The 57,345-nt window shown below is 73.1% G+C and carries 56 protein-coding genes and 2 pseudogenes (1 of these 58 running past the window's edge); 34 read left to right on the top strand and 24 right to left on the bottom strand.

All coding sequences use genetic code 11. The features are described from left to right. Window positions 1–200, bottom strand: the beginning of a protein-coding gene (locus HUN58_RS08770) for a YitT family protein (protein ID WP_217488593.1). Its footprint begins 529 nt before the window's first position; the window shows 200 of its 729 coding nt (coding positions 1–200); its start codon is at window positions 198–200; its stop codon lies off the left edge, out of view. Window positions 201–261: 61 nt separating this feature from the next. Between HUN58_RS08770 and HUN58_RS08765 the strand changes: the two genes are divergently transcribed. From HUN58_RS08765 to HUN58_RS08755, 3 genes are all read left to right on the top strand, one after another. Next, window positions 262–1,713 (top strand): PLP-dependent aminotransferase family protein, encoded by a 1,452-nt coding sequence (locus tag HUN58_RS08765; RefSeq protein WP_180225681.1) that lies wholly within the window; start codon window positions 262–264, stop codon window positions 1,711–1,713. Between the two features lie 89 nt (window positions 1,714–1,802). After that, on the top strand, window positions 1,803–2,504 hold the full coding sequence (locus HUN58_RS08760) for a DUF6518 family protein (RefSeq protein ID WP_180225680.1): 702 nt from the start codon (window positions 1,803–1,805) through the stop codon (window positions 2,502–2,504). 64 nt (window positions 2,505–2,568) lie between these two features. After that, entirely contained in the window at window positions 2,569–5,958 is a 3,390-nt protein-coding gene (locus HUN58_RS08755; RefSeq protein WP_180225679.1) for an efflux RND transporter permease subunit, read from the top strand. 108 nt (window positions 5,959–6,066) lie between these two features. On the opposite strand, the gene HUN58_RS08750 is transcribed toward HUN58_RS08755, so the two are convergent. After that, window positions 6,067–6,303 carry a hypothetical protein gene (locus HUN58_RS08750; protein ID WP_114850195.1) on the bottom strand — a complete coding sequence of 79 codons (237 nt, stop codon included), beginning with the start codon at window positions 6,301–6,303 and terminating at the stop codon, window positions 6,067–6,069. 118 nt (window positions 6,304–6,421) lie between these two features. After that, entirely contained in the window at window positions 6,422–7,450 is a 1,029-nt protein-coding gene (locus HUN58_RS08745) for an alpha/beta hydrolase (protein ID WP_147281431.1), read from the bottom strand. Window positions 7,451–7,546: 96 nt separating this feature from the next. Here HUN58_RS08745 and HUN58_RS08740 point away from each other — a divergent pair, with 96 nt between their 5' ends. After that, complete coding sequence (locus HUN58_RS08740) at window positions 7,547–8,401, top strand: PPK2 family polyphosphate kinase (RefSeq protein ID WP_114850193.1); 855 nt, start codon at window positions 7,547–7,549, stop codon at window positions 8,399–8,401. Window positions 8,402–8,613: 212 nt separating this feature from the next. Then, window positions 8,614–10,734, top strand: a complete 2,121-nt coding sequence (locus HUN58_RS08735; protein WP_180225678.1) for a DEAD/DEAH box helicase — start codon at window positions 8,614–8,616, stop codon at window positions 10,732–10,734. 110 nt (window positions 10,735–10,844) lie between these two features. Here the strand turns inward: HUN58_RS08735 and HUN58_RS08730 are convergent, their stop codons facing one another. Both HUN58_RS08730 and HUN58_RS08725 read right to left on the bottom strand, forming a co-directional pair. After that, window positions 10,845–11,354, bottom strand: a complete 510-nt coding sequence (locus tag HUN58_RS08730; RefSeq protein WP_180225677.1) for a DUF664 domain-containing protein — start codon at window positions 11,352–11,354, stop codon at window positions 10,845–10,847. 49 nt (window positions 11,355–11,403) lie between these two features. Further along, window positions 11,404–11,874 carry a MarR family winged helix-turn-helix transcriptional regulator gene (locus tag HUN58_RS08725; RefSeq protein WP_180225676.1) on the bottom strand — a complete coding sequence of 157 codons (471 nt, stop codon included), beginning with the start codon at window positions 11,872–11,874 and terminating at the stop codon, window positions 11,404–11,406. 188 nt (window positions 11,875–12,062) lie between these two features. Between HUN58_RS08725 and HUN58_RS08720 the strand changes: the two genes are divergently transcribed. From HUN58_RS08720 to HUN58_RS08705, 4 genes are all read left to right on the top strand, one after another. Beyond that, window positions 12,063–12,665: a TasA family protein gene (locus HUN58_RS08720; RefSeq protein ID WP_180225675.1), complete on the top strand. Its 603-nt coding sequence runs from the start codon at window positions 12,063–12,065 to the stop codon at window positions 12,663–12,665. 18 nt (window positions 12,666–12,683) lie between these two features. Then, the gene (locus HUN58_RS08715; RefSeq protein ID WP_180225674.1) at window positions 12,684–13,787 is read left to right on the top strand and encodes a S24/S26 family peptidase; all 1,104 of its coding nucleotides are present in this window, start codon (window positions 12,684–12,686) and stop codon (window positions 13,785–13,787) included. Window positions 13,788–13,851: 64 nt separating this feature from the next. Next, window positions 13,852–15,015, top strand: coding sequence for an exonuclease SbcCD subunit D (locus HUN58_RS08710; protein WP_141860329.1), 1,164 nt, complete (start codon window positions 13,852–13,854; stop codon window positions 15,013–15,015). Next, on the top strand, window positions 15,015–18,017 hold the full coding sequence (locus tag HUN58_RS08705; protein WP_141860331.1) for an AAA family ATPase: 3,003 nt from the start codon (window positions 15,015–15,017) through the stop codon (window positions 18,015–18,017). Before HUN58_RS08710 ends, HUN58_RS08705 begins: the two co-directional genes overlap by 1 nt. A gap of 89 nt (window positions 18,018–18,106) precedes the next feature. On the opposite strand, the gene HUN58_RS08700 is transcribed toward HUN58_RS08705, so the two are convergent. Beyond that, complete coding sequence (locus tag HUN58_RS08700) at window positions 18,107–18,283, bottom strand: hypothetical protein (protein ID WP_167509945.1); 177 nt, start codon at window positions 18,281–18,283, stop codon at window positions 18,107–18,109. After that, window positions 18,280–19,086, bottom strand: a complete 807-nt coding sequence (locus tag HUN58_RS08695; protein ID WP_229666968.1) for a class E sortase — start codon at window positions 19,084–19,086, stop codon at window positions 18,280–18,282. Before HUN58_RS08695 ends, HUN58_RS08700 begins: the two co-directional genes overlap by 4 nt. A gap of 85 nt (window positions 19,087–19,171) precedes the next feature. On the opposite strand from HUN58_RS08695, the pseudogene HUN58_RS20485 reads away from it, so the two are divergent. After that, a pseudogene (locus HUN58_RS20485) lies at window positions 19,172–19,591 on the top strand (GNAT family acetyltransferase); the annotation flags it as partial. Window positions 19,592–19,641: 50 nt separating this feature from the next. Here the strand turns inward: HUN58_RS20485 and HUN58_RS20480 are convergent. Then, window positions 19,642–20,601, bottom strand: a complete 960-nt coding sequence (locus HUN58_RS20480; protein WP_254631716.1) for an EamA family transporter — start codon at window positions 20,599–20,601, stop codon at window positions 19,642–19,644. A 36-nt stretch (window positions 20,602–20,637) separates the two neighbouring features. Here HUN58_RS20480 and HUN58_RS08680 point away from each other — a divergent pair, with 36 nt between their 5' ends. The 6 genes from HUN58_RS08680 (at window position 20,638) to HUN58_RS08655 (ending at window position 26,956) form a co-directional block, all read left to right on the top strand. Continuing rightward, on the top strand, window positions 20,638–21,762 hold the full coding sequence (locus tag HUN58_RS08680) for a CPBP family intramembrane glutamic endopeptidase (RefSeq protein ID WP_114850184.1): 1,125 nt from the start codon (window positions 20,638–20,640) through the stop codon (window positions 21,760–21,762). 9 nt (window positions 21,763–21,771) lie between these two features. Next, the gene (recQ, locus tag HUN58_RS08675) at window positions 21,772–23,589 is read left to right on the top strand and encodes a DNA helicase RecQ (protein ID WP_180225671.1); all 1,818 of its coding nucleotides are present in this window, start codon (window positions 21,772–21,774) and stop codon (window positions 23,587–23,589) included. Window positions 23,590–23,725: 136 nt separating this feature from the next. Next, the gene (locus HUN58_RS08670; protein WP_254631682.1) at window positions 23,726–24,439 is read left to right on the top strand and encodes a 1-acyl-sn-glycerol-3-phosphate acyltransferase; all 714 of its coding nucleotides are present in this window, start codon (window positions 23,726–23,728) and stop codon (window positions 24,437–24,439) included. Between the two features lie 121 nt (window positions 24,440–24,560). Further along, a complete protein-coding gene (locus HUN58_RS08665) occupies window positions 24,561–24,968 on the top strand; it encodes a hypothetical protein (protein ID WP_180225669.1) in 408 nt (135 codons plus the stop codon). A gap of 212 nt (window positions 24,969–25,180) precedes the next feature. Beyond that, window positions 25,181–25,984 (top strand): M23 family metallopeptidase, encoded by an 804-nt coding sequence (locus HUN58_RS08660; RefSeq protein WP_217488592.1) that lies wholly within the window; start codon window positions 25,181–25,183, stop codon window positions 25,982–25,984. Between the two features lie 123 nt (window positions 25,985–26,107). Beyond that, complete coding sequence (locus HUN58_RS08655; protein ID WP_257222147.1) at window positions 26,108–26,956, top strand: NAD(P)-dependent oxidoreductase; 849 nt, start codon at window positions 26,108–26,110, stop codon at window positions 26,954–26,956. 54 nt (window positions 26,957–27,010) lie between these two features. Here the strand turns inward: HUN58_RS08655 and HUN58_RS08650 are convergent, their stop codons facing one another. Beyond that, the gene (locus HUN58_RS08650; RefSeq protein WP_058740596.1) at window positions 27,011–27,232 is read right to left on the bottom strand and encodes a hypothetical protein; all 222 of its coding nucleotides are present in this window, start codon (window positions 27,230–27,232) and stop codon (window positions 27,011–27,013) included. Between the two features lie 9 nt (window positions 27,233–27,241). Continuing rightward, window positions 27,242–27,757, bottom strand: coding sequence for a MarR family winged helix-turn-helix transcriptional regulator (locus tag HUN58_RS08645; protein WP_058740595.1), 516 nt, complete (start codon window positions 27,755–27,757; stop codon window positions 27,242–27,244). 176 nt (window positions 27,758–27,933) lie between these two features. Here HUN58_RS08645 and HUN58_RS08640 point away from each other — a divergent pair, with 176 nt between their 5' ends. Beyond that, window positions 27,934–28,827, top strand: coding sequence for an alpha-E domain-containing protein (locus HUN58_RS08640; RefSeq protein ID WP_180225666.1), 894 nt, complete (start codon window positions 27,934–27,936; stop codon window positions 28,825–28,827). A 373-nt stretch (window positions 28,828–29,200) separates the two neighbouring features. On the opposite strand, the gene HUN58_RS08635 is transcribed toward HUN58_RS08640, so the two are convergent. The 5 genes from HUN58_RS08635 to HUN58_RS08615 are packed head-to-tail and all read right to left on the bottom strand — an operon-like array spanning window position 29,201 to window position 33,696. Then, window positions 29,201–30,547: an MFS transporter gene (locus HUN58_RS08635; RefSeq protein ID WP_180225665.1), complete on the bottom strand. Its 1,347-nt coding sequence runs from the start codon at window positions 30,545–30,547 to the stop codon at window positions 29,201–29,203. Beyond that, a complete protein-coding gene (locus HUN58_RS08630) occupies window positions 30,544–30,963 on the bottom strand; it encodes a MarR family winged helix-turn-helix transcriptional regulator (protein WP_180225664.1) in 420 nt (139 codons plus the stop codon). Before HUN58_RS08630 ends, HUN58_RS08635 begins: the two co-directional genes overlap by 4 nt. A gap of 10 nt (window positions 30,964–30,973) precedes the next feature. Then, on the bottom strand, window positions 30,974–32,227 hold the full coding sequence (locus HUN58_RS08625) for an acetamidase/formamidase family protein (RefSeq protein ID WP_254631653.1): 1,254 nt from the start codon (window positions 32,225–32,227) through the stop codon (window positions 30,974–30,976). Window positions 32,228–32,271: 44 nt separating this feature from the next. Continuing rightward, the gene (locus tag HUN58_RS08620) at window positions 32,272–32,541 is read right to left on the bottom strand and encodes a hypothetical protein (RefSeq protein ID WP_114850175.1); all 270 of its coding nucleotides are present in this window, start codon (window positions 32,539–32,541) and stop codon (window positions 32,272–32,274) included. 9 nt (window positions 32,542–32,550) lie between these two features. Further along, entirely contained in the window at window positions 32,551–33,696 is a 1,146-nt protein-coding gene (locus HUN58_RS08615) for an inorganic phosphate transporter (RefSeq protein WP_114850174.1), read from the bottom strand. Window positions 33,697–33,783: 87 nt separating this feature from the next. Between HUN58_RS08615 and HUN58_RS08610 the strand changes: the two genes are divergently transcribed. The 3 genes from HUN58_RS08610 (at window position 33,784) to HUN58_RS08600 (ending at window position 36,193) form a co-directional block, all read left to right on the top strand. Continuing rightward, entirely contained in the window at window positions 33,784–34,653 is an 870-nt protein-coding gene (locus tag HUN58_RS08610) for an alpha/beta hydrolase (protein WP_141860348.1), read from the top strand. 88 nt (window positions 34,654–34,741) lie between these two features. Beyond that, entirely contained in the window at window positions 34,742–35,791 is a 1,050-nt protein-coding gene (locus HUN58_RS08605) for a biotin/lipoate A/B protein ligase family protein (RefSeq protein ID WP_144802820.1), read from the top strand. A 72-nt stretch (window positions 35,792–35,863) separates the two neighbouring features. After that, the gene (locus HUN58_RS08600) at window positions 35,864–36,193 is read left to right on the top strand and encodes a hypothetical protein (protein ID WP_083519758.1); all 330 of its coding nucleotides are present in this window, start codon (window positions 35,864–35,866) and stop codon (window positions 36,191–36,193) included. 6 nt (window positions 36,194–36,199) lie between these two features. Here HUN58_RS08600 and HUN58_RS08595 read toward each other — a convergent pair whose 3' ends face one another. Next, window positions 36,200–36,484 (bottom strand): GNAT family N-acetyltransferase, encoded by a 285-nt coding sequence (locus tag HUN58_RS08595; protein ID WP_058740587.1) that lies wholly within the window; start codon window positions 36,482–36,484, stop codon window positions 36,200–36,202. Between the two features lie 116 nt (window positions 36,485–36,600). Here HUN58_RS08595 and HUN58_RS08590 point away from each other — a divergent pair, with 116 nt between their 5' ends. Next, window positions 36,601–37,956, top strand: coding sequence for a hypothetical protein (locus HUN58_RS08590; RefSeq protein WP_180225663.1), 1,356 nt, complete (start codon window positions 36,601–36,603; stop codon window positions 37,954–37,956). 85 nt (window positions 37,957–38,041) lie between these two features. After that, window positions 38,042–38,911 (top strand): site-specific DNA-methyltransferase, encoded by an 870-nt coding sequence (locus HUN58_RS08585; protein ID WP_114850168.1) that lies wholly within the window; start codon window positions 38,042–38,044, stop codon window positions 38,909–38,911. 63 nt (window positions 38,912–38,974) lie between these two features. Here the strand turns inward: HUN58_RS08585 and HUN58_RS08580 are convergent, their stop codons facing one another. Together HUN58_RS08580 and pgm are read right to left on the bottom strand one after the other, a co-directional pair. Further along, window positions 38,975–41,437: an MDR family MFS transporter gene (locus HUN58_RS08580; protein ID WP_180225662.1), complete on the bottom strand. Its 2,463-nt coding sequence runs from the start codon at window positions 41,435–41,437 to the stop codon at window positions 38,975–38,977. Window positions 41,438–41,638: 201 nt separating this feature from the next. After that, complete coding sequence (gene pgm / locus HUN58_RS08575) at window positions 41,639–43,258, bottom strand: phosphoglucomutase (alpha-D-glucose-1,6-bisphosphate-dependent) (RefSeq protein ID WP_144802793.1); 1,620 nt, start codon at window positions 43,256–43,258, stop codon at window positions 41,639–41,641. A 103-nt stretch (window positions 43,259–43,361) separates the two neighbouring features. On the opposite strand from pgm, the pseudogene HUN58_RS20475 reads away from it, so the two are divergent. The 5 genes and pseudogenes from HUN58_RS20475 to HUN58_RS08555 form a co-directional block, all read left to right on the top strand. Continuing rightward, window positions 43,362–43,859: pseudogene (locus tag HUN58_RS20475) on the top strand (DUF6177 family protein); the annotation flags it as partial. A 107-nt stretch (window positions 43,860–43,966) separates the two neighbouring features. Further along, window positions 43,967–44,176, top strand: coding sequence for an RNase A-like domain-containing protein (locus HUN58_RS08570; RefSeq protein ID WP_229666966.1), 210 nt, complete (start codon window positions 43,967–43,969; stop codon window positions 44,174–44,176). Further along, complete coding sequence (locus HUN58_RS08565; protein ID WP_180225661.1) at window positions 44,173–44,496, top strand: hypothetical protein; 324 nt, start codon at window positions 44,173–44,175, stop codon at window positions 44,494–44,496. The genes HUN58_RS08570 and HUN58_RS08565 overlap by 4 nt, the downstream gene beginning before the upstream one ends. Before the next feature lie 550 nt (window positions 44,497–45,046). Then, a complete protein-coding gene (locus tag HUN58_RS08560) occupies window positions 45,047–45,640 on the top strand; it encodes a contact-dependent growth inhibition system immunity protein (protein WP_180225660.1) in 594 nt (197 codons plus the stop codon). A 44-nt stretch (window positions 45,641–45,684) separates the two neighbouring features. Further along, complete coding sequence (locus HUN58_RS08555; protein WP_167510004.1) at window positions 45,685–46,044, top strand: contact-dependent growth inhibition system immunity protein; 360 nt, start codon at window positions 45,685–45,687, stop codon at window positions 46,042–46,044. 99 nt (window positions 46,045–46,143) lie between these two features. On the opposite strand, the gene HUN58_RS08550 is transcribed toward HUN58_RS08555, so the two are convergent. The 6 genes from HUN58_RS08550 to HUN58_RS08525 all read right to left on the bottom strand — a co-directional run bounded on the left by HUN58_RS08550 (window position 46,144) and on the right by HUN58_RS08525 (window position 50,993). Beyond that, on the bottom strand, window positions 46,144–46,389 hold the full coding sequence (locus HUN58_RS08550; RefSeq protein WP_114850161.1) for a hypothetical protein: 246 nt from the start codon (window positions 46,387–46,389) through the stop codon (window positions 46,144–46,146). 159 nt (window positions 46,390–46,548) lie between these two features. Continuing rightward, a complete protein-coding gene (locus HUN58_RS08545; RefSeq protein WP_229666965.1) occupies window positions 46,549–47,205 on the bottom strand; it encodes a methyltransferase domain-containing protein in 657 nt (218 codons plus the stop codon). Between the two features lie 2 nt (window positions 47,206–47,207). Next, on the bottom strand, window positions 47,208–47,855 hold the full coding sequence (locus HUN58_RS08540; protein ID WP_058740578.1) for a DUF2064 domain-containing protein: 648 nt from the start codon (window positions 47,853–47,855) through the stop codon (window positions 47,208–47,210). Then, a complete protein-coding gene (locus HUN58_RS08535; protein WP_306669574.1) occupies window positions 47,852–48,754 on the bottom strand; it encodes a glycosyltransferase family 2 protein in 903 nt (300 codons plus the stop codon). Before HUN58_RS08535 ends, HUN58_RS08540 begins: the two co-directional genes overlap by 4 nt. A gap of 299 nt (window positions 48,755–49,053) precedes the next feature. After that, window positions 49,054–50,124 (bottom strand): NAD(P)-dependent oxidoreductase, encoded by a 1,071-nt coding sequence (locus HUN58_RS08530; protein ID WP_058740577.1) that lies wholly within the window; start codon window positions 50,122–50,124, stop codon window positions 49,054–49,056. Continuing rightward, window positions 50,121–50,993: an MTAP family purine nucleoside phosphorylase gene (locus tag HUN58_RS08525; protein ID WP_254631652.1), complete on the bottom strand. Its 873-nt coding sequence runs from the start codon at window positions 50,991–50,993 to the stop codon at window positions 50,121–50,123. The genes HUN58_RS08530 and HUN58_RS08525 overlap by 4 nt, the downstream gene beginning before the upstream one ends. A 115-nt stretch (window positions 50,994–51,108) precedes the next feature. Between HUN58_RS08525 and HUN58_RS08520 the strand changes: the two genes are divergently transcribed. From HUN58_RS08520 to HUN58_RS08490, 7 genes are all read left to right on the top strand, one after another. Then, entirely contained in the window at window positions 51,109–52,371 is a 1,263-nt protein-coding gene (locus HUN58_RS08520) for a molybdopterin molybdotransferase MoeA (protein ID WP_254631651.1), read from the top strand. Continuing rightward, complete coding sequence (moaC, locus tag HUN58_RS08515) at window positions 52,368–52,856, top strand: cyclic pyranopterin monophosphate synthase MoaC (protein ID WP_058740575.1); 489 nt, start codon at window positions 52,368–52,370, stop codon at window positions 52,854–52,856. The genes HUN58_RS08520 and moaC overlap by 4 nt, the downstream gene beginning before the upstream one ends. After that, a complete protein-coding gene (locus tag HUN58_RS20470; protein WP_114850158.1) occupies window positions 52,853–53,365 on the top strand; it encodes a molybdopterin-binding protein in 513 nt (170 codons plus the stop codon). The genes moaC and HUN58_RS20470 overlap by 4 nt, the downstream gene beginning before the upstream one ends. Next, window positions 53,362–53,838, top strand: coding sequence for a molybdenum cofactor biosynthesis protein MoaE (locus HUN58_RS20465; RefSeq protein WP_180225657.1), 477 nt, complete (start codon window positions 53,362–53,364; stop codon window positions 53,836–53,838). The genes HUN58_RS20470 and HUN58_RS20465 overlap by 4 nt, the downstream gene beginning before the upstream one ends. A gap of 96 nt (window positions 53,839–53,934) precedes the next feature. Further along, window positions 53,935–54,333, top strand: coding sequence for a PLD nuclease N-terminal domain-containing protein (locus HUN58_RS08500; RefSeq protein WP_058740572.1), 399 nt, complete (start codon window positions 53,935–53,937; stop codon window positions 54,331–54,333). Window positions 54,334–54,498: 165 nt separating this feature from the next. Further along, the gene (locus HUN58_RS08495) at window positions 54,499–56,346 is read left to right on the top strand and encodes an ABC-F family ATP-binding cassette domain-containing protein (RefSeq protein WP_114850156.1); all 1,848 of its coding nucleotides are present in this window, start codon (window positions 54,499–54,501) and stop codon (window positions 56,344–56,346) included. 196 nt (window positions 56,347–56,542) lie between these two features. Next, on the top strand, window positions 56,543–57,345 hold an 803-nt coding region (locus HUN58_RS08490; RefSeq protein WP_217488590.1), incomplete at its 3' end, for an IS30 family transposase.

Here is a 57,345-nt window from a genome sequence, read left to right as displayed (position 1 = left end):
AGCAGCAGGATGACGACGCTCGACACCACGGTGATGACGCCGAACGACCAGGGCAGCACGTTCTCCAGGCCCTGCGTGAGCACCGTCCACGAGCCGACGCCGACCACGGCGCGGACCTGCAGCGCGGTCGAGGCGCCGTAGAGGAACAGGCCGACGAGGAGCTGGACGGAGCGGAGCGAGAGGCTGACAGAGCGGGGCACGGGTCGATACTCCCGCCGGATTGGCCTGTTGGTCGAGAGCCAATCTGGCTACGGTGGACCCGTGCCCCCGGTTCTCCTGAGCGCCCGATCGGCCGCCCTCCTGCTCACCGACTGGCGGGACGGGACCGACGCCCCCGCGTACGAGGCGCTGTCCGACGCCCTGCGCGTGCTCGTCATCGACGGACGCGTGCCCCTGGGCGTCCGGCTGCCGGCCGAGCGCGGGCTGGCCGAGGCCCTCGGCGTCTCGCGGACCACGGTCGCGAACGCCTACGCCCGACTCCGGTCCGACGGGTTCCTCGTGTCGCTGCGCGGCTCCGGCAGCGTCGTGCACCTGCCGCGGGAGCTCGCCGGGCGCCCGGACCCGGAGCGGCTCGGCGGGGTCGTCGACGGCGGGCTGCTCGACCTGCGCAAGGCCGCCCTGCACGCCGCCCCCGAGGTCGCCGAGGCCGTCGAACGCGCGGTCCGGCACGTCCCCGCGGCGCTCGCCGGCATCGGGTACGACACGGTCGGGGACCCCGGGCTGCGGGCCGTGATCGCCGAGCGCTACACGGAGCGCGGGCTGCCGACCGACCCGTCGCAGATCGTCGTGACCATCGGCGCGCAGCACGCCATCGCGCTGCTCGCCCGGGTGCTCGTGCGCCGCGGCGACGCCGTCCTGGTCGAGTCGCCGACCTACCCGCACGCGCACGAGGCCTTCCGCGAGGCCGGCGGCCGGCTCGTCGGCGTCCCGGTCGACGCGCACACCGGGTGGGACGCGTCGGCACTCGAGACGACGCTCCGCCGGACGGCGCCCGCGGTCGCGTACGTGATGCCCGAGCTGCACAACCCGACCGGCGCGACGATGCCCGCCGCGACCCGGGAGCGCCTGCTCGCGACCGCGGCGGCGACCGGCACCGTCGTGGTGGCGGACGAGACCATGGGCGAGCTCCGGATCGACGGCTCGCCGGAGCTGCCGCTGGCCGCGTCCGCCGTGCCGTCCTCCACCGTCGTGATGATCGGCTCGGCGGCCAAGGTGTTCTGGGGTGGGCTGCGCATCGGGTGGGTGCGCGCCGAGCCTGACCTGCTGCAGCGGATGCTGCTCGCCCGCCCGTCGGGCGACCTCGGCACGCCCGTGCTCGACCAGTTGGTCGCGCGGGAGCTCGTCCCGCGGACGGCGGCCGTCCTGGAGGCGCGGCGCACGTTCCTGCGCGCCGGTCGCGACGACGTCGTGGGCGCGTTGCGCACGCGGCTCCCGGAGTGGGACGTCCCGTCGCCGGCGGGCGGGCTGACGACGTGGGTGGGCCTCGGCCGGCCGGTGTCGAGCGCACTCGTGCTCGCCGCGCGGGCCGAGGGCGTGGTGCTCGCCTCGGGCGGGGTCTTCGGTCCCGACGGTGGGTTCGAGCGGTTCCTGCGGGTCCCGTTCACGACCGCGCCGGCGGACCGGGAGCGCATGGTCGACGTGCTGGAGCGGGCCTGGGCGCGGATCGGCGGCGACGGGGTCGGGATCCGCGGATCGCTCGCCGCGGTGGTGTGAGCGCACGTCATCCGCTGGGCTGACCCGCCCGGCGCATCGTCGCTCCGACGGCCGACGCGGTGCGGGCGGCCGCGCCGGAGGCTGAGGACGTGCAGCCGACCCGCCCCACCGACGCCCTCGTCTCCGCCTCTGATCCTGCCTCCGTCCACGTCGTTCCGGCCCGTCCGGTCCCGCCGGTCGCGCGGGTGTCGATCGCCCTGACCGGCGCCCTGCTGGCCGGGGTGCTGACCTCGTTCGGGCAGGCGGTCCCCGCGCTCGCGACCGTGTCGAACTCGGCCGGGCCGTGGTTCGTCGTCGCGGTGCTGCTGTGTGCGGTCGCCGGTGTCCGGGCCGGCCGGGTGGCCCTGCCGCTCGCGATGCTGCTCGGCGTCGTGCTCCTCGAGCTCATGCACGTGGGCTACTGGGCGGCCACGGTGCTGCGCGGGTACCCCGACGTCCTGTCGATCACGAACCCGTGGGTCCTGCTCGGGGTCCCCGCGGGACTGCTGGCCGGGGCGGTCGCGGTGGCGCTGCGTGGCGGACGCCGGCGCGGCACCCGGGGCGCGGTGCTGGCGGCCGGGGCGCTCGGGGTCGTGGCGGCGGTGCTCGTGGGGGAGTCGGTGCGGGCGTTCCTGCGCGTGGCGACGCCCGAGACGACGCCCGCCTGGGCCGTGCAGCTCGCCGTCGGGGTGGTGGTGCTCGTCGTGTCGATCGTGCGGGCGGGCAGCCCGGTCGGCCGCGTCACGGCGCTCGCGACCGGACTCGTCGGTGCCGTCGGGGTGTTCGGCGCACTGCTGCTCATCGGCGGGTGAGGCGGTTCTCCACAGGTCAGCCGTGGGGGGTCTGGTTCGCAGGTGGAACTGGGAGGATCACCGGGTGCACCTCCTCTCGGTCTTCAGCATCCGGAACCGCGCGCTCATCGCCCTCGTCACCATCGTCGTCGCGGTGTTCGGCGGCATCTCGCTCACGAGCCTGAAGCAGGAGCTCATCCCGAGCGTCGAGTTCCCGCAGGTCGCGATCGTCAGCGCCTACCCCGGTGCCACGCCGGAGGTCGTGTCGAACGACGTGTCGACGAAGATCGAACAGGCGATCCAGGTCGTGCCGAACCTGGAGTCGACGACCTCGACGTCGTCGACCGGGCAGAGCGTGGTGTCGGCGTCGTTCGACTACGGCTCGAACCTGGCGAGCGCCGAGGACAAGATCCAGACCGCCGTGAACGCGCTGTCGCTGCCGGACACCGTGCAGACGCAGATCGTCACCGGGTCGTTCGACGACCTGCCCGTGCTGCAGCTCGCCGTCACGGCCTCCGGCAACCAGGAGCAGCTGGTCGACCGGCTGAACGCGACCGCGGTGCCCGACCTCGAGAAGCTCGACGGCGTGCGGCAGGCGAGCGTGTTCGGCAACCCGGGGCGCCGCGTCGTCATCACGCCGAACGAGTCCGAGCTGGCGGCGAAGGGGCTGACGAGCCAGTCCATCTCGGACGCGCTGAGCGACAACGGCACGCTCATCCCGGGCGGCACGATCACGCAGGACGGCACGACGCTCTCGGTGCAGACCGGGCAGCGCATCGCCTCGCTCGCCGACATCGAGGACCTGCCGCTCACGGCGTCGTCCTCGTCCTCGTCCTCGTCCTCGTCGTCGTCCTCGTCGTCCGCCGGTGGCTCCGCGACGGGCGCGGCCGGCGGCTCCGCCGCGTCGGGCGGGGCCGCGTCCGGTGGCGCCACGTCCGGTGACGGCACCGCGGGGGGATCCGCCGCCGGCCAGACCGGCACCGGGACCACCGCGACCGGCGGGGCGGGCGCGAGCAGTGCCTCCAGTCCGACCCGTCTCGGCGACGTGGCGACCGTGCAGATCGCGGAGTCGCCGCGGACCTCGATCAGCCGGGTGGACGGCAAGACCGCGCTGACCATCGCGATCACGAAGACGCAGGAGGCGAACACGGTCGACGTCTCGGAGACGGTGAAGGCCGCGCTGCCCGGGATCGAGGCGAAGGTGACGGGGAGCCCGCAGTTCACCGTCGTGTTCGACCAGGCGCCGTACATCCAGCAGTCCATCGACTCGCTGGCCGAAGAGGGGCTGCTCGGCCTCGGCTTCGCCGTCGTCGTGATCCTCGTGTTCCTGCTGTCGTTGCGGTCGACGATCGTCACCGCGATCTCGATCCCGACGTCGGTGCTGCTCGCGGCGATCGGCATGCGCGCGGCCGGCTACACGCTGAACATCATCACGCTCGCGGCGTTGACCATCGCGATCGGTCGCGTGGTGGACGACTCGATCGTGGTGATCGAGAACATCAAGCGGCACCTGCAACCCGGCGTCGACCGGGGGCGTGCGGTGCTCGACGCCGTGCGCGAGGTGGCGGGGGCGGTGACCGCGTCCACGCTCACCACCGTCGCGGTGTTCCTGCCCGTGGCCTTCGTCGCCGAGCTCGTGGGTGAGCTGTTCCGGCCGTTCGCGCTCACCGTGACGATGGCGCTCGTCGCGTCGCTGCTCGTGTCGCTGACGATCGTGCCGGTGCTCGCGTACTGGTTCCTGCGCCCGCCGAAGGGACACAAGCACGCGGGTGCGGCCGCGTCTCCTGACTCGTCGGCGTCGGCGTCGGCGTCGCCTGCGTCGTCTGCGTCGTCGACCGGGGTGCTGTCGTCCGGCGCGGACCTGCACGACGCCGCTGCTCCCGACCGGCTTCGCCGCGGGTACCAACCGGTGCTGCGCTGGGCGATCGGGCGGCCCGCGATCGTGCTGGTGCTCGCCGTCCTCGTGCTCGGCGGGACGGCCGCGGCGGTGCCGTTCGTCAAGACGAACTACCTCGGCGACTCCGGCCAGAACACGTTCACCGTGACGCAGGACCTGAAGCCGGGCACGAGCCTCGCCGTGCAGTCGGACGAGGCCGAGAAGGTCGAACGGGCCCTCCGCGACGTCCCCGGCGTGCAGACCGTTCAGACGACGATCGGCTCGAGCGGCCAGTCGATCCAGGCGGCGTTCGGCGGCGGGGCGTCGGCCTCGGTGCAGTACAACGTCACGACCGACGCGCAGCGCGACCAGACGACCATCCAGTCCGACGCGCGGAAGCGCATCGACCGGATCGACGGCGCCGGCGAGGTGTCGCTGACCTCGAGCAGCGGGTTCGGCGGCTCGAGCGACATCGAGGTGGACGTCACCGCCCCGACCCAGGCCGAGCTGCAGACCGCCGCGCAGCAGGTCCTCAAGGAGATGCGGGCGGTCGACGGGACGACGGGAGCGACGAGCAACCTGTCCGCCGCCGAGCCGTACCTGGCCGTGAAGGTCGACCGGCAGGCGGCCGCCGAGCGCGGGCTGACCGAGACCCAGGTCGGCGGGCTCGTCGCCGCGGCCGTGTCACCGCGGGACACCGGGAGCGTCGAGATCGACGACGCGACGCTCGACGTGTACATCGCCGACGCGAACCCGCCGGCCACGATCGACGCACTGAAGAGCCTGTCGATCCCCACCGCGACCGGCGAGGTGCCGCTGTCCGACCTCGCCACGGTCGAGCAGTCCGACGGCCCGACGACGATCACGACGTCGAACGCCGTCCGCACCGCCACCATCACGGTGACGCCGGACGCGTCGAACCTCGGTGCGGCCGTGCAGAACGTCACGAAGGCGGTCGACCAGCTCGACCTGCCGAAGGGTGCGTCGGCCTCGATCGGTGGCGTCGCGTCGAGCCAGTCGTCCGCGTTCAGCCAGCTGTTCCTCGCGATCCTCGTCGCGGTGCTGATCGTCTACGTGATCATGGTCGCGACGTTCCGGAGCCTGCTCCAGCCGGTGCTGCTCCTGTTCTCGGTGCCGTTCGCCGCGACCGGCGCCGTGCTGCTCCAGATCGCGACGGGCATCCCGCTCGGCGTCGCGTCGATCATCGGTCTGCTCATGCTCGTCGGCATCGTCGTGACGAACGCGATCGTGCTCATCGACCTCGTGAACCAGTACCGGCGCCGCGGGCTCCGGGTGCGCGAGGCCCTGGTCGAGGGCGCGACGCGGCGACTCAGACCGATCCTGATGACCGCGCTCGCCACGATCTTCGCGCTGCTGCCGATGGCGATGGGGCTCACGGGCAAGTCGGGCTTCATCTCGCAGCCGCTCGCGCTCGTGGTGATCGGTGGTCTGGTGTCCTCGACGCTGCTCACCCTCGTGGTGCTGCCGGCGCTGTACTCCGTCGTCGAGGGTGCGCGGGAGCGGCGGGCGGACCGTCGGGCGGCGAAGTCGGGAGGTGCCGGGGAACCGGCTCCGGGCGGGGTCAGCGCGTCACACTGATCCCGGTCCCGGTCCCGGTCCCGGTCCCGGTCCCGGTCCCGGTCCGGGTCCCGGTCCGGGTCCGGGTCCGGGTCCCGGTCACGGTCCCGCTCCCGGTCGCGGACTCGGTCAGTGGGTCTCGCTGCCCCGGAACCAGGAGACGAGCGCGCACGTGAGCGTCACGAGGAACACGACGGCCGTGCCCTGGGCGACCACGGCGAGGTGGCCGGTCGCCGCCGCGTAGCCGCTCGTCGCCACCGTGGCCGTGAATGACAGACCAAGCAGGAGCTCGGTCCCGGTCTGTGCGGCGGTGCGGCGCGGCCACTCGGAGGTGGCGCGCGCGGGGCGGGTCGGCGTGTCGGTCACCCCAGGAGTCTGGGGGTGCGAGGGACCCTCGCGCACGCCCGCCTCCGGGTGGCACCCGCACGGGGCACGCGCTCCGCCGGGCCCGGTCGTGTCGCGGTCGGGTCCGGTCGCGTCGCCGTCACCCGAGCCGTGCGTGCAGGAACGCGACGACCCGCTCGCTCATCGCCCGGTCGAGCTGTGCGATCGAGTGCGCCGACCCCTCCACCGCGACGAACGTCACCGGGACGTCGTGGGCACGGAGCGCCGCCACGAACTCCTGGGACTCCCAGAGCGGGATGAACTCGTCGGTGGAGTGTCCGACGAAGAACGGTGCCGTGTCCCGGGTGACGTGGGAGGTCGGTGACGCGCGCTCGGCAGCGGGGCACGCAGTGTACGTCCGGCAGCCGAGGTACAGGAGCTGCTTCCGCTGGAAGGACGCCGAGACGCCGTCCGCGCGGGTGGACCGCTCGGTCAGGTTGGTCGGCCCGCTCAGGTCGACGACCGCGCGGATCCGATCACCTGCGGCGTACGCGGCGGACTCGTGGTCGGTGACGGCGAGCAGCGCGACGAGGTTACCGCCGGCACTGCCGCCGAAGACCCCGACACGGGCGGCGTCGATGTCGTACGTGGCGAGGGTCGACGGGCGGAACACCCAGTCCAGTGCCCGGCGGACGTCGTCGAGACCCGCGGGGAAGGGGTCGGTCGGCGCCAGGCGGTAGTCGACGTTCACCGTGACGAAGCCCTCGGAGGCGAGGTACTCGCACACGGCCCGGTACGCCGCGGTGGCCTTGTCGCCGTGGGACCAGCTGCCGCCGTGCACCATCATCACGGCGGGCCGTCCACCGCGGCGGTCGGCTGCGTCGTCGGTCGCCGGCGACGGCCGTGGCGACGGGGTCGGTGCCGCTGTGGGGGTCGTCTTCGTGTCCGGGGCACTGTCCGGCGGCAGGCACACGTCGAGCCGCTGCAGGGCATCCGCACCGTAGGGGACGTCCGTGACGACGTCGATGCCCGGGTAGCGGAGCGACAGCGGGTGGATCACGGGGTCCGTCGTCACGGTCGCGTTGCTGTCCGTGGCCGGGTCGGCGCTGCACGACCCGAGTGCTCCGAGCACCCCGATCGCCAGGCCCGCGGCGAGGAGCGCGAGCATCGTTCGACGGCGGGACCTCATCGCGTCCACGCTAACCCGGCTCCGGGCGTTCCCCAGCACCACGCGGACCACGAGCGGGTGCCAGGATGGGGGCGACCCCGTGAGCTGGAGGACCCCGTGAGCCGTCGCAAGGCCTGGAACACCGACCCCGAGCCCCTCCTGCGCGTCGAGGAGGGCTTCCGCCTGGACCGCGTCGACCCGGACTCGACGCCGGGGTTCGCCGGCCGCAAGATCGACGGGCTCGAGTCCCTCGCCGCGGGGGCCACACGCCTCGCCGCCCTGCAGGAGCGCCTGCACGCGGCGAGCACCGCCGGCGACGTGCGCCGCGTACTCCTCGTGCTGCAGGCGATGGACACCGCGGGCAAGGGCGGGATCGTCTCCCACGTCGTCGGTGCGGTCGACCCGAACGGCGTGCACTACGCCGGGTTCAAGGCGCCGACGGCCGAGGAGCGCGAGCACGACTTCCTGTGGCGGATCGAACGCGAGCTTCCGCGCGCCGGCCAGCTCGGCGTCTTCGACCGGTCGCACTACGAGGACGTCCTCATCCAGCGCGTGCGGTCGTTCGCCCCGCCGGAGGAGATCGAGCGTCGCTACGGCGCGATCGTCGACTTCGAGGACGACCTGGTCGCGCAGGGCACCACGATCGTCAAGGTGATGCTGCACATCTCGAAGGACGAGCAGCGCGAGCGCCTCGGCGACCGGCTGGACCGCCCGGACAAGCACTGGAAGTTCAACCCGGGCGACATCGACGAGCGCCTGCTCTGGAACGACTACCAGCAGGCGTACCAGATCGCCCTCGACCGCACGTCGACTGCGCGGGCGCCGTGGTACGTCGTCCCCGCGAACCGCAAGTGGTACGCCCGGCTCGCGGTGCAGCAGCTGCTGCTCCGCGCGCTCGAGGACATGCAGCTCACCTGGCCGCCGGCGGACTTCGACGTGGCGGAGGAGCGCCGCCGGCTCGCGGAGTCCTGACCCGGGGGGCTGGCCGTGGCGGCGGATCTCGCGTAGACTCACGCGGTCGGCCTTCGACACCGTGACACTGTGATCACGGATTCTGCTTGGGTGTGTGTTGCTCGAGGGCTGGATTCACGTCGAACCGCGACGGGAAGAACCCCCTCTCCGCTCGAAGCTCCGCGCCGATGTCGCTGCCGGGCATGCGGACGTCCGCACCCCGGAAAGTAGCCATGGCCCCGTACGACAAGGGCGCGCGTCAGCGTGCCGACGACCGAGTCCGCCACCCGAACGGCACCCCCGCCGCGCGGAGCAGCAAGCACCGCGGCTTCCGCGCCGCCGACCCGTCGCAGCCGCGACAGAAGCAGCGCTGGGACGCCGAGGAGCGCCGCGGCCGTTCGGCGCAGGGCGAGCGTCCGGCGCGTCCGAACTGGGAGCCGCGCGACGGCGGCCAGCGTCGCGACGACCGTGGCGCGCGTGGCTTCGACCGCAACGACCGCGGTGCACGCGGGTACGACCGGGACGACCGTGCGCCGCGTCGCTCCGACCGGGACGACCGCGCTCCGCGTCGCTCCGACCGGGACGACCGCGCTCCGCGTCGCTTCGAACGGGACGACCGCGCTCCCCGTCGTGATGACCGTGACGACCGTGCCCCGCGTCGCTTCGACCGTGACGACCGCGCCCCGCGCCGCTTCGACCGGGACGAGCGCCCGCAGCGGCGCTCGTTCGACCGTGACGACCGTGCCCCGCGTCGCTTCGACCGCGACGACCGGGCCCCGCGTCGCTTCGACCGTGACGACCGTGCCCCGCGTCGCTTCGACCGTGACGACCGCGCTCCCCGTCGCGACGACCGTGACGACCGTGCCCCGCGTCGCTTCGACCGCGACGACCGGGCCCCGCGTCGCTTCGACCGCGACGACCGCGCTCCCCGTCGCGACGACCGGGACGACCGCGCCCCGCGCCGCTTCGACCGTGACGAGCGCCCGCAGCGTCGCGACGACCGCGCTCCCCGCAGCTTCGACCGGGACGACCGTGCCCCGCGCCGCTTCGACCGCGACGATCGGCCCCAGCGCCGCGACGCCCGCGACGAGGCCCGCACCGGGTACGTCCCCGCGGACGACGTCAAGCTCGAGAAGCTCCAGGCCGAGGCGACGATCGCGGCCGACGTCGAGGGCGTGAGCTTCACCGACCTCGGCATCGGCGGCAACATCTCCCGCACCCTCGCGGAGATGGGCGCCACCAGCCCGTTCCCGATCCAGGCAGCGACGATCCCCGACGTGCTCGCCGGCAAGGACGTGCTCGGCCGTGGCCGCACCGGTTCCGGCAAGACCATCGCCTTCGGTGCGCCCCTCGTCGAGAAGCTCATGGAGCACGGCGGCGGCACGAAGCGCCGGATGGGCCGTGCCCCGCGCGCCCTCATCCTCGCCCCGACCCGCGAGCTCGCCCTGCAGATCGACCGCACGGTGCAGCCGATCGCCCGTTCGGTCGGCCTCTTCACGACGCAGATCTACGGCGGTGTGCCCTACGGCCGCCAGGAGGGTGCCCTCGAGCGCGGCGTTGACATCATCGTCGGCACGCCCGGTCGCGTCCAGGACCTCATGAACAAGGGGAAGCTCGACCTCAGCGAGGTCGTCGTCTCCGTGCTCGACGAGGCCGACCACATGTGCGACCTCGGGTTCCTCGAGCCGGTGCGCGAGATCCTCTCGGCCACGGCCGAGGTCACCCCGCACGGCGACCGTGCGCAGAAGCTCCTGTTCAGCGCGACGTTGGACGCACAGGTCGCGTCGCTCGTGTCGGAGTTCCTGCACGAGCCGAGCGTCCACGAGGTCGCCGGGGAGGACCAGGCGTCCTCGACGATCGACCACCGCGTGCTCGTGGTCGAGCAGCGCCAGAAGGACCAGGTCCTCGAGGAGCTCGTCGCGGGCGACGGCAAGACCATCGTCTTCGCCCGTACCCGCGCCTACGCCGAGCGTCTCGCCGACCAGTTCGAGGACGCCGGCATCCGTGCGACCTCGCTGCACGGTGACCTCAACCAGTCCCGTCGGACCCGCAACCTGCAGCTCCTGACGAGCGGCCGGGTGAACGTCCTCGTCGCGACCGACGTCGCGGCGCGCGGCATCCACGTCGACGACGTCTCGCTCGTCGTGCAGGCCGACGCCCCCGACGACTACAAGGCGTACCTGCACCGTTCGGGCCGCACGGGCCGTGCCGGCAAGGAGGGCACCGTCGTGACGCTCGTCCCGCGTGGCCGCCGCCGCAAGATCGAGGGCATCCTCGAGAACGCGGAGATCGAGGCGGACCTCGTCGAGGCCGGCCCGGGCGACGGGATCGTCGCGGAGCTCGCTGCGCGCTGATCGCGACGCGACCGGAGAACGGACGGGAGGCACGGTGCCAGCTGGCACCGTGCCTCCCGTCCGTCTTCCCGCACCTCGCACGTTGCGTCTCGCGAAGAACGCGCGGCGGGTCAGCGCGAGAAGAACAGCAGGCCGCGCACGTACCCGGCCTGCCCCGCGTGCTGGACGCAGTCGTCGAGGATGCTGACCAGCCGTGCGCCGCGCGTGACGGGCGGGTCCCACGCGTCGTCGACCACGGGGTCGAGGTCCTCCGGGCCGAGCGTCGCCAGGTAGGCGACCGTGCGCTCGTGCACGGCACGCAGGTACCCGTTCAGCAGTTCGGCCGAGGCCCGGACGCGACCGACGTCGTCCCGGGACATGCCGTAGCCGAGGGCCTCGGCGGGGAACGGCAGGCCGAAGCGCTCGACCCAGCCGTCCGCGGTCCAGACCTGCTCGCTGCCCACCAGGTCCGCGACCTGCGCGTCCTGGCCGCGTGCGGTGTGCCACGCGAGCCAGGCGAGTGTGTTCGCGCCGGTTGCCGGTCGTGTCGCGAGCTGGTCCTCGGACAGGCCGTCGAGGGCCCTGGCGACGGTCTCGGGGACGCGGGAGAACGCTTCGGTGAGGAGTTCGGACGGTGTCATGCCGCCGACGCTACGCGGCCGCCCCGCAGCTCGGACGGGCTCGCTCCGGTCAGCGGCGGCGGTCGAGGGCGCTGCCGACGGCCTCGAGCGCGGCCGCCACACGGGCGAGGTCGGCAGGGTCGACGCCCGAGCGGAAGGCCTCCCGGTACAGTGCTGCGACCTCGCCGGCGACCGCGACCCCGGAGGGGGTCAGGTGCACGAGGATGCTCCGTCGGTCGCCGGGGTTCGGCCGTCGTTCGATGTGCCCGCGCTGCTCGAGTCGGTCGATCAACGAGGTCATCGCACCCGTGGTGAGCTCGAGGTGGTCGCTCGCGTGCTTCGGCGTGACGCCCGCGTCTGCACCGGCGACGAACACCAGGAACCGCAGGTCGGTCGCGTGCAGCCCGCGCAGGACGCTCTGGTGCGTCAGGACCCGCGCGTGCTGGGTCTGCAGCGCTCGGAAGGCCTGGAGCACGCGGTCCAGGTCGTCGACCGGCGCCGGGCGGTCGGCGGTGGTGAGCGTGGTGAGGGTGTTCGTCATGGGACTCGTCTCGGGAGGATGTACCTCATTCAACAAGTATGTGAACGATTGAGCAAGTGACGCGCAAAGAGTCTTGTGGAACGCTCAGGGAGCACGTACGGTGTTGCCCAACCACCAGGTTCCGCAGCGCGACCAACCACCGCGGGTCCGGAACCGAAACCGATCAGAACCCCTCTCGGAGGACAACCATGTCCCGTGTGTCTCCTCGTGCTGCCCGGCTCGCAGCCTGGATCGCCGTCCCGGCCGCACTCGTCGCCTCGGGGGCCGTCGTCTCGACGGCCTCGTACTCCGCCTTCTCCGACGCCACGTCGAACCCGACGAGCAACTGGACCGCCGGCAGCGTCGCCCTGTCCGACGACGACAGCAACACCGCGCTCTTCACGGTCACGAACCTCAAGCCCGGGTCGACCGGGTTCAAGTGCATCGCCGTCACGTCCAGCGGCACCCTGCCGTCCGCGGTGAAGCTCTACACGTCGTCCCTGACGTCGCAGAAGGACCTGGCGGCGAACATCACGATGACCGTCGAACAGGGGACCGGAGGCGGCTTCGGGTCGTGCGACGGCTTCACCGCCCTGGCGACCGGCGCCTCGGTGGTCCCCGCGACGACGCTCTCGACGCTCGGCACGAACACCACGACGTACGCGACCGGCAAGGGATCGTGGACGCCCACGGGTACCGCCCCCGAGACCCGGGTCTTCAAGTTCACCTACACGGTGTCGCCGGACACCCCGAACACCGCCCAGGGCGGTTCGGCCTCGCTCGGCTTCACCTGGGAGGCCCAGAACACCTGATCCGCGACGGGCACCGTGATGGACACCACCGGCGTCGGCGGTCAGCACCGCCACGCCCGTCCGGACACCGTGCTCGACGCGCTCGACTGGGGGCGCGTCGTGGTCGGCACCCTCGCGCGCGGCATCGTCGCGACCGTGGTCGGCCTGGCGCTGTGGGCCGCCGTCCCGGCCGTGGTCGGCTGGCAGCCCACCACGGTCGTGACCGCGTCGATGGCACCCCGGCTGGTGCCGGGGGACGTCGTCGTCTCCCGGCCGGTCCCCGCGCCCGAGGTCGTCCCCGGCCGGGTCCTGCTCGCCGACGACCCGGACCAGGCCGGGCACCTGCGGCTGCACCGGTACGTCGAGACGGGCGCGGACGGCACGATCGTGACGAAGGGCGACGCCAACCCCGCCGTAGACTCGACACCCCTCGAACGCTCGGCCGTGCACGGGGTCGGCTACTTGCGCGTCCCGTTCATCGGCGTGCCCGTCCTGTGGGCGCACGAGGGTCGGTGGGGCGCGGTCGCCGCCATGGCGGCCGCAGTGGCCGGCCTGCTCGCGCTGTGCACGGTGGACGCGGGGTTGCGTCGGACCGGCCGGGAGGCCCGGGGCACCCCCGCCCCGCAGCCCCCGTCCGACGCCCTGCGCGTCCACGGGCGGCGGTCGGCGCGGGGTCCGGTCGTGCGCGGCGGCGCACGGCACGTCGCGCTGCGGCAGGGGAGCGCGCTGCTCGTCGCGGTGGCGGTGCTCGGCGGGGTCGGGGCGGTCGCGCCGCACCGGGCCGAGGCCGCGCCGTTCGCGGCGACGACGGCTTCGCCGACGTCGAGGCTGAGCGCCGCGACCATGCCCGGCCCGACCAAGGTCACGTGCGTGTCGAACGGGCTGGGCGGCGGGGCCACGATCTCCTGGACGAAACCGGACTGGCCGATCCGCGGGTACGAGGTCTCGTGGGATGGAACGCGGATCGCCACACTGGGTGCCGATGCCACGAGCGTCGTGATCACAGCGGGACTGCTGAACATCTCGAGCGGCAAGATCGCGGTCCGCGCCCTGGACGCCGTCCCTATGAGCGTCTGGTTCGCGGACGGAGACGCGCAGCCGACCGTGACGGTCGTCACGTCGTTGCGCCTCAGCTGCAGCTGAGGCGCGTTCCACAGCTCGCCGCGGGGTGCCCGGCGATGTCCCCGGCCGCCGCTACCGTGACGGCATGCGGATCCTCCACACCGGCGACTGGCACCTCGGCCGCACGCTGCTCGGAGCCGACCTGCTCGAGCACCAGGCGGCCTTCGCCGACTTCCTCGTCGACACCGTGCGGGACCGCGCCGTCGACCTGGTCGTCATCGCCGGCGACGTCTACGACCGCGCGATCCCGCCCGTCGACGCCGTCCGCCTGCTCTCCCGCACGCTCGAGCGCCTGGCGCAGACGGCGACCGTCGTCCTGACCCCGGGCAACCACGACTCCGCGGCACGGCTCGGCTTCGGCGCCGGGGTGATGCACGACCGGGTCCGCATCGTCGCCGAGCCCGCGCGGCTGGCCGACCCGGTGCTCCTCGCCGACGACCACGGCCCGGTCGCGGTCTACGGCATCCCCTACCTGCACCCCGACCTGACGCGGTACGCCCTCGCTCCGGTCCCCGACGAGCCACTCGCCCGGTCGCACCAGGCCGTCGTCGAGGCCGCGGTGGACCGCATCCGCGCCGACCTCGGCGCGCGTCCCGGGCACCGCAGCGTCGTCGTCGCGCACGCCTTCGTCAGTGGTGCCGCGCCGAGCGACAGCGAGCAGGACATCCGTGTCGGCGGGGTCGACCAGGTGTCGGCCACGGTGTTCGACGGCATCGATTACGTGGCGCTCGGGCACCTGCACGGGCCGCAGCGGGTGGGCGACGGCGACCGGATCCGGTACGCGGGCTCCCCGCTCGCGTTCTCGTTCGGCGAGCGGCACCAGCGCAAGAGCGTGACCCTCGTCGACCTCGCGGCGGACGGCGGCGTCGCGGTCGAGCTCCTGCCGGCACCGGTGCCGCGCCGCCTGGTGGACGTCCGCGCCACGATCGACGCGATCGAGTCCGGTGCGCACCACGCCGACGCCGATGCGTGGGTCCGGGTCGCGGTCACCGACACCGTGCACCCCGAGCGGATGTACGCCCGCGTCCGCGACCACTTCCCGTTCGCCCTGGCGGTCACGCACGAGCCCGCGGAACGCCCCGAGCGCGTCGCCGCCCGCGCGGTGAGCGCCACCTCCGACCCGGTCGAGGTCGCCGCGGACTTCGTGACCTTCGCGACGGGTGCGGCGCCGGACGACGACGACCTGGCGGTCCTGACCGAGGCGTACGAGGCCGCACTGCAGACCCTCGACGCGGACGGGACGCGCTGATGTACCTGCACCGCCTCGAACTCCGCGCGATCGGGCCGTACCCGGATACCGTCGTCATTGACTTCGCCGCGCTCGCCGCCTCGGGGGTGTTCCTGCTCGAGGGGCCGACGGGGTCCGGCAAGTCGACGATCATCGACGCCGTCGTGTTCGCCCTGTACGGCGGCCTCGCGGGGGAGTCCTCGACGCCCGACCGCCTGCACAGCCAGCACGCCGACCCCGCGACCGAGCCCTTCGTCGAGCTGGTCTTCGAGACGGGTGCCGGGCTGTTCCGGGTCCGGCGCACCCCGCAGTACGACCGACCCAAGCAGCGCGGCACCGGCACGGTCCGGCAGCAGGCGTCCGCCCAGCTCTTCCGTCTGGCGCACCCCGCCGACCCCGCGGGCGAACCGGTGTCGTCCCGCATCCCGGAGATCGGGCTCGAGGTCACGCGGATCGTCGGGCTCGACCGCGCGCAGTTCCTGCAGACCGTCGTGCTGCCCCAGGGCGAGTTCGCGCGGTTCCTGCGGTCCCCGGGCGAGGAACGCCGGAAGCTCCTGCAGTCCCTGTTCGGCACGCAGGTCTACGACCGCACGGCCGACGAGCTCGCGGCCCGTCGTCGCGCGGTCCTCGCCGAGGTCGAGGGCGCCGAGTCCCGCGTCCGCGACGCACAGTCCCGGTTCGCGCAGGCCGCCGGGGTCGAGGATCCCGACGAACGCGCCGTCGACGACGTGGTCGCCGGTCTCCGCAGCGTCGCCGCCGAGACCGACGAGCACCGCCGGGCCGCGGTGTCCGACGCCGAGCGGGCCCGAGAGCGCGAGCGGTCGGTCCGCGAGCGCGTCACCGCCCGCGAACGTCGTGCCGCACTGCTCGACCGTCGTCGGGCGCTCGACGCCGCCGCGGACGAGGTCACCGCGGCGCGCGATCGTCTGGCACTCGGCGAACGCGCCACCCGCGTCGCGACGAGCGCCGACGCCCTCGACGCGGCGCGCGCGCGTGCCGCACAGGCGACGGATGCGGCGGCGTCGCAACGGCAGGGTGCCGGGCTCGACGCCGACACCGACGTGGTCGGCCTCCGGACCGCCCTCGCCGACTGTCTGTCGGACGTCCGACACCTCGTCGCGGTCGAGCGCACCTTCGCGACCCGTCGCCGGAGCGCTGCGGACGCGGCCGTCCGAGCCGAGGACCTCGCGGCACGGTCGGCGGCGCTCGTCGACGCGCTCGAGCGCCGTCCGGCCGAGCGCGCGACGATCGTCGAGTCCGCCCGGACCGCCGCCGCCCTCGCCGCCGACGCCGAGCCCGCCCGGGTCGAGGTCGAACGGGTTGCTCAGCTCCGGGCCGACCTGTCCACCCGCGTCACGGCAGCCCGAGCCCAGGAGCAGGCCGAGCGAGCGGTCGCGAGTGCCCGGGCCGCAGCGACGGCCGCGCTCGCCACGGAGACCGACCTGCGCGCCCGACGGATCGCCGGCCTCGCCGGGGAACTCGGCGCCGCCCTGCAGCCGGGCGACGCCTGCCCGGTGTGCGGTGCGGTCGAGCACCCGAGCGTCGCGGTGCCGCAGGACGACCACCCCTCCGCCGACGCGGTCGAGTCCGCCGCGTCCGCTGCCCGCGCTGCCGAGGCCGCCCTCGCCGCCGCGGCGACCGACCTCGCGCTCGCGCAGCAGGAACACGAGCGGCTCCGGACGGTGCTCGGCGACCTCGACGCCGACACCCTCGAGGCCCGTGCGACCGCTGCGGCCGAGCGGGTCCGGGCAGCACACGACGCTGCCGTCCAGGTGCTCGACCTCGAGCGCCGGCGCAGCGCCCACGACGAGCAGACCCGCGCCCTCGAGCAGGAGCGCACCACGGTCGCGTCCGAGCACGCCGTCCTGGTGTCCTCCGCCGCGGCCGAGTCGGAGCGGCTCGCCCAGGACACCGCTGCCGTCGACGCTGCCGTCCGTCGCGCCACCGGGGCGCTCGACGCCGGCACGAGTGCGAGCACCGACACTGCCGCGGGCGGGAGCTCGCTCGCTGACGCGGTGCGTGCCCTGGACGACCGTGTCGCGGAGCTCGACGCCGTGCTCGCTGCGGACGTCCGCGCCGCCACGGCTGCCGCGTCCGTCGCCGAGCGGCAGTCGGAGGTCACCGAGGTCTGCGCCGAGCAGGGCTTCGAGTCCGTCGAGCGGGCCCGCGCGGCACTCGTCCCCGCGGCCGAGGGGGAACGCCTCCGTGCCGTCGTGGCCACGGCGGACCGGGAGCGGGCCGTCGTCGACGCCGGCCTCACCGAGGCGGCCGTCGCCGAGGCCGCCCGGACCGCCGACGAACCCCTCGACCTGACGGCAGCCGTCGCCGCGCGCGACTCCGCGGTCGAGCGCGCCGACGCCGCCACCCGGGTCGCGGTCTCGGCGGCCGACCGGCTCGAAGCCGCCGCCCGGTGCGGCGAGGACGTCGCTCGTGCCGTCCGTGCGCGGGAGTCCACGTCCGCCCGGAGCCGCGCGGTCGTGCGGCTGGCCGACGTCGCCGCCGGGTCCACCTCGGTCAACCCGAGCGGCATCACCCTCGGCACGTACGTGCTCATGCGGCGGTTCGAGGACGTCGTCGCTGCCGCGAACGACCGACTGAGGGGCATGCTCGGCGGCCGGTTCACCCTCGAGACCTCCGAGGAGCGCGAGACCGGTTCACGCGCCCGCAAGACCGGACTCGCCCTCGCCGTGCACGACCACACGACCGACACGCTCCGGGCTCCCGGCAGCCTGTCCGGCGGCGAGACCTTCACGGTGTCGCTCTGCCTGGCGCTCGGGCTCGCCGACGTCGTGCAGGCCGAGGCCGGCGGCGTCGCGCTCGGCACGCTCTTCGTCGACGAGGGCTTCGGGACGCTCGACCCGGAGACACTCGACGACGTGATCGGGCAGCTCGCCCGGCTCACGGCCGGCGGACGACAGGTCGGCATCGTCAGCCACGTCGAGGAGCTCAAGCAGCGCATCCCCGAGCGCATCGCGGTCCGCCGGACCCCCGGCGGAGGGTCCCGCGTCACCACCACCGTCTGACGCCCGGCCCGGCCCGGCCCGGACTGGACTGGCCCGACCCGACACGGCAGAGCCCGGCCGGCACGTCCGGAGCGGACCGCGAGCGGTCGTCAGGGCGACGGCGACACGTCCACCGTGCCGTCGGGCGGCGGCAGGATGTCCGACGCGATCCACGGGTAGACGAAGGTGAAGAGCACCCACACGACCGCGGCGATGAGCACGAGCAGCTCGAGCACCTTCAGGACGACGGGGCCCGGCAGGATGCGCCAGACGAACGGGAAGATCAATTCGGCGTCTCCGAGAGTTCCTTCGGGGTGCCCTCCGAAGCGGGCATCCAGTAGTCGAGCTTGGCGTGCGTGACGTACCGCTCCTTGGCCGACCACATCGGGTGGCAGGCGGTGAGCGTGAGCCAGCGGTCCTCGGCGGTGGGCTGCACGCCGGGCTGGTTCGGCACGGGGGCGATCGTCTCGATCTTGTCGGGCGTGACGATCTGCGAGTCGGTGACCTTGTAGACGTACCAGACGTCGAAGTCCTTCGCCTTGTCGGTCACGCGTACGACGATCGAGTCGCCGTTCTTCAGGTCCGCGATCTGGTTGAGCGGCTTGCCGTAGGTGACGCGGTGGCCGGCGACGGCGAAGTTGCCCTCGGCCCCCGGCATCGCGGTGTCCTGGTAGTGGCCAAGGCCGATCGTGTTGAGGACCTTCTCACGGTCCGTGCCCTCACCGATCGGGCGGTTGTAGTCCGCGCCGAACCGGGGGATCTGCATCGTGCCGAACACCGTCGACAGTCCCGGAGGCTCGGCCAGGACGGGAGCGGCCTCGCGGTGCTCGGTCCCCGCGGTCTTGGGCACCGCGGTCTGCTTGAGGTCCTGCACGAGGGCGGTCTGCTCGTTCACCGCGACCACGTCGGTCCACCACGCGGTCCAGAGCACGTAGAGCCCGGTGCCGGCGCCCGCGATGATGAGCAGCTCGGCGAGCAGGGACACGAGCGCGCCACCGACCGTCTGCTTCGGGCGGCGCCGGCGGGGGCGCTCCGGGATCTCGTCACCGGACGGAGACAGCCCCGACGGCATGGTGTCGTGTGCGGTCACGGGGCTCCTGGTCCGAGGTGCGGTGGTCGAACAGGTATAGCAGACGTGAGCGTCCGTCCGGTGGGGGCCGCGCTAGCCTGTGGACATGTCGTACCGCTTCCGAACCTTCGCTGAGGACGACACCGCCGCCGTCGTCGCCCTGTGGGAAGCGTGCGGACTCCTCCGCCCGTGGAACGACCCGTACCGCGACATCGCCCGCAAGACCGCCGAGCAGCCCGAGCTCTTCCTGGTCGCCGAGTCCTCGGACGCCGCTGCCCCCACCCTGGTCGGCGCCGGCATGGCCGGCTACGACGGCCACCGCGGCTGGGTGAACTACCTCGCCGTCGACCCGGACCAGCAGGGCACCGGGCTCGGCCGCGCCTTCATGGCCGAGTTCGAACGGCTGCTGCTCGCGCGCGGCTGCCCGAAGGTCAACGTCCAGGTGCGGGCCGGCAACGAGCGGGTGCTCGGGTTCTACGCCTCGCTCGGGTACGCCGAGGACCACGCGGTGTCGCTCGGCAAGCGACTGATCGCGGACGACCGACCCGACCCGCGCGAGCCAGACGGCCGCCCGCCTCACGCGAGCGCGAGCCCGACGGCCGCCGCGAACGCGAGCCCGATCCCGCTCCACTGCACGGGCGTGAGGCGCTCCCGCAGCACCACACCCGCGAGCGCCACCGTGCCGATCGGGTACAGCGCGGTGAGCACGCTCACCACCGGCAGCGTCGACGGGTCGTCCCCGGCGCGGAGCGCCGCCTGGATGCACACGTTCGCCAGCGCGTCGAGCACCCCGCAGGCGACGACCGTCGCCACGACGCGACGCGACCACGCACCCGCGCGTGCCGACCTGCCCACGCGCACCGTGCCTCCAGTCCCTGCAGCAGCACCCACCGGACGCGACGCACCGACAGCGAGCGCTGCACCCGCCGGACCCGACGCGCCGGACCGCACCGCGACCACCACCGCAGCCGCCCCGAGCAGCACCGTCTGCACCCCGCGCGCCACGAGCAGCGGCGCGACCCCCGAGCCGTCCGGCGCCGCGTCGTAGGCGAGCACGATCCCACCGAACCCGCACCCCGCGACGGCTGCCGTGACCAGCCCGGCCGGGGTGACCCGCGCGCCGGAGGTGTCCCGCACCGCCGCGACGAGCACGACCGCGACGACCGCCACCACGAGCGCGACCCACGCCGTCGGCGACAGCGACGTGCCCCGGACGAGCGCGACGACCACGGGCACGACGGCCGCGAAGACGGCGGTCAGTGGCGACAGGACGCTCATCGGACCGATCGCGAGCGCGCGGTAGAGCAGCAGCACCGCGACCCCGCCGGAGAGCCCCGCGACGAGCCCCCACCCGACGGCCGATCCGGTCAGATCCGCGCCGACGAGCGGGATCCCGACCGCGAGCGGCACCAGCCCGACCGCGGCGGCGGCCGCGGCGACCGTGACGGCGCGCAGCCGCCGGGCCGCGACGCCGCCCAGGAAGTCGGCGGCGCCGTAGACGACGGCCCCGGTCAGGCCGAGCAGCACGGTGAGCACGGCTCCCATCCTGCCCGGCCCGGTAGCCTGCGCAGCGTGAGCGTTCCGTACCACCGCCTGCCCCGCGTCGACGCCCGTTGGCGGTGGTGGCGCCCGCTCGTCGCGCTGGCGGTCCTGGCCGGGTGGTACGTCGCGACGCAGGTGGTCCTGGCGGTCGCCTACTTCGTCCCGATCGGGGCGTCGCAGGGACCCGAGGGGCTGATGCGCTTCCAGCAGGACCTGGCCAGCGGCGCGCTCGACCCGACCGATCCGCTGATCCTGTCGCTGTCCCTGGTGTCGCTCGTCGTGCTGCTCCCCGGCATCCTGCTCGCGGTCAAGGTCGCGAAGCTCGGCCCGGCGAACGTCCTGTCGTCGACGCGCTTCCGGGTGCGCTGGCGCTGGACCGCGTGGTGCCTGCTGCCGACGCTCGTCATCGCGGCGATCATGTTCTCGGTCCAGACCATCGGCATGTTCACGTTCGACGGCGGGTTCGGCTGGGACCACGCTGCGATCGGGCAGTCGACCGTCTCGGTCAGCACACTCACGCTGACGATCGTCCTGGTCGTGCTGCTCGTCCCGTTCCAGGGTGCGGCCGAGGAGTACGTCTTCCGCGGCTTCCTCATGCAGACGATCGGCTCGTGGATCCCGGTCCGCTTCGTCGGCACAGTCGTGGCGGTCGGCGTCTCGACCGTCGTGTTCGCGCTGCTGCACATCCCGAACGGCTACAACGTCTGGGGCATCCTCGACGTCGGCTCGTTCGGTCTCGTCGCCGCGATCATCGTGCTGCGCACCGGCGGCATGGAGGCGACGGTGCTCCAGCACGCCTTCAACAACATCATGATCTTCGTGCTGCAGGCGCCCGGCTGGTCGCGGATCGACCTGACGTCGCAGGACGCGCAGGGCACCGTGGGCGGATGGCTCGTGACGCTCGGCACCTCGCTCCTGTACTGGGGGATGGTCGAGGTGCTCGCGCGGTGGCGGAAGCTGGACCGGCGGTTCGCCGGTCACGAGGCGCCCCGCTTCCGGGGGACGCCGCCGGCCTTCGCAGGTGGGTCGCGTTGGTTCCGGCCGGGAGGCACGGGGTGGGCGGGTGCACCGGCCCGCGTCGACGACGCGGCCGGGTCCGGCGACCGCACGGGTGCCGCTGTGGACAGTGCGGTGGGTGTCGCCCGTCGCCCGTAGGCTCGTGGCATGAGTTCCACGCCCGCGCTGGACGTCCTGCACCGGGTCTGGGGGTACGACGCCTTCCGGGGTGAGCAGGCCGCCATCATCGACCAGGTGGTGGGTGGCGGCGACGCGCTCGTCCTGATGCCGACCGGCGGCGGCAAGTCGCTCTGCTACCAGGTGCCCGCGCTCGTGCGCGACGGCATCGGGGTCGTCGTCTCGCCGCTCATCGCCCTCATGCAGGACCAGGTCGACGCCCTCGCGGCGAACGGCGTGCAGGCGGCGTTCCTCAACTCGACGCAGGGACCCGACGAGCGCGCCCGGGTCGAGCGCGCGGTGGTGTCCGGGCAGGTCGACATGCTCTACCTCGCGCCCGAGCGACTGCGGCTCGAGTCCACCCGCTCCCTGCTCGACCGCGCGCGGATCGCGCTGTTCGCGATCGACGAGGCGCACTGCGTCGCCCAGTGGGGCCACGACTTCCGGCCGGACTACCTCGAGCTGAGCGTCCTGCACGAGCGCTGGCCGACGGTGCCGCGGATCGCCCTGACCGCCACCGCCACACCGCAGACCCACCGCGAGATCTCCGCCCGCCTCGGCCTCGACGACGCCGCGCACTTCGTCGCCGACTTCGACCGACCGAACATCCAGTACCGGATCGAGCCGAAGACCGGGGCGCTCCAGCAGCTCCTGACGTTCATCCGCACCGAGCACAGCGGCGACGCGGGCATCGTGTACTGCCTGTCCCGGAACTCGGTCGAGCGCACCGCGGCGGCCCTCGCCGAGCAGGGCATCCCGGCGCTGCCGTACCACGCCGGGCTCGACGCGAAGGTCCGCGAACGCAACCAGTCGACCTTCCTGCGCGAGGACGGCGTCGTCATGGTCGCGACCATCGCGTTCGGCATGGGCATCGACAAGCCCGACGTCCGGTTCGTGGCGCACCTGGACCTGCCCAAGTCGGTCGAGGGCTACTACCAGGAGACCGGCCGTGCCGGGCGGGACGGGCTGCCCTCGACCGCGTGGCTCGCGTACGGGCTGAACGACGTCGTGCAGCAGCGGCGGATGATCGACCAGTCCGAGGGCGACGCCGCACACCGTCGGCAGCTGAGCGCGCACCTCGACGCGATGCTCGCCCTGTGCGAGACGATCGAGTGCCGCCGGGTGCGGCTGCTCGCGTACTTCGGGCAGGAGTCGACGCCGTGCGGCAACTGCGACACGTGCATCGCGCCGCCGGAGCCCTGGGACGGCACCGTCCCCGCGCAGAAGCTGCTGTCGACGGTCGTCCGGCTCGACCGGGAGCGTGGGCAGCGGTACGGCGTGGCACACCTCGTCGACATCCTGATCGGCAAGCAGTCGCCGCGCGTGCAGGAGCTCCGACACGACCAGCTCGCCACGTTCGGCATCGGCAGCGACCTGAGCGAGGGGGAGTGGCGCGCCGTCGCCCGGCAGTTGCTGGCGCAGGGCTACGCCGCGGTCTCCGGCGACGGGTTCGGCACGGTGGTGCTCAGCCCGACCAGTGCGGAAGTCCTGAGCGGGCGCGTGCAGGTCCTCATGCGCCGCGACCCCGTGCAGTCCACCCGGTCGTCGCGCACCCGTCGTACGGTCGTGACGGACATGCCGCGGGAGGCCGTCGGGCTGTTCGAGGCCCTGCGTGCCTGGCGTGCCGGGCAGGCCCGCGAACAGGGCGTCCCCGCCTACGTGGTGTTCAACGACGCGACGCTCCGCGGCATCGCGGCGGTGAAGCCCGCCGACCAGGACGAGCTCGCCGAGATCTCCGGCGTCGGCACGGCGAAGCTCGAGCGGTACGGTCGCGCGGTGCTCGACGTGGTCGCGGCGCACGCGGACTGAGCGGCGGGACAGGGTCCCGGCCGCACCGGCTGGGACACATTCCGTCGGCGGCATGCGGTTCCGCGGGCGCTCACTACACTCGGGTACTCGCCAACGAGGAGGTCAGGTGCCCGGTTCGACCAAGCTCGCCACGTCCATGAGCCGTGCCGTGGTGACGCCCCTCGCGCGGATGCTCTGGCGTCCGCGGATCATCGGCAGGAAGCACGTCCCGAAGCACGGACCGGTGATCCTCGCGAGCAACCACCGCTCGTTCATCGACTCTCCGGCGATCACGCTCATGGCTCCGCGGAAGGTGTCGTTCCTCGCGAAGCAGGAGTACTTCACCGGGACGGGTCTGCGCGGCGCGGTGTCCCGGGCGTTCTTCGGCGGCATCGGTGCGATCGGTGTCGAGCGTGGGGCGGGAGCCGCGGCGCAGCACGCCCTCGACCTCGGGCTCGAGCGGCTCGAGGCCGGTGAGGCCTTCGCGATCTACCCAGAGGGCACCCGATCCCTCGACGGGCGGCTTTACAAGGGCCGGACGGGCGTGGCCTGGCTCGCGTTGACGAGCGGCGCCCCGGTGGTGCCCGTCGCCCTGACGGGGACCGAGCACGTGCAGCCCGTGGGCTCGCGCGTCCCCAAGCTCGCGAGGGTGACCATCGAGTTCGGTGAGCCGATGGACCTGTCCTCGTTCGGCGACGCCTCGTCCGGTCGGGCGCGACGGCACGCCACGGATGCGGTGATGGCGGCGATCCAGGCCCTGAGCGGCCAGGAGCCGGCGAACGCGTACAACAACCCGCCCGCCACGATCGTCGAGCGGGTCAAGCAGGTGCTGCGCCGGGACGATCCGACGCAGGCCGTCGAGCCGGACTGACCCAGAACGCCTATTGCACATCTGGAATATCAGTGGTTCAATCGGTCCGTGCCCGAGCGGCACGTGACCGAGCGGCCCGACAGGAACGGGCCGCGCCGACCCTGACCAGAAGGCACGCAGCATGTCCTCCACCCCGCTCTTCGACGCCGTCTCCCGCCGGACGTCCGCACCCGCAGTCTCCGCACCCGCAGTCCCCGCGGTGACAGGCCCCACCCCAGCAGCTCCCGCGCCTGCCGCACTCGCCCCCGCGGCTCGTGCGTCCGCCCCGCTCGCGACCGCGCCCGTCCCGTCGTCCCCGCTGTCCGCGCCCGTCCCGCCGCAGACATCGGCAGTCGTGCCCGCTGCGCTCGTCACCGCGATCGACGAGATCCCCGCCCGACTCGGTGCCGCGCTCGACGCCGAGCACGCGGTGTCGTCCGAGCAGCTCGCCCTCGTCGAGGCCGTCGCCGACGCGATCACCCGCGCGGTCGTCGACGCCGTCGTCGGCGAGCTCGACCGGATCACCCGCGACGGCGTCGTCCGCGCCTGACCCGGACCACCGCGATGACCGCACCGGACCCCGTCCTCCGCCCGCGAGCCGCCGCACGGCACGCCGCCGGCGCCCGACGCTCCCGGTCGGTGCGTCCCGGCCCCACGACCACCGGGGCGGCAGTCCCCCCTGCTGCCGCCCCGGTCTCCATCCGGACGTCCGCACGACGTCCCTCGACCACCGGGGCGGCGGTCCCCCCTGCCGCCGTCCCGGTGCCGCTCCCGCAGGCGGCTCGGCCGTCGTTCTCCTCGTCCTCGTCCTCGTCGAGTCGCCGTGCCGCGCTCGCCCGCGAGCGGTCCGTCGCCGGTCGCCGCGCCCGACGGGTCCGACGAACCTCCGGTGACCCGGCGCGGGCACTGCTCCGCACCGTCGTCCGCCCGACGTCCACCGTGCCTCGACTGTCCGTGACCGCTGCTGCACTGTCCGCCTGTCTCGTCGTCTCGGTGTCCACCCCGGCGCAGGCGCTGGAACCGACGCTCCCGGCGGCCGCCAGACCCCACGGCACCGCCCAGTGGTACGCCGTCGCGACCGGATCGAACCCCGACGTGCAGCGCGACGACTTCTCGGTCCGCGACGACTTCCGGCGTGGGCCGCGCATCAGCTCCGACGTCACGGTGGTCCGACCGGTCGACGGCACGGTCCCCACCGCCGGGGGCTTCGGCGGTCGCCACGTCGACGGGTGCAGCGCGTGCTCGACGAACCACCACGGACTCGACTTCGCCGCCCGTGCCGGGACCCCGGCCGTCGCGGTCATGTCCGGCACGGTGGTGTCCGCCGGGGTCCTCGGCGGGTACGGCAACCAGGTGCTGCTCCGCCACCCGGACGGCACCGAGACGCGGTACGCGCACCTGTCTCGCATCGACGTGGTGGTCGGGCGCCAGGTCGCGGTCGGCGAACCGGTCGGCGCCGTCGGCAGCACCGGCGTCTCGACCGGGGCGCACCTGCACTTCGAGGTCATCGTCGGCGGTGTCCCGGTCGACCCCGCGCCGTGGCTCGCTGCACGCGGGCTGCTCTGACCCGGGCTGCCCGGCGCCCGCGCCCGCGGCCGTGGGCTGTACGGACTGACCGGGACCCGTCCGCACCCGGGGCGTAGCGTCGGGACGAGGGCGGCACGGCGTCGTCCGAGGACGGAGACGCACGTGCGTGTGACGGTGCTGGGCACAGGGAAGATGGGGGCAGGGGTCGCGCGGTCGCTGCTCCGCGAGGGACACGACGTCACGGTCTGGAACCGTAACGCCGACCGTGCCGCGCCGCTCGCCGACGACGGCGCCACGGTCGGGAACGACGCGTCCGCTGCGGTGGCGGAGGCCGAGGTCGTCCTCCTGACGCTGTTCGACACCGACGCGGTGGTCGACGTGCTCGAAGCCGCAGCCGGGGACGCGCCGACCGACGCCGTGTGGGTGCAGGCCTCGACGATCGGGGTCGCGGGTACCGAGACCGTCGTGCAGCTCGCCGGCAAGTACGGCATCACCCTCGTCGAGGCGATGATGCTCGGGACGAAGGGCCCGGCGGAGCAGGGCAAGCTCACCATGCTCGCCGCGGGCCCCTCGGTGACGGTCGACCGGATCGACCCGGTGCTCGACGCGATCGGCGCGAAGACCGTCCGGGCCGGCGAGCGGGTCGGTGACGGCACCGCGCTGAAGCTCGCCGCGAACGCCTGGGTCGCCGCGATCACGGCGGCGACCGGCCAGTCCCTCGCCATCGCCCGCGCGCTCGGACTCGACCCGCACCTGTTCCTCGACGCGATCGAGGGCACCGCGAGCGACTCGCCCTACGCGCACACGAAGGGCGAGGCAATGCTGTCGGGGGAGTTCGCGCCGCAGTTCGCGCTCGACGGGATCCGCAAGGACATCGGGCTCATCCGTGACGCCGCGCGGGACGCCGGGATCTCGACGGAGCTGCTCGACGGCATCGACCGGGTCTACGCGCAGGCGAGCGCGGACGGGCACGGCGGCGACGACATCGCGGCGGTCGGCACCGCGTTCTGACGCAGGTCAGGGCCGGCGCCACCAGGTCGGGTCGCCGTGGCCGGCGCCAGCCCGTCAGGGCCGGCGGAGCCAGCGCCGCAGCGCGCCGGTGAGCCGGCCCACGGCCTCGTCGTTCATCGTGTTCGCGAGGTCGAACGCCTCGCGTGCCGGGTCGGCCCCAGCCTGGATGCGCCGGAGGGCGGCGTCCGAGCGGGCACGGGCGTCGAGCTCCGCCAGGGGCATGTCGTCCTCGGGGTCGTGCGCCGGCACCGCCGTGGGGTCGTCGGTCGCGCGCATGCCGTCAGGCTACGCGGACCGCTCGTCCTCGTCATCGTCCTGGTCGACGACACGGGCCATCTCCTCGAGGAACGCGACCACGACGCCCATGTCCGACTGGGGCAGGTGCTCGGCGACCTCGAGCGTGCGGGTGTCGAGTTCGTCGATCACCTGCAGCACCTGCCGCATCGAGCCGCCGGACGCGGTGAGGATGACCCCGCGGCGGTCGTGCGGGTCGGCGTGCCGCTCGACGTGTCCGCTCCGGACGAGCCGGTCGACGAGCGCCGACGTCGACGCCGGCGTGATCTCGAGTCGGTCGGCCAGCTCCTTCGAGTTCACCGCACGGCCGGTGGCCTCGGCGTCGAGCAGGATGCGCAGCGCGAGCAGGGCGTTCTCGCCGATGCCGAGCGCCTCGCGTGCCCGTCGCTGGGCAGCGCTCTCGGCGCTCCGGTACCTGCGGAGCGCATTGAGTACGTCCACCGCGTCGACCCTGGAACCCTTGCCATACCAGAAGCCCGTGGTGGTGTCCGTCACCTCGGTCGTCATGAGGACAATGCTAGACGCTCTAGTTAGATTGTCTAGCGAGTGCGCGGGAACCGATGCACTTCCCAGCGACCCGGTGGCCGCTCTGCGCGCTCCGCGACCGGTGCAACACCGGTGACCCGCGCCCGTAACACCAGCGCAACGACCCCTCAGTAGGTTCACCCCATGCAGGAGCCGACGTGCTGAGCCGACTCGCGGGGAGCGTGTTCCGTGTCGGGACCGCGGTCGAGCGTGCCGACGTCGTCGCCCGGATGCTCGAGGTGTACGTCGTCCGCCCGGACGTCGTCGCCGCGGGGGAGGACCCGGCGGTCGCGTCGGCGCTGCGCGCGGTGCTCGGCGCCCATGGCCCGGGACGGTCCGGACGGGCCGCGACGATCGAGTCGCTCGCGCTCGACCGTCACGAGCCGGCCTCCGTCGCGTCCGCGGTCGCGGTGGCCCGGGACGACGCCCGCCGGGCCCGCGAGGTCGTCCCCACGGAGCTCTGGGACTGCCTCGACGTCACCCGGTCCCGGATGCCGCGGAAGGTGTCGGTCGAACGGGCGCACGAGTTCCTGGCGTGGGTCCGAGAGCGGAGCGCCCTGGCCGTCGGGGTCGTCGAGGGCGACGCGAGCCGCGACGAGGTGTGGGAGTTCTTCACGCTCGGCCGGTCGCTCCTGCGCTGCGGGGCCACCGCGCGGCTCCTCGCCTCGGACCTCGTCGACACCGCGGCGCCGCACTCCTGGGCGACCGCGCTCCGGGCCTGCGGCGCCGTCGAGGCCTTCCGACGAGGCCGCGACCACCGTGCGACGGACCCGGCGAGCGTCGCGGGCTTCCTGCTCCGGGACGGGCACAGTCCGCGGTCGCTCGCGTTCCTCGCGCAGCGGGCGGACGACTGCCTGGCCGACGTCGCGCCGGCCTGCGTCGCGGACGAGGTCGAGGCCTTCCGTCGGGCACGCGCCGCGCTCGAGCACCCCGACGCCGAGCAGCCCGACGCGTGGCCGCGCACGGTGACGGCGCGTCTCGCCGCGGCGGTCGACGCCGTGGTGGCGGCCCTCGACGAGCGCGTGTTCGCGGCCGCCGTCCCGGCGCGCTGACGGCCCCGCCGCTCACCCGTCGCTCCGCGAGCGGGCCACTTCTGTCACGCTCGCCGACCGCGGGCGACCAGTTCCGCCCGCTCGGCGGACGACGGGCGGCGCGTCCTGCCCGCTCGCGGCGCGACCGGCGGCGGTGGGGCCGGGTGGTGACGGCGTGGAGGCACGGTGCGGGCCCGCCACGCGCCTCCCGTCCGCCCTGTCCCCGTCCCTGGGCCCGCCTCGCGTCACCGCACCGCGAGCGGGCCACTTCTGTCACGCTCGGCGCGCGTGGGTGACCGGTTCCGCCCGCTCGGCGGACGACGGACGGCGCGTCGTGCCCGCTCGCGCCGCGCACGGCGCGACCAGCGCACGCGGGTCCTGCCGGACCCGCAGGTCAGACGGCGCTCGAGCGGTCCGCGACCGCCTCGTCGCGCTCCAGGTCCCGCCGGATCGCGGCGCGCGACGCGCGCGTCCCGACCACGGGGATCGCGTGCGTGACCGCGAGGTGCAGGCGGTTGTCGGCGTCGTACCGGACCCGGAAGCGCTCCCACCGGACGAGCCACACGAGGGCGATCGCCAGCGCGACGAACCCGGACGCGGCACCGACGACGATCGCCCACCGTGGCCCCCAGGCATCCGCGACGGCGCCGACGATCGGTGCGCCGATGGGGGTGCCGCCCGCGAAGATCGCCATGTAGAGCGCCATCACGCGGCCGCGCATCGCCGGCTTCGTGGTGGTCTGGACGAGGGCGTTCGCGGTCGTCATGAACGTCAGCGAGGCGAGGCCGACGAACACCAGCACGACGGCGAACGACCAGTAGGTCGGGGCGAGGGCGGCCGCGGTGCACGCGAGCCCGAACCCGGCAGAGGCGATCACGAGCGTGCGCATCCTCGGGCGGTCCCGCCGGGCGGAGAGGAGCGCACCGGCGACCGAGCCGATCGCCATCACCGAGTTGAGCAGGCCGAACTCACCGGCGCCCTTGCCGAACTCGACGCGCGCCATCGTCGAGGTGAAGATCGGGAAGTTCACGCCGAACGTACCGACGACGAAGATCATGCAGAGCACGACGATGATGTCCGGCCGGGTCCGGACGTACCGGAAGCCCGCCACGATCTGGCCCCTGCCGCGCCCTGCACGAGGTCGGTCGGCGAGCTGTGCGGGGTCGACGAAGCGCAGCGCGACGAGGACCGCCAGGAACGAGCCGGCGTTGATGACGAACACCCATCCCGAGCCGATCGCGGCGATGAGCACGCCCGCCACCGCGGGGCCGATCAGCCGCGCTGCGTTGAACGACGCGGAGTTCAGCGCGACGGCGTTCGCCACGTGCTCGCCCTGAACCACGTCGGAGACGAAGGCCTGTCGGATCGGGGTGTCGAACGCGGCGACGATGCCGAGCGCGAGCGCGAAGCCGTACAGCGACCAGAGCGTGGCGGTGTGGGTGAGGACCATGACGCCGAGTCCCAGGCCGAGTGCCCCCATCAGGCCCTGGGTGAGCATGAGCATCTTCCGCCGGTCGAACCGGTCGGCCACGAGTCCGGTGAACGGCAGGAGGAGTAGCTGCGGACCGAACTGCAGGGCCATCGTGATGCCGACCGCGACGGCGTCGTTGTCGGAGAGCTCGGTGAGGACGATCCAGTCCTGCGCGGTGCGCTGCATCCACGTGCCGACGTTGGACACGAGCGCGCCGGCGAACCAGATGCGGTAGTTGCGGGCGGCCAGGGAACGGAACATGGCGGTCACTGCTGGGCCAGCCTCCTCATGACGTCGGTGGCGGCGGCCAGGGTGCGGCGTTCGTCGGGGGTGAGTGCGCCGAGCCTCGGCGTGAGCCAGTCGTCGCGGCGGCGTCGGGTCTCCTCCACGAAGGCGGACCCCGCCGGGGTGGCCGAGAGCAGCACCTTGCGGCGGTCGTCGCCGTGGCCGCTCTTCGACACGAGGCCCCGTTCGACGAGCGCGGCGACGGACTTCGTCATCGACGGGGGCGTCACCCCGTCCTGGCGGCTCAGCTCGGCGAGGGTCATCGCGCCCTCGCGGTGCAGCCGGGCGAGTGCCGAGAAGTGCGCGTCCGGCATGCTCGCGTCGGCCTTCTGCGCGCGGAGCGTCCGCGACAGCCGGTTCACGGCGATGCGGAGGTCGGTGGCGAGGGAGGAGTCGGGCACGGCCGTTAGCCTACCTCATTAGTTCAGCGAACGAACTGGTTGCCCCGAGGTCGATCCGCGCGTGGGATGCCGTTCCGCCCGTCGGAGGACGAATCGCGCATCGGACGTCGGAACTTCTGCCACCCAACGCGCGGATCGGTCTCCCATGACAGGCGCGATGGGCTCGAATCGCCGGACTGGAGGCACGGGTCGGGTGCGCGGGTCCGCCGACCTGACCCGCGCCTCCCGTCCGACCGTGTGGTGACGGACGCGCCGACAGCGCGCGTCGGACGCGCCGACAGCGCGCGTCGGACGCGCCGTCAGCGCTTGTCGGACGCGCCGTCAGTGAGCGTCCGGACCGGTGATCGCGTCGTGGGGGAGCAGGGCGTGCACCCCCCCAGGTGCGGTTCGCGACCTGGGTCACCCGCAAGCTCACGGCGACGCTCGCCATCGCGAGCGCCTGGGCGCGGGAGATGTCGTACAGCCCGGCGATCCAGTCGACCATCCCGTCGAGCGCCGTCGTCGTCGCGGCGTTCAGGTCCGCGTCGAACCCGAAGGTGATCCGTCCAGCAGGGGTGTCCGCGTGGATGCCGGCGACCGGGACCTCGTCGACGAGCGACAGCGTCATCGTGGTCGTCATCCCGCACTCGACCGCGGTACCGGACACCTCGCCGTCGCCCTGCGCGGCGTGGCCGTCGCCGACGGACAGCATCGCGTCCGGCACGGTGACCGGCAGGAACAGCGTCGACCCGGCGACGAGCTCGCGGCAGTCGACGTTGCCGCCGCCGAGGGGCCGCGGCGGGATCGTGGAGTGCTCCCCGGTCGCTTCCGGCGGGAGCCCCACGACGCCGAGGAACGGCGCCGTGCGGACGCCGAGCCCCAGCTGGTTGCGCGCGGTGCCCGCGGCGGCGTCGACGTCCCAGAGCAGGGGACCGCGGGACGCCGGGTCCGCGAGCCCGAGCGCCCGGTTCAGTTCCGTGTCGATCCCACCGGACCCGGTGTAGCCCCAGTCGTCCGGCACGAGCGCGTCGAACCGCACGGCCAGGACCTGTCCGGGGCGGGCGCCCGTCACCGCGATCGGGCCGACCAGGCAGTGCCCGCGCCGCGCGTCGAGCAGGGTCGGTGCATCGGCGCCGGGCGACGCGAGGCGCCTCGTGTACCCGGCGGCGCTCAGCGTCCGGACGGTGACGGTGTCGCCGTCCACGGCGCGGAGCACGGGGGCGCGCTCGGCGGTGAGGACGTCGACGGCGGTGTCGAGCGAGGCATCGAGGCGGTGGGAGGTCACCGGACGATCCTCCCAGCCGCCCCGCCTCAGTGGACTCAGCGGACTCAGTGGAACTGCGGGATCGTCAGCCAGATCCCGTAGAGGACGGCAGCGGCGCACACCGCGAAGCAGACCACGGCGCCGGCGAGGGCGGCCGGTGGCGTGTGCCCGGACCGCGGGGTCTCGTCGCGGTACTCGGTGCGCTCGCCGGCGGCGTCGACGGGCTGCCCGGTCCCGAGCAGTCGCAGGCCGAGCGTGTAGACGAGCACGACGCCGACCGCGGCGACGAACCCGACGCCGGCGACGATCCCGATGCTGCTGAAGTCGATGGACACGGTCGCTCCCTAGGCCGACACCGAGGCGGAAGCGGGTTCCGTCGGCTGCTCGTCGTTGACGGTGTCCTTCGTGATCGGCTTCCGCCGCGCGAGGAAGAAGAAGCCGAGGCCCCCGACCAGGGCGAGCACCGCGACGACCACCAGGCCGATCGTGCTCGTCGAGGCCACCAGGGTCGCCAGGGCACCGACGACCGCGGCGGCGGGGAGCGTGATCACCCACGCCACGACGATCCGGCCGACCACCGACCAGTGCACGTCGGCGAGCTTCTTGCCGAGGCCGGAGCCGATGACCGAGCCGCTCGTGACGTGCGTCGTCGAGAGCGCGAACCCGAGGTGCGACGACACCAGGATCGTCGCCGCGGAGCTCGTCTCGGCAGCGAAGCCCTGCGGGGACTGCACGTCGGAGATCTTCTTGCCGACCGTGCGCATGATCCGCCAGCCGCCCGTGTAGGTGCCGAGGCCGATCGCCAACCCGCACGCCAGGATCACCCAGAGCGCCGGACCGGTGCCGGACGGCTGGTAGTTCGCGGCGATCAGGGTCAGCGTGATGACGCCCATCGTCTTCTGCGCGTCGTTCGTGCCGTGCGCGAGCGACACCAGCGACGCCGAGATCGTCTGCCCGTGCCGGAAGCCCGTGGCGGCGCCGTGCGTGGTCGCGTTCTTCGTGAGCGTGTACGCCAGGTACGTCGCGACGAGGGCGATCACGCCCGCGATCACGGGCGACAGGAGCGCCGGCAGCACGACCTTCGACACGACGGTGGCCCAGTCGACCGAGTGCAGCCCGGCACCGATGATCGACGCGCCGATGAGCCCGCCGAACAGGGCGTGCGTCGACGACGACGGCAGCCCGAAGTACCAGGTGGCGAGGTTCCAGAGCACCGCGCCGACGAGTCCCGCGAAGATCATGGTCGGGCTGATCTGGATGCCGTCCTGGCCCTCGCGGATGATGCCCTGCGAGACCGTCTTCGCGACCTCGGTGGACAGGAAGGCGCCGACCACGTTCAGGACGGCGGAGATGAGCACGGCGGTCCGGGGCTTCAGGGCTCCGGTGGCGACCGAGGTGGCCATGGCGTTCGCGGTGTCGTGGAAGCCGTTCGTGAAGTCGAACACGAGGGCCACCACGATCACCAGCACGACGGTGACGAGGACGTCCATGGCGGTGACGGTAGGCCCGCCGGGGACCCGCTGCGTGAACGCCGGGTGAACACGCGCGCGGGTTGCACGGTCTGCGAGGATGCACCCGTGCCGACCTTCTCCGCAGCCCGGGGCGACGCCTCGTTCACCGACGCGCACGGCGTCGAGATCGTCTACTCCACGTGGCGTGCGGGACGGCCGCGGGGCATCGTGCAGATCGCGCACGGCGTCGGCGAGCACTCGCTCCGGTACGAGGCGCTCGCGCAGGACCTCGTCCGCGCCGGGTGGACCGTGCACGCGAACGACCACCGCGGGCACGGCCGCACGGGTCTGGGGCAGTGGGACGGCGACCACGCGCAGCTCGGCCGGCTCGGACCCGGTGGGTTGCGGGCCGCGATCGCCGTGGTTGAGCAGATGACCGCGGTCGCGCGCGAGCAGGACCCCGGTCTGCCGCTCGTGCTGCTCGGGCACTCGTGGGGCTCGCTCATGGCGCAGCGGATCGTGAACACCTCGTCCGCCGCGTACGACGGGGTCGTGCTCTCCGCCACGGCGTACCGCCTGCCCGGCTGGATGAACAGCGGCGACCTGAACGCCCGGCACGCGGGCTCCGGCCCGACGCGCTACGAGTGGATCAGCCGCGACCGGGCGATCATCGAGGCGATCGCGGCGGACCCGCTCGCCGTCGAGGCGGACGTGCTGCAGCTCTTCGGCCTCCGCGACACCCTCCGGCTGCTCGGGGTCCCGCGGCGCCGCATCCCGCACAACCTGCCCGTGCTGCTGCAGGTCGGGTCCGAGGACACGCTCGGCGGCCCCCGCTCGATCGAGCGGCTCGCGCAGGCGTACCGCCGCCGTGGCGGACTGTCGGACGTGCAGGTGCACGTCTACGAGGGGGCGCGGCACGAGGTCTACAACGAGACGAACCGGGACGAGGTGGTCGCCGACCTGGTCGCGTGGCTCGACCGGCACGTGGGTCGCTGACGCGACCGGACACGGGATGGGACGGGAGGCTCGTGGCGGGCCTGCCACGATCCTCCAGTCCGATCCGTGGCGGGCGTAGGCTCGTCCCGTGCACGGTGAGTACAAGGTCCCCGGAGGCAAGCTGGTCGTCGTCGACCTCGAGGTCGTCGACGGGAGCATCCAGGAGTTCCGCCTGGCGGGCGACTTCTTCCTCGAACCCGACGACGCCCTCCCGCTGATCGACCAGGCCGTGACCGGCCTGCCCGCGACCACCGACGCGGCCGGCATCGCCGCCGCGGTCCGCGGCGCGCTGCCCGAGGACGCCGTCCTGCTCGGCTTCACGCCCGAGTCCGTGGGTGTGGCCGTCCGACGCGCGCTCTCACGGGCCTCGACGTGGCAGGAGTACGACTGGGAGATCGTCCACGAGGGACCGATCAGCCCGAACGAGCACCTCGCGCTCGACCAGGTCCTGACCGAGGAGGTCGGCGCCGGACGCCGCGGCCCGACCCTGCGCATCTGGGAGTGGGACCAGCCCGCGGTCGTGATCGGGTCGTTCCAGTCCCTGAAGAACGAGGTCGACCCCGCCGGCGCCGAGAAGTACGGCGTGCAGGTCGTCCGACGGATCTCCGGCGGCGGGGCGATGTTCATGGACGCCGGCGCGATCATCTCGTACTCGCTCTACGTCCCGACCGACCTCGTGCAGGGCATGACCTTCGCGGATTCGTACGCCTACCTGGACGAGTGGGTGATCGAGGCGCTGAAGTCGCTCGGCATCGAGGCGTACTACCAGCCGCTCAACGACATCACCTCGACGAAGGGCAAGATCGGCGGGGCGGCGCAGAAGCGCCTCGGCACCGGTGCGCTGCTCCACCACGCCACGATGAGCTACGACATGGACGGCCAGAAGATGGTCGAGGTCCTGCGGATCGGGCGCGAGAAGATGAGCGACAAGGGCACGACCTCGGCGGCGAAGCGGGTCGACCCGCTTCGCTCGCAGACCGGGCTGACGCGCGCCGAGATCATCGACCGGTTGATCGGCACCTTCACGAAGCTGTACGGGGCGCACGAGGGACACGTGACCGAGGCCGAGCGGGCCCGGGCGCAGGAGCTCGTGCGCACGAAGTTCGACACGCGGGAGTGGCTCGAGCGGGTCCCCTGATCGTCCGTCCGATCCACGGGATCATCCGCGCGGCGGAGGTGTCACCCGCCCGGCTGACGTACCGTCGGGCACGTGAACTGGTTGATCCTCATGGGGGCGGTGGCCGCAGCGGTCGTCGTGATGTGGGTCGCCGATCGCCTGGGGTGGATCGACCTGTCGAACAAGGCCACTCGCTCGGGCGGATCCGGCGGCGTCATCTCGATGATGGACGAGGTCTTCGCGCCGACACGGCACGAGTCCCAGGCCGAGTACGAACGGCAGTCACGCCTGCCCCGGGAAGCCCCGACGCCGGCCGACGACGACCACGACCTGCTCAGCGGCAGCGTGCTCATCAAGGTGCCCACGGTCGGGCACACCGGTCGGCACGAGGCCCGTCCCGGCACGCTCGACCGCAGCTACTGATCCCGACTAGCGGGTCGTCAGCTCCTGGTAGTCGGGGTGCCGCTCGATCCAGGCCTTGACGTAGCTGCACAGCGGGACGACCCGCCGCGTGCCCTCGCGCACGTCGTCCAACGCGTGCTGGACGAGGATCGACGCGTGACCGCCGCCGCGGTGTGACGGGTCGACCTCGGTGTGGGTGAAGCGGATCTCGTCGCCGTCCACCTCGTACGCGGCGAACCCGATCACCTCGCCGTCCTCGACCAGGGAGTACTGCTGCGCGTCGGTGTCGTTCCGGACCTCGGGTGATGCCATGCGGGCGACGCTACGCCCCCGCCCTGACGACGTTCCGGCTGCGGTCCCGCGCAGTGCTCCCGCCGATCCCCGAACGCGGGGCTGTGACCGCTCCCGGAACGCACTACTGTCACCTCGTGCACGACCAGACACCGCCCCTGCGCTTCCGGACCCCGCCCGGGTGGCCCACGCCCTCGTCCGAGTGGGTCGAGCTCTTCCAGGGCGCCGAACCCACCGCCGGGTGGAGCCCCGCCGCGGACGTGCCCCCGGCCCCGGCGCGCTGGACGTTCTGGGTGCCGACCCGGGCGCTGCGCCGTCGCGTGCCCCGGTCCGCGCTGGTGCTGCTGTCCGTGGGCGCCGCGGTGTGCGTCGCGTCGTTCGTCGTCGCCGTCGTCCTCTGGGCGCTCGGCCTGCCCGCGGTCTTCGCACTCCCGACCCTGGTTGCCGGTGCCGCCCTGTGGGTGGTCGGTGTCGTCCGCTACGGCGACCGCATCAGCGAGGCCGTGGCCGAGGTCCGTGCATGGTCAGCCGCCCGCCGCGCCGGGGAGCTGCCGCCGCGGGTCGCGCAGACACACCCCGACGTGGCGCCGGACGAGGCGCTCGCTGCCTGGGACGCGGACGCCTGGACCGTTCCGTCTGCTCGTCCCTTCCACGAGGGCACACCCTCCCGGGCGATCCCGCGGGCGCAGCACGTGCTCGCCGGTGTCACCGCGGGCGTCGCGGCGCTCGTGCTGCTCGGCGGTGCCGTCGTCGCCGCGGTCCCCGCCGTCGACTCCGTCGGGCAGGAGCTGTCCGCCGCGTCCAGCACGGACGGCAGCGGCCCGTCCGCGGACGACCCGTCGGGCGGGGACGATGCCCCGCAGCCCGGCTGGGCGTCCGACGACGGCAGCATCAAGACGTACTGGCTGGCCGCCGACGACGAGTGGGAGGCCACCTGCGACATGACCCCGGGCACCACCACCTGCGACCCGTGGGAGATCACGAGCGACCACAGCTGCACGGCGATCGTCACGGTCGGGTTCTTCGCCTCGGCGGACGACGACCAGCCGAGCCGCATCGAGGAGCGCACGGTCACCCTGACGAAGGGCGTCCCGCTGGTCCTGGTCGAGAACTACGACGAAGAGGCCTCGGACATCGGCGACGTGACCTGTGCGACCGGCGACGAGACCGACGGCGACCGCGTGACGGCGACCCAGCACGAGGACACGACGGTGGCCGACGCCGACGTGCCCGCCGGGTGCGACGAGGAGGACTGCGTGGCGTTCGCCGTCACGCCCTCCGCGGACTGCGCCGCCGCAGCCGTGCAGTTCACCGTCGACGCCGCGGTCGGGTCCCTGACGAAGCCGCACGACGTCGCCGTCGTCACCCCGCTGCACGCCGGGAAGGTCACCGACGTGTTCGTCGGGGGGACGGAGCACGCAGCCGACGTGCACGCCGGCGCGGTGACGTGCCGGACGGCCTCCGACCAGCCGGGGTACGCCGCGAACTCCTGACCGGCGCGGGCACCGACGCTCGGCGCCGCCGCCGAGCGCCGACCCACGGCATCGGCGCCCGCCTCGGGTCGGGGAGGATGGTCCGGTGCGCACCATCGACGACCGCAGCCCCGACCTGGTCGTGCTCGGCGAGAACCTCGACGTCACGCCGACCCTGCCCGACGGGGCGTTCACGGTCGTCTACCTCGACCCGCCGTTCAACACCGGCCGGAAGCAGCGTCGGCACGCCGTGACCGCCGTGCAGCGGGACACCGGATCACCGTCCACGATCACGGGCTTCCGGGGTCGCACGTACGAGCGGGTCCGCGGCGACCTGATGCGCTTCGACGACCGGTTCGAGGACTACTGGTCGTTCCTCGAGCCGCGCCTGCTCGAGGCCTGGCGCCTGCTCGCGGACGACGGCACCCTCTACCTGCACCTCGACTACCGCGAGGCCCACTACGCCAAGGTCCTGCTCGACGCGCTGTTCGGCCGCGACGCGTTCCTCAACGAGATCATCTGGGCGTACGACTTCGGCGCGAAGTCCCGGTCGCGCTGGCCGACCAAGCACGACACGATCCTGGTCTACGTGAAGGACCCCGAGCGGTACTGGTTCGACTCCGAGGCCGTCGACCGCGAGCCGTACATGGCGCCGGGACTCGTCACCCCGGAGAAGCGCGAGCGCGGGAAGCTCCCGACGGACGTCTGGTGGCACACGATCGTGTCGCCGACCGGGAGCGAGAAGACCGGCTACCCGACGCAGAAGCCCGAGGGGGTGCTCCGCCGGATGGTGCAGGCGTCCTCACGAGAGGGCGACTGGGTCCTCGACTCCTTCGCCGGCAGCGGCACGCTCGGCGCCGTCGCCCACGCGCTCGGTCGGCGCTTCGTCCTGGTCGACCACAACCCGGTCGCGGTCGACGTCATGCGCCGGCGACTGCCCGGTGCGTCGGTGGAGCAGCAGGGCACCGAGGGCTGACGACCGAGGGGCGGGTCCGACGCCGTCGCGTCGCACCCGCCCCTCGTGCCGTCCCCTGGACCGCTACGCCGAGTGGCGTCCGTGGGTCGGGTGCGGTCCCGTCTGCGGTTCCGCCGGGGCGGTCGGACGGGAGGCGCGGCTCGCGTCCGCCTCGTCGGTCCCGGCCGCCGCGTGGGCCGGGTGGGTGCGGATGGTCCCCGTGGTGGCGGCCGGCTCGTCGACCGGGGCCGCCGCGGCGTGCGCACCGTGCGTCGTCGCGTCCGGCAGCGGTGCACGCGTGTCGGTCGCCCGGTCCGCGACCGCGGTGGCCGTCCCGCCGGTCGCCCCCGCTCCGACGGCCGAGGTGGCGCTCCGGGGCTGCGGGCTCGCCGCGACGTCCGGCGACACGGGCACGGTCCGCATCGAACCGGTGTCCGGGGACACGAGCGAGCCCGTGTTCGCGGCCGCGCGCTGGGCGTCGGCGGACAGCTGGTCGGTGCCGTTCCCGCCGGCGGCGCCCTTGGCGGCGTTCGCCTGCTCCTGCAGGGCGGACACCTTGCGGAGCGGCGGGACGCGGAAGAACCAGGTCAGGACGAACGCGAGCAGGATGACCGCGAGGCCGACCCAGTAGACGACGACGGCCGAGCTGCTGAACCCGACGAGGAACGGACGGGTGAGCCGCGGGTCGGCGCCGTTCAGGAACGAGGTGTCGCTCGTGGCCGATCCGGCTCCCGAGCTCGCCGCCGTGTCGCCCTTCTTCAGCTGGTCGACGAGTTTCGGGGCGACCTCGTCCACCACGGCGCTGCGCTGGTCGGCGTTGCTGTAGTCGACCTGGACCGTGCCGTCGACGACCTCGGCGTTCGCCTTGGACGCGACCGTCTCGAGCGCCTGCTGCTCGGCCTGCGGCTTCGCGGCCGCGACCTGCTGGGCGATGACGCTGTCGGCGGCCGATGCGGGTAGGGCGCCGGCGGCGACCTGCTGCTGGACGGCCGCGGTGACCTTCTGCGTGACCGCCTGGTCCGCTGCCTGCTTGGCCGCGGCGGCCCCCTTGTCGAGCCCGCTCTGGACGTTCTGCTGGACCGGGCGGACGATCTTCGACCAGATCTGGTCCATCACGCCCTTGTTCTCGGAGGCGTTCGCCACGGACGGCGTGAGGGCGGCGGTCAGGGCCGGCTTGAGCGTCGACTCGTTCTGCATCGCGCCGGTGATGTTCGTCGGCATCAGCGTGAACAGGACCGACAGGAGCACCGCGGTGCCCATGGTGCCGCCGATCTGCCGGAAGAACGTCGCCGCGCTCGTCGCGACACCGATGTCCCGAGGGCTCACCGAGTTCTGCGCCGCCAGGGTCAGCGTCTGCATGAGCTGTCCGAGCCCGAGCCCGATGCCGAACATGCCGAGCATGAGGAACCAGAGCGGGCGGTCGGCGGTCAGGAAGGTCAGGACCGTGAAGCCGATCGCGGTGAACGCCGTGCCGGTGACCGGGAACACCTGGTACTTGCCGGTGCGCGAGATGATCTGGCCGGAGGCGATCGACGAGATCATCAGGCCGAGGACCATCGGGAGCATGGCGAAGCCGGACTCCGTCGGGGTCACGCCCTTCACGATCTGCAGGTACAGCGGGATGGTCAGCATCGCGCCGAACATGCCGAAGCCGACCAGAACGCTCAGCACCGCAGCCATCGAGAACACCCGCGAGCCGAAGAGCTTGAGCGGCAGGATCGCGTCGTCGCCCATCGAGCGCTCGACGATCACGAACGCGATGAGCCCGAGCGCGCCGATGGCGTAGCAGGCGATGGCGCCGGGGGAGTCCCAGCCCCACTCGCGCCCCTGCTCGGCGATGAGCAGCAGCGGCACGAGGGTGACGATGACGAGCATCGCGCCCCACCAGTCGATGCGGGGCTTGCCGCGGTCGCCGAACTTCGGCAGGTGCAGGAACGTCAGCACCATGACGAGCGCGACGACGCCGACCGGCACGTTGATCAGGAAGACCCAGCGCCAGCCGTTGATGAACAGGATCTGCGAGGCCCCGGCGAACAGCCCGCCCACGAGCGGGCCGATGACCGACGAGATGCCGAAGACCGCCAGGAAGTAGCCCTGGTACTTCGCACGCTCGCGCGGGGCGAGCATGTCGCCCATGATCGCGAGGGGCAGCGACATCAGGCCACCGGCGCCCAGGCCCTGCAGTGCGCGGAAGCCGGCGAGCATGAGCATCGAGGTGGAGAACGACGCGGCGAGCGACCCGAGGATGAAGATGCCGATCGCGGTGAGGAACAGCGGTCGGCGGCCGAAGATGTCGGAGAGCTTGCCGTAGATCGGCGTCGTCACCGTCGAGGCGATGAGGTACCCCGTCGTGACCCACGCCTGCTGGTCGAGGCCGTGCAGGTCGTCGCCGATCGTGCGGATGGCCGTGCCGACGATGGTCTGGTCGAGGGCACCGAGGAACATGCCCGCCATCAGTCCGTAGATGACGAGCAGGATCTGCCGGTGGTTCATCACGGCGTTCGAGGACGTCGTGGGAGCCGCGGGTGCGGTCGCTGTCTGGGTCATGTGCTTCGGGTCTCCCGTGCTGGTGCGTGCGCGACCATCCGGGTGATCGAAGGTTGCGCTCGCTGCAAAAATACAACCGACGCAACCCAGTTGTTCCCACCGACGGCGTTCCTGTGGACATCGGCAGGGTGGCGTCGGGATGTGGAGGAGGCGCCGTCGGACGGATCCGACGGCGCCTCCTGGGGGACCAGCGGGCTGGGACTATGCCCCGAGCGCCGCGTCCACGATCTCCTTGGCCTCGCGCTGCACCTGCTCGAGGTGCTCCTGCCCGACGAAGCTCTCGGCGTAGATCTTGTAGACGTCCTCGGTGCCGGACGGGCGGGCGGCGAACCACGCCCGGTCGGTGACGACCTTCACGCCGCCGACCGCCGCGTCGTTGCCCGGGGCCTTCGACAGCTTCGCGGTGATCGGGTCGCCCGCCAGGGTGTCGGCGGTGATGGCGTCCCCGTCGAGCTTCGACAGGCGGGCCTTCTGCTCCTTGCTGGCCGCGGCGTCGACGCGCTGGTACACGGGCGCCCCGAACCGCTCGGTCAGCTCCGTGTAGAGCTGCGAGGGCGTCTTGCCCGTCACGGCGATGATCTCCGACGCGAGCAGCGCCAGGATGATGCCGTCCTTGTCGGTCGTCCACGCGGTGCCGTCCTTGCGCAGGAACGACGCCCCGGCGGACTCCTCGCCACCGAACGCCACTGAGCCGTCGATCAGACCCGGGACGAACCACTTGAAGCCGACCGGGACCTCCCACAGGCGCCGACCCAGCGACTCCGCGACCCGGTCGATGATGCTCGACGACACCAGGGTCTTGCCGATCGCGGCGTCGTCCCGCCACTCGGGCCGGTGCGCGTACAGGTACTCGATCGCGACGGCGAGGTAGTGGTTCGGGTTCATCAGGCCGCCGTCGGGCGTGACGATGCCGTGGCGGTCGGAGTCGGCGTCGTTGCCGGTCAGGACGTCGAACTCGTCCTTGCGGGCCACCACGGACGCCATGGCGCTCGCGCTCGACGGGTCCATCCGGATCTTGCCGTCCCAGTCGAGCGTCATGAACGCCCACCGGGGGTCGACCTCGGGGTTCACGACGGTCAGGTCGAGCCCGTAGTGGTCCCGGATGCGCTCCCAGTACGGCAGCGAGGCGCCGCCGAGCGGGTCCGCACCGATCCGCACCCCGGCGCGCTTGATCGCGTCGATGTCGATGATGTGCTCGAGGTCGGCGACGTACGACCCGAGGTAGTCGTAGCCCTCCGCCGTGGTCGCGTCCTGCCGGCGCACCTCGGCGTTGCCGCCGGCGATGATCGCGTTGGCCCGGTCCGCGATCCAGGACGTCGCGTCGCTGTCGGCCGGTCCGCCGTGCGGCGGGTTGTACTTGAAGCCGCCGTCGCGCGGCGGGTTGTGGCTCGGCGTGATGACGATGCCGTCGGCGGTGTCGGGGTTGCCAGCGCGGTTGTACGCGATGATCGCGTGGCTCAGCGCGGGCGTCGGAACGAAGCCGTCCTGGGCGTCGGCGAGGACCCGGACGCCGTTCGCGGCGAGAACCTGCAGCGCGGTCTGCTCGGCGGGGGCAGACAGGGCGTGCGTGTCGCGGCCGATGAAGAGCGGCCCGTCGGTGCCCTGCTGCGTGCGGTACTCGACGATCGCCTGCGTGATCGCGGCGATGTGGGTGTCGTTGAACGCGGTGTCGAGCGAGGAGCCCCGGTGACCGGAGGTGCCGAAGACCACCTTCTGCTCGGGGATCGACACGTCCGGGACGCGCTCGTGGTAGGCCGCCAGGAGGGCGTCGAGGTCGACGAGGTCGTCTGCGGTCGCGGGGGTGCCGGCGCGGTCGTTCATGTCCCCATCCTGGCACCAGCCCGATGGAGGTGTCCGAGGGTGACGGCGGGCTGCGTAGGCTGATCGCGGGACCACGGACGGTGGCCTGACGGGGGAGAGCACGATGACGATCGTCCGCGCGGACGCCGCGCTCGCGGCTCGGCTGGGACACCGCGGGGAACGCGTCGTCGAGACCCCACCGGGCGCAGTGCTGTCGTGGCCCGCGCTCCACCTGCTCGCGGAGCACGGGTGGCGGTGGCGGCCGGCGGCGGCAGCGGGGGACGCGGGCGCGCCGGTCGGTGACCTCCTCCACGTCGACCTGACGGTCGAGCACGCTCCGTCGCCGCGCACCCTGCTCGGTCCCGCGTCGGAACGCTTCCTCGCGGCCCTCGGCCGACGACCGTCGTGGTCGCGGTACGAGGGCGATGCGCCGCTCACGGCGGCGGCCCTGACCGAAGCCGCTGAACGTCGTTCCCCCGCGCCGACGACTCTCGTCGTCGGCGGTGCCGACCGGGGCGTCGGCGGGCTGCTCGTCGTCGAGCGCGGCCCGCGGTCGGTGTTCGAGACCCTCCGTGTCGTGGTCACGGTCGAAGACCTGCGCGGCCTGCGTGACGGACTGCAGGCGGGCCTCCGGTCGGCGGGTCTGGGTCGCCACCCGCAGTCCGAGCTGACGTCGACCGGCTGGTCGCGAACAACCTGGACTTCAACCACGGTGCAATCCAGGAGTGGTTGCGCTCGGACCAGGGAACGGGCAAGCCGACATCGACCGAAGGATTCGACTGGCCGGCGGATCGCGTCGTGGGCCGCGGATACGAACCAGGTCGGGTCCCGCCGATGAACGACGACACCGTGGTTCGCGTCGTGCTTCGCTGGACCCCGGGCGGCGAGCCGCCGTACCGGGTCATCACCAGCTATCCGAAGGCGACGGTGGAGAAGTGAACGACGTCGAGCGACGGGCACTCATCGCAGAGGTCCCGCACGTCCGGAATCTCCTCGGAGCCGTGTTCAACTACGACTGGGACCTGGATCACGAGGACGCTGAGGCCGCCTACGCGTCGGTGTGCGACGATCTCGGTGCCGAAGCACGAGCCGAGTACGAGCGTGAGGCGCAGGTTCTCGCGCGGAAGCTGACGTCTGCGACCGAAGTCCAGGAGTTCCTGAACCTCGTCGGATCCGGGCTCGCACCCAGTCTGCACCTCGGGGTGCCGCTCGCTGACTGGCCGCGGTCCCTGGTCCGTAGGATCCAGCAGTCGAAGTGAGCCATGACGGCCCCGGACTTCGCCGCGCGGTGCATCCGTTGTTCCTCCGTCGTCGCTCTGACGTCGTACCCGATCGGGGAGATGGGATGACGGGGAGCGACGACTGCGTCAACGAGCGGGGCAGTCGCGAGCGGAGAGCGTTGCGCACACATGACAGGAGACACACCTCGACCACGACTGGGAGCTCGACCATGCCGACGTCGAAGCGGCGTACGCCGACGCGTTCGACGGTCTCACCGCCGACGCTCGCAATGACTGGGCCGAGCAGGCCAAGGTCCTGCAGAAGGAACTGTCCGGTGATCACGCAGTGCGGAAGTTCCTGCGGTACGTCGGAACCGGGCTGTCGCCCGAACGCAACCTGGGGCTGTCGCCGAAACGCTGGCTGGACACGCTCGTCGAGCGTCTGGAACGCACTCGACGGGCGTCCTCGGGGACCGACCTCACCTCGCTCCGGACGTCGGCATCCATGCCCATGCCTCCTTGCCCGCAGACGGCTGATCCCGGCAGCGACGAAGACCCACACCACTCCACCACGAAGAAGGAGCACATCGTGCCGCACAGCGTCAGGACCGGGACCTCGGTGTTCACCGGCGGGACCGACGAGGCCGACCGGATCGTCGCGGACGCCCTCGATGCCAACCACCTGCGCATCCGCGCATGGGTCGCCGACGACTGCCCCAAGCCGCTCCGGGTCTTCGCGGTCCCAGGCGGTGTCACGGGGCGTGGGATGCCGTTCGGCACGATCCATGACCTCGATGCCGTGCGCGTGGTCCTGACCGCGGCGCCGGACCGGCCGTCGGGCTACACGATCCTGACAGCGTACCCGGCGCCGGCCAGCATCACGGCGACGAACTTCCCCGCGTTCGACGACTTCGTCGGTGCCTACTTCCACCAAGACTGGGCCGACGCACCGTACGGGGGACCGGACGCGCTGGAGCACTTCCTGGCGATCAGCTCACCCGACGAGCAGCGCGCGCTGTTGACCAACGTGCGTGACCTCGACGAGGCGCTGCCCGACGCGGCGGCGCTCGGCGGGCGGCTGGTCGAACTGGACTGCAACTACGTGCCCGAGGACGACGGGCTGGACGACCGCGCTTGGCTGCGGAAGGTGGCAGACCGCATCGAGCAGGAGCTCGCCGCCTGACCGGGAGTGGCTCGCCCGTTCCCCTCCTCCGAGGTCGACACCTCGTGCCCGACGACGTGAGCCCAGTAGACCTCGTGGACCTCGAATCGCTGACGAAGCAGTACCCACACTCCTGGACCCTGATGGGTGCGTACTGCACCGTCGACTGGCGCGACGAGTACGAGACGGCGGAGCGCCTCTACGATGACGCGTTCGGACGGATGAACCGCGGCGAGCTCGAGGAGATCGACGCCGAACTCGGCGCCATCGCCGCCGAGTACCCGACCGACGACGCGATCGAGCGGCTGCTCGACACGATCGGCACCGGCCTCGACCCGTCGCTCGACACCGGGCGGACCCCGGTGCAGTGGCTCGGGGACCTGCGGCGACACGTGCGAGGGCTCATCGATGCCCGTGACGCCTGAGCGCCTGCGAGAGCTCGGCGCACTCCCCAGCAGCGTGTTGATCCCGCACCGGGCTGACCCCTCCCGCGGGCTGCGGAGCGGGAAGGGTCCGCTTCGCACTCAGGCGGTGCGGAAGGACCCCGTGGCCGTGCGCAGCGAGCCGGTGACGGTCCGGTTCGAGCTCGTCGCGGTGCCCGGGCGTCGGGACTGCACGTCCACGAAGCGGCCGAGCGTGCGGCCGGCTCCGGTGCCGGTGTAGCTGCCGATCGGACGCCAGGCGGCCTCGACCGCGTAGGCGCCGAGCTCGTCGCGGGTCTCGAGACCGGAGACGTACGCGCCGCCGAGGGGGTTCTGTCGGTTCTGCACGGGTGCTCCTCGTCGTCGTGCCGAGGCTCGTGCGCCGCCAGGTCCGACGGTCACGACGCCGTCGGCTGGTACCCAGACCCTACGCCCGTGTGTTGCACGATGCAAGACAACACGACGCAAGACAACACGACGCAAGACAACACGACGCAAGATCAGGGATCAGGCGACGAGCTCGCAGAACGTCCGGCCCTCGGCGGTCCAGCTCTGGCGCGGCCGCAGCCCGGCGGCCTCCGCGTGCTCGAGGAGCGCCTCGATGCCGACCTCGGCCCACGGGAAGGCCGCGCTGCGGTTCCCGTCCGTGTCCACCACGTGCGCCGTGAACGCGCGGTCAGCGGCCGGGTCCGCGTGCGCTTCGACGACCACCCGGCCGCCGTCGCGCACGATCGCGGCACAGCGGGCGAGCAGGGCGACGGGGTCCCCGCCGATGCCGATGTTCCCGTCGATGACGAGTGCGGTGTCCCAGCGCCCCTCGCTCGGGATCGGGTCGAAGACCGAGCCCTGCACCGCGGTGCCGCCGGAGCGTCGGGCGATCGCGACGGCCTCGGCCGAGACGTCGACGCCGAGCGCCGGGATGCCCAGGGTCCGTGCGGCGACGAGCATCCGCCCGGGGCCGCAGCCGATGTCGATCACGGGGCCGTCCGCACCGTCGAGCAGCGACCGGTCCACCCGGTCGGCGGCGGCGTTCCAGCGGCCGACGTCCATCGTGACGGTGACGTCCGGGCGCTCGGGGTCCGTGAGCCGGATGCTGCCGTCGGTGCGCAGGGCCCGGGCGTACGGCTCGCCGCCGCCGGCCCCGAAGGTCACGGTGTCGTGCATCGTCATCGGGTACCTCCGCACTCGGCGAGTTCGGTCAGGGTCTCGTCGCGCAGGGCCGCGGCGAACCGGGAGTCGGGCACGAGCGCGGCGACGCGGTCGGCGTCCGGCACGGTGTCCACGTCGAGCAGGGTCTCGAGCAGGCCCACGTCGAGCCCCGCGTCGGCGAGTCGCGAGCGCTGCACGGCCCCGGTGTCGTCCTGCGACATCGGCACACCGCGGAGCAGGGCCCCGTCCGGATCGCGCAGGTACAGCGACCAGAAGCCGCCGTCCTCGGCCGGACCGAACCACGCGTCCCGGTCGGGGTCGTCGAACACGGGGGACAGGTCCGCCGCCGAGACCTGCGGGGTGTCCATCCCGACCAGGAGCGTCGGACCGCTCATCGCGTCGAACATCGCCCCGAGTCGCTCGTCCAGGCCGCCGCCGACCTGCGGCAGGACCTCGAAGTCGTCGGTGCCTTCCGGCAGCACGATGCCGTCGTAGAGCAGCACCCGACGCGCGGCGGGCAGCGCACGCACCGTCGCGATCGTGTCGGCGAGCGAGGCCGCGGCGACGCGCGCGGCGCCCTCGGGCGTCAGGGCCGGCGTCAGCCGGGTCTTCACCTTGCCGGGCAGGCACTCCTTGGCCACGACGACCACGGTGACGTCGGTCATGAGCGTGCTCCCTCGGTGGCGGTGGCGGTGGCGGTGGCGGTGGCGGTGGTGCTGGCGGATGTGCTGGCGGGAGCAGTGGGGGCCGTGGACCCGGCCGTCCGCCGGAGGGGACCGGGTGCGACGGTCCGGGGACGTGCCTCCCGGCTGTACTCGCGCAGCAGGCGCGACATGTCGCGGACCGCGTTGACGGTGCCCCGCAGCGTGCCGGTGACCTTGCTGTCGCCCACGCGCTGCGCGTAGCCGATGTCGGACTCGTCGACGCGCCAGCCGGCCGCGTGTGCGGCCAGGACCATCTCGAGCGGGTAGCCGCTGCGGCGGTCCTGCAGGTCGAGCGCGACCAGGTCGGCGCGGCGCATGACGCGCATCGGGCCGAGGTCGCGGAGGCGGTACCCGGTCGTGCGGCGCATCAGGACGGCGAGCACCCGGTTCGCGAACCGGGCGTGCGGTGCCCACGCGCCACGCGTGGTGGGGACGCGTCGGCCGAGGGCGAGGTCGGTGCGGCCGTCCGCGACGCGGGCGACGAGCGCGGGCAGCTCGCCGGGGTCCATCGAGGCGTCCGCGTCGCAGAAGGCGACGTACTCGGCGGTCGCGGCGGCGACGCCGGCGGCGCACGCGGAGCCGAATCCCTTGACCGGTTCGGTGACGACGGTCGCGCCGTGCGCGCGGGCGACGTCGGCGGAGCCGTCCGTCGAGCCGTTGTCGACGACGATCGCCCGGTAGCCCGGGGGCAGCGCGCCGATCACGCGCGGGAGCGCGTCGGCCTCGTCCAGGCAGGGCAGGATCACGTCGACGTCCATGCCGCCCATTCGGTGCGGGACGCCGGATCGACGGGTCGGGGCGTCCGCCGCGCGCGTCGCGTCCTCGGCGGGGTCGGGGGCGTCGGTCGGCTCGGGGTGCATGCCCTCGACGTAACACGATGCAACGTCGCGGGGTACAGGATTCGTGTCCCCCGGGCGTGGCGGGGCGCGTGTTGCGGCTGTCCCGGCACGCGTTCGGGGGACGGCCAGGAGGCGCGGCTCCCGCCCGGCGCGCGCGTCGCGCCGGGCAGGTGGCCGGGCGGGGCGCGGCGGGGCGGCGCGGGCTGGGTTGGGCTGGCGGCGCGCGGCGGTGCCGAGTCGTGGTGTGGCGGACGAGACTCGTGGTCCGCGACCCGGGTCTCGTCCGCTGGGCCGAGTCTCGGGTCGCGGCCCGGTGCGGGTCAGCGGACGGCGGCGCGGAGCGGGGCGGTCGCGAAGTCGCGCATGCCCTGCTCGAAGTCGACCTGCGCGTGCCAGCCGAGCTCGGCACGGATGCGCTCCGAGGACGCCGTCACGTGCCGGACGTCGCCGAGCCGGTACTCGCCGGTGACGACCGGCTGCGGGCCGTCCGGCCCCGCGATCGCGGACGCCATGTCGCCGATCGTGTGCACGACGCCGGAGCCGACGTTGTACGCGCGGAACGTCTCGGCGGGCAGGTCGGCGGTCGCGGCGATCGAGGCCGCGTTCGCCCCGGCGACGTCGTCCACGTGCACGAAGTCCCGTCGCTGGCGGCCGTCCTCGAAGACGCGGGGTGCCTCGCCCCGGGCGAGCGCCGACCGGAACAGGGACGCGACGCCGGCGTACGGGGTGTTCGAGGGCATGCCGGGGCCGTAGACGTTGTGGTACCGCAGGGCGATCGCGGTCCCACCGGTGGCGCGGGCCCAGCTCGAGGCCAGGTGCTCCTGCGCGACCTTCGTCTGCGCGTAGACGTTCCGCGGGTCGAGCGCCGCCGACTCGTCGATCAGGCCGGGGACGAGTGGGCGTCCGTCCGGGCCGATCGGGTCGAACCGTCCGGCGTCCAGGTCCTCGCGGCGTCGCGCCGGCGGGCGGGTCGGCTCACCGTCGGCGGTCTCGTACGCGCCCTCGCCGTAGACGACCATCGAGCTCGCGACGACGAGCCGCCCGATGCCGTGGCGGTCCATGCCGGCCAGGACGTGCGCGGTCCCGGCGTCGTTCGAGGAGACGTAGTCGGGGGCGTCCTGGAAGTCGACGCCGAGCCCGACCTTGGCGGCCTGGTGGCAGACGACGTCGACGCCGTCGAGCGCGGCCTCGAGGGCGGCCCGGTCGCGGACGTCGCCGTGCACGAACGCGGTGCCCTGCTGTTCGTGGGCGCGGACGACCTCGGCGGGGTCGCCGTGCACGTCGTCGCGCAGGGAGTCGAGCACGCGGACCTCGTACCCCTCGGCGAGGGCACGGCGGACGATCGCGGAGCCGATGAAGCCCGCGCCGCCGGTGACGAGCAGGCGGGTCACCGCTCGCTCCCGCGGGACAGGACGCTGGCGCTGGCGGCGGCGGGGACGAGCTCGCGCGGGGTGTAGTCGTCCGGCAGCGCACCGACGATGTCGCCGATGGCGCGGACGATCACCTCGTTCGCCCGGGCCAGGCGCTCCATGACCGCGGCGTGCGTGACGGGGGCCTCCGTGTCTGCTGCGGGCCCGCCGGCCGTCTCGTCCGCTGCCAGGCCGGCGTCGGCGTCGGTGACGAACGACAGGTTCACGGTGCCGATGCCGAGCTCGGCGGCGAGCGGGACCTCGGGGGTCATGGTCATGTTGATCGTGTGGCCGCCGGCCTCGCGCAGCCAGACGGACTCCGCGCGGGTCGAGAAGCGCGGCCCCTGGATCACGACGCAGGTACCGGTCGGCCGGAACGGCACGTCGAGGGCGGACACCGCGTCGATCGCCGCACGCCGGAGCACGGGGTCGAACGGGTCGGCGAAGGACAGGTGCTGCACCTGGTCCTCGAAGAAGGTGTCGGCGCGGCCCCAGGTGCGGTCGATGAGCTGGTCCGTCACGACGAAGGTGCCGGGCGCGTAGTCCGGGTGCAGGCCACCGACCGCGTTCGAGGACACGATCGCGCGGACGCCGAGCGAGCGCAGCGCCCACAGGTTCGCGCGGTGGTTGATCAGGTGCGGGGCGACCGAGTGCTCGCGGCCGTGCCGGGTGAGGAACGCCACGCGCTTGCCCGACATCGTGCCGACGGTGATCGGGCTGGACGTCGCGCCGAACGGGGTCTCGACGAAGAGCTCGTCGGCCGTGCCCTCCTCGAAGAGCCGGTACAGGCCGGAGCCCCCGATCACCCCGATGCGTGCGGTCGTTCCGTCCACAGGTGCGGTCGTGCTCACGTCGTCCTCCATAGGTCCTGGCGATGTCCTCGGCGCGCGGTGCGCCCTGGATACGCTATCGACGGCCCACCGGCAGCAGCCGAGTGCTCGGGCCCACACGAGTTCGGAGGCACGCGTGCGAACGATCGGTCAGCACCGCCAGGCGGTCGCGGCACTGCTCGCGCCGGTCCTCGGCGGCCTCGGGTCGGAGCGACGGTCGCTGGCGTCGCTCGCGACCGCGTCGGACGCCGGGCACGGGTACCGCGTGCTCGCCGTGGCCGTGCACGCGCCGGTGCCGCTGCCGACCTTCGACAACAGCCAGATGGACGGCTTCGCGGTCCGGGTCGCCGACGCCGGTGCAGTGGTGCGCGTCGTCGACCCGATCCCGGCGGGCATCGTCCCCGCGCCGCTCGACCCGGGCACCGCCGCGCCGGTGATGACCGGGGCACGCATCCCGGACGGCGCGGACGCGGTCGTCCCGGTCGAAGCCGTCCCGCCGGGGGCCTTCCCGGCGGCCATGGCGCTCGACGTGCTCACGGTCCCGGTCGACACCACGGTGGGCACGTTCGTCCGGACCGTCGGGAGCGACGTCGCCGCCGGTGCCGAGCTCGCCCCCGCGGGTGCCCCGGTGACGCCGGCCCTGCTCGGGGCGCTCGCCGCGGCGGGCATCGACGCCGTGGACGTCGTGCGGCCCCTGCGTGTGCTCGTCGTGTCGACGGGCAGCGAGCTGCGGGACGACACGACGGACGCCGATGTCGACGCGGGTGCCGATGCCGCTGCGACGATCGGGGACGCGAACGGCGTCGCGCTGCAGGCCGCCCTGGCCGAGGTCGGCGCCCGGTCCCGCACGGTCCGCCTGCGCGACGACCCGGACCGCTTCGTCGACGCCCTCGGCGACGCGATCGGCGACCCCGGGGTGGGCGGCGCCGACCTCGTGCTCACCACCGGCGGGATCAGCGCGGGTGCGTACGAGGTCGTGCGACAGGCCCTCGAGCCGCTCGGCCTCGCCGTCACCCCGGTCGCCGTGCAGCCCGGCGGCCCCCAGGCGCTCGGCACGGTCGAGCTCGGCGGACGTGCGGTCCCGGTCGTGGCGTTCCCGGGGAACCCGGTGTCGGCGCTCGTGTCGTTCGAGCTGTTCCTCCGCCCGGTGCTCGCCCCACTCGTCGGTACGCCCGACCGTGCCGCCGCCGAACTCCCCGCTGCGGAGGGCACGACCTCGCCCCCGACGAAGCACCAGGTCCGTCGCGGCCGGGTGCAGGACGGCCGGGTCTGGTTCGTCGGCGGGCCGAGCTCGCACCTGCTCGGGCACCTCGCCGCGGCCACCCACCTCGTCCACGTCCCGGTCGGCACCGACACCGTCGCGCCGGGCGACCCCCTGACCGTCTGGAGCCTGCGATGACCACTGCGCCCGACCAGCCCGACCTCTCCCACGTCCGGGCCGACGGCTCCGCGCACATGGTGGACGTCTCCGAGAAGGACGTCACCGACCGCTCGGCGACGGCGACCGCGACCCTCGTGACGCGCGCGGACGTCGTCGACCGGATCCTCGACGGGTCGCTGCCGAAGGGCGAGGTCATCGGCACCGCCCGGATCGCCGCGATCATGGCCGTCAAGAAGACCTCGGACCTCGTGCCCCTCTGCCACCCCCTGCCGATCGCCGGGGTGCAGGTCGACATCACGGGCGACGGGGACCGCGTCCGGATCGAGGTGTCCGTGCGCACGACCTCGCGCACCGGCGTCGAGATGGAAGCGCTGACGGGGGCGAGCGTCGCTGCGCTGACCGTGTACGACATGGTGAAGGCCGTCGACCGCGCGGCCGTGATCACGGAGGTGCGGGTGCTCGAGAAGCGCGGCGGACGCTCCGGCGACTGGAGCAACCGATGACCACCGAACCGACCAGGGGGCGCGCCGGCGTGGTCGTCGTCTCGACCTCCGCCGCGACGGACTCCGCCCTCGACCGCACCGGACCGGTCATCGCGGGATGGCTGCGCGAGCGCGGCTTCACCGTGGCCGAGCCGACGATCGTGCCGGACGGCGGCCCGATCGCCGAGACGGTGTCCGCGGAGCTGCTCGCCGATGCCCGGCTCGTCGTCACGACCGGCGGCACGGGCGTCACACCGACCGACCGCACGCCCGAGGCCGTGGCGCCCCTCGTCGACCTCGAGCTGCCCGGCATCACCGAGGAGATCCGTCGCCGCGGGCTCGCCGGCGCCGGCCCGACGGCGCTCCTGACCCGGGGTGTCGCTGGGATCGCCGGTGGCCGTTCCCTGGTCGTCACGCTGCCCGGATCGCGCGGCGGGGTCGCCGACGGACTCGCGGTGCTCGACGGGGTGCTCGACCACGTGCTCGCCCAGCTGCACGGCGAAGGACACGCACGACGGAGCGCGTCGTGAGCGCCGAGCAGCCCGGCGGGCAGGCCGCCGACCGGGGCGCCGGGACCTCCGCAGACCGCGTCGTCCTCGCCGACGTCGTCGACCGAGTCGTCACCGTGGACGAGGTCTCCGCGGCCGTCGCGACCGACCAGGACGGCGCCGTGGTGACCTTCGCCGGGATCGTCCGCGACCACGACGGCGGCAAGGGCGTCACCGCGCTCGACTACGAGCGGCACCCGAGCGCGGCCGAGGTCATCGCCGAGGTCGCCCGCACGATCGCCGACGAGCACCCCGAGGTCCGCATCGCCGTGCTGCACCGCGTCGGCGCCCTCGGCATCGGGGACGTGGCGCTCGCCGCCGCCGTGGCCTCACCGCACCGCGGGGTGGCCTTCACCGCCTGCGGCGCCCTCGTCGACCTGGTCAAGGAGCGGACGCCGATCTGGAAGCACCAGCGGTTCACCGACGGCAGCGACGAGTGGGTGGCCGCACTCTGACCTGTACGGCCCCGCAGGAGATCGACGCGGGATCGTGATCGCGGCACCCGTCCTGGGCGTGGTCGGGCACTCGGCTGGTCCATAGACTCCCGAGACATGAGCGTGCTGCTGTACGGAGCCGGGGTCGTCCTGCTCGTGTTCGCCCTGATCGACATCATCACGCGGGGCGAGGACCAGGTCCGCGGTCTGCCCAAGTTCGCGTGGATCCTGATCTGCGTCTTCCTGCCCGTCGTCGGCAGCATCGTGTGGTTCGCCGTCGGCCACGACTGGAGCGCGAACGACCGGAACCACGGCCGGTACCTCGAGCCGAACCGTCACGAGGACCAGTACGCGAGCCTCGGGCACGCCCGCGCCGCCCACGGGGATGCGCGCGTGACCGGCACGGAGCAGGAGCTCGCCGCGCTCGAGCGGGAGATCGAGTACTGGGAGGCCCAGGCGCGACTGCGCCGTGCCAAGGAGGCAGCCGGCGAGGGCGAGCCGACCCCGGGGAGCTGACCCGCGCCTCCAGGCCGACGGCGCGACAGCGCCCCGCGTCTGCGCGCGCACGCCCGCGCGCAGCCATGTGTCGAACCACGTTCCCGACGTCGAACCAGCCACCGCGGTTGGTTCGACGTCGCATCCCTGGTTCGACTCGTCACCCGCGCCACCTACCCTTGTCGGGTGGCTCATCTCCTCGGCGCCGAGAACGTGCATCTCGAGTTCCCCACCCGTGTCGTCTTCGACAGCGTCACCCTCGGCCTCGACGAGGGCGACCGCATCGGCGTCGTCGGCCGGAACGGCGACGGCAAGTCGACGCTGCTCGCGCTGCTCGCCCAGCGTCTGGAGCCCGACGCCGGCCGCGTCACGCACCGCCGCGGGCTGACGATCGGCTACCTCGACCAGCGCGACGTGCTCCCGGCCGGAGCCACGGTCGGCGCGACCGTGGTCGGTGACCTCGCGGAGCACGAGTGGGCGGGCGACCCGAAGATCCGCGACGTCATCGGCGGTCTCGTGTCGGACATCCCGTGGGAGGCCGTCGTCGACGACCTCTCCGGAGGCCAGCGTCGACGGATCGCCCTCGCGAAGCTCCTGGTGGGCGACTGGGACGTGCTGTTCCTCGACGAGCCGACGAACCACCTCGACGTCGAGGGCATCCAGTGGCTCGCCGACCACATCAACCGGCGCTGGTCGTCGAACCAGGGCGGGCTCGTGGTCGTGACGCACGACCGGTGGTTCCTCGACGCGGTGTCCACCGACACGTGGGAGGTGCACGACGGCGTCGTCGAGCCCTTCGAGGGCGGTTACGCCGCGTACATCCTGCAGCGCGTCGAGCGCGACCGGCAGGCCGCCGCGTCCGAGCAGCGCCGGCAGAACCTCGCCCGGAAGGAGCTCGCCTGGCTCCGCCGCGGGGCCCCGGCCCGCACGAGCAAGCCGAAGTTCCGCATCGACGCGGCGAACGCGCTCATCGACGACGTCCCGCCCATCCGCGACACCGTCGCCCTGGCGCAGACGGCGACCGCGCGGCTCGGCAAGGACGTCGTCGACCTGCTCGACGTCGGCGTCTCGTTCGGTGACGACGTGATCCTGCGCGACGTCGAGTGGCGGATCGCGCCGGGGGAGCGGACCGGCATCCTCGGGCCGAACGGCGCGGGCAAGTCGACGCTGCTGAACCTGGTGTCGGGCGCGCTCCAGCCCACCGTCGGCCGGGTGAAGACCGGCAAGACCGTGCAGGTCGCGGTGCTCGACCAGCAGCTCGCGGACCTCGCGCAGTTCGCCGACGACCGGGTGCGCGAGGTCGTCGCCCGCAAGAAGACGAGCTACGTCGCGGACGGCAAGGAGATGACGCCGTCGCAGCTGCTCGAGCGCCTCGGCTTCACGTCGGAGCAGCTCTCCACGCCGGTTCGCGATCTCAGTGGCGGGCAGAAGCGGCGGCTGCAGCTCATGCTCATCCTGCTCGACGAGCCGAACGTGCTCATCCTCGACGAGCCCACGAACGACCTCGACACCGACATGCTCGCCGCGATGGAGGACCTGCTCGACACCTGGCCGGGCACCCTGCTCGTCGTGTCGCACGACCGGTACCTGCTCGAGCGCGTCACCGACCAGCAGTACGCGGTGCTCGGCGGGCACCTCCGGCACCTGCCGGGCGGCGTCGACGAGTACATGCGGTTACGCGCGTCAGGATCGGTCCCGCAGACGGCGTCGGCGGCTGCCGCCGCATCAGCCGGGAGGCCCGACACGGCCCCGGCGGGCGGGTCCGGTCCCGGGGCGGTCGCGTCCGGTGCCCCTGCTGCGCCCGGCCTGTCCGGTGCGGACCGGCGCGCTGCCGAGAAGGAGATGTCGGCGCTCGACCGCAAGATCGCGAAGGCGGGGCAGGACCGGCAGAAGCTGCTCGACGCGTTCGCTGCGCACGACCAGTCCGACTACGCGGGACTCGGGGCGCTGCAGACGCAGCTCGGCGCGCTCGAGGCCGAGGTCGAGCAGCTGGAGGAGCGCTGGCTCGAGGTCGCCGAGGCGCTCGGGGTGTAGGGGTGCCGGGGTCCGGTCGGCGCTACCGGGTCGTCCGTCGGTGTTGTCCATCCGTCCGTCGGTGTTGTCTGTCCGTCCGTCGGTGTTGTCTGTCCGTCGGTGCTGTCTGTCCGTCGGTGGAGAAGACGACGTCGGGTCGTCGCGGGCGGTTTTAGGGGGTGGTTGCAACACCTTGAGTTCGAGGTGGTGGCGTGGGGTGTTTCTTCGCGAGCAGCAGCAGGTGTTCTGGTCGGCGATCCGGTCGGGTGCGTCGACGGTGATCGCTGCAGAGTTGATCGGGGCCGGTCAGTCGCAGGGGCGGACGTGGATGCGGCAGCGTGGGGGCATGGTGCCGGCGTATCTGCTGCGGGATGTTTCCTCACGGGTCTTGTCGCCGTGGGAATGGATGATGATCACTGCCGCATTGCGGCAGGGAACGTCGATTCGTGCAATCGCGAAGATGCTGGGGCGGGCTCCGTCGACGATCTCGCGTGAGATCCAGCGGGGCCGTTCCGGTGGCCGTCCCTACGACGCTCGTATCGCGCAACACCGCACCGAGGTGCGGCGTGCTCGTCCCGAGCCCTCGAAGCTGGTCCTGGACCCGATCCTGCGCGGCTGGGTCCAAGACGGGCTGGACCGGAAGTGGTCCCCGATGCAGATCAGCCGGAAACTGGTGCGAGAGTTCCCGGCGGATGAACGGATGCGAGTGAGCCACGAAGCGATCTACCGGTCGATCTACGTTCAGGCTCGCGGCACCCTGAAACGAGACGTGCAAGCTCGGCTGCGGACCGGCAGGACACTGCGAAAACCCCGGCAGCGAGTCGGGAGCGATGCTCGGTCGGTGAACCGGATCCGGGAGATGATCACGATCTCCGAACGGCCCGCGGAGATCGAAGACCGCGCTGTCCCGGGGCATTGGGAAGGGGATCTGATCATCGGGAAGGACAACGGTTCCCAGATCGGCACCCTCGTGGAACGCTCGACCCGGTTCACGCTGCCGCATCCACGTCCGCCCCTGCG

Source organism: Curtobacterium sp. Csp1 (assembly GCF_013347185.1).
This window is presented reverse-complemented; position numbering and strand designations above follow the sequence as displayed.

Bases quoted from the DNA above. Each gene is read 5' to 3' on its own strand.
- recQ (WP_180225671.1), top strand. From the start codon at position 21,772: ATGAGTTCCACGCCCGCGCTGGACGTCCTGCACCGGGTCTGGGGGTAC.
- HUN58_RS08665 (WP_180225669.1), top strand. From the start codon at position 24,561: ATGTCCTCCACCCCGCTCTTCGACGCCGTCTCCCGCCGGACGTCCGCA.
- HUN58_RS08710 (WP_141860329.1), top strand. From the start codon at position 13,852: ATGCGGATCCTCCACACCGGCGACTGGCACCTCGGCCGCACGCTGCTC.
- HUN58_RS08745 (WP_147281431.1), bottom strand. From the start codon at position 7,450: ATGAGGTCCCGCCGTCGAACGATGCTCGCGCTCCTCGCCGCGGGCCTG.
- HUN58_RS08670 (WP_254631682.1), top strand. From the start codon at position 23,726: ATGAGCCGTGCCGTGGTGACGCCCCTCGCGCGGATGCTCTGGCGTCCG.
- HUN58_RS08725 (WP_180225676.1), bottom strand. From the start codon at position 11,874: ATGACGAACACCCTCACCACGCTCACCACCGCCGACCGCCCGGCGCCG.
- HUN58_RS20470 (WP_114850158.1), top strand. From the start codon at position 52,853: ATGACCACCGAACCGACCAGGGGGCGCGCCGGCGTGGTCGTCGTCTCG.
- HUN58_RS08595 (WP_058740587.1), bottom strand. From the start codon at position 36,484: ATGGCATCACCCGAGGTCCGGAACGACACCGACGCGCAGCAGTACTCC.
- HUN58_RS08730 (WP_180225677.1), bottom strand. From the start codon at position 11,354: ATGACACCGTCCGAACTCCTCACCGAAGCGTTCTCCCGCGTCCCCGAG.
- HUN58_RS08650 (WP_058740596.1), bottom strand. From the start codon at position 27,232: ATGCGCGCGACCGACGACCCCACGGCGGTGCCGGCGCACGACCCCGAG.
- HUN58_RS08705 (WP_141860331.1), top strand. From the start codon at position 15,015: ATGTACCTGCACCGCCTCGAACTCCGCGCGATCGGGCCGTACCCGGAT.
- HUN58_RS08500 (WP_058740572.1), top strand. From the start codon at position 53,935: ATGAGCGTGCTGCTGTACGGAGCCGGGGTCGTCCTGCTCGTGTTCGCC.
- HUN58_RS08535 (WP_306669574.1), bottom strand. From the start codon at position 48,754: ATGCACCCCGAGCCGACCGACGCCCCCGACCCCGCCGAGGACGCGACG.
- HUN58_RS08545 (WP_229666965.1), bottom strand. From the start codon at position 47,205: ATGCACGACACCGTGACCTTCGGGGCCGGCGGCGGCGAGCCGTACGCC.
- pgm (WP_144802793.1), bottom strand. From the start codon at position 43,258: ATGAACGACCGCGCCGGCACCCCCGCGACCGCAGACGACCTCGTCGAC.
- HUN58_RS08735 (WP_180225678.1), top strand. From the start codon at position 8,614: ATGGCCCCGTACGACAAGGGCGCGCGTCAGCGTGCCGACGACCGAGTC.
- HUN58_RS08715 (WP_180225674.1), top strand. From the start codon at position 12,684: ATGGACACCACCGGCGTCGGCGGTCAGCACCGCCACGCCCGTCCGGAC.
- HUN58_RS08580 (WP_180225662.1), bottom strand. From the start codon at position 41,437: ATGACCCAGACAGCGACCGCACCCGCGGCTCCCACGACGTCCTCGAAC.
- moaC (WP_058740575.1), top strand. From the start codon at position 52,368: ATGACCACTGCGCCCGACCAGCCCGACCTCTCCCACGTCCGGGCCGAC.
- HUN58_RS08615 (WP_114850174.1), bottom strand. From the start codon at position 33,696: ATGGACGTCCTCGTCACCGTCGTGCTGGTGATCGTGGTGGCCCTCGTG.
- HUN58_RS08540 (WP_058740578.1), bottom strand. From the start codon at position 47,855: ATGACCGACGTCACCGTGGTCGTCGTGGCCAAGGAGTGCCTGCCCGGC.
- HUN58_RS08645 (WP_058740595.1), bottom strand. From the start codon at position 27,757: ATGACGACCGAGGTGACGGACACCACCACGGGCTTCTGGTATGGCAAG.
- HUN58_RS08720 (WP_180225675.1), top strand. From the start codon at position 12,063: ATGTCCCGTGTGTCTCCTCGTGCTGCCCGGCTCGCAGCCTGGATCGCC.